This window comes from Sphingomonas sp. PP-CE-1G-424, assembly GCF_004341085.1.
In the GTDB taxonomy this organism is placed as follows: domain Bacteria; phylum Pseudomonadota; class Alphaproteobacteria; order Sphingomonadales; family Sphingomonadaceae; genus Sphingomonas.
The window spans coordinates 1-56,280 of record NZ_SLXW01000013.1; the positions used below are offsets into that span (position 1 = coordinate 1).

At 63.1% G+C, this 56,280-nt stretch carries 56 protein-coding genes, 1 pseudogene and 1 riboswitch (1 of these 58 only partly in view); of the genes and pseudogenes, 31 read left to right on the forward strand and 26 right to left on the reverse strand.

Going from position 1 to position 56,280, the window contains the following annotated elements:
* The first annotated feature begins 250 nt into the window (after positions 1-250).
* Complete coding sequence (locus tag C8J43_RS20430; protein ID WP_037535053.1) at positions 251-835, forward strand: recombinase family protein; 585 nt, start codon at positions 251-253, stop codon at positions 833-835.
* Between the two features lie 4 nt (positions 836-839).
* Positions 840-3,818 (forward strand): annotated as a pseudogene (locus tag C8J43_RS20435) (Tn3 family transposase).
* A gap of 63 nt (positions 3,819-3,881) precedes the next feature.
* Here C8J43_RS20435 and traA read toward each other — a convergent pair.
* Entirely contained in the window at positions 3,882-6,854 is a 2,973-nt protein-coding gene (traA, locus tag C8J43_RS20440) for a Ti-type conjugative transfer relaxase TraA (RefSeq protein WP_056677703.1), read from the reverse strand.
* A gap of 194 nt (positions 6,855-7,048) precedes the next feature.
* On the opposite strand from traA, the gene C8J43_RS20445 reads away from it, so the two are divergent.
* The 5 genes from C8J43_RS20445 to C8J43_RS20465 are packed head-to-tail and all read left to right on the forward strand — an operon-like array spanning position 7,049 to position 9,781.
* Complete coding sequence (locus C8J43_RS20445; RefSeq protein ID WP_133032460.1) at positions 7,049-7,375, forward strand: YnfA family protein; 327 nt, start codon at positions 7,049-7,051, stop codon at positions 7,373-7,375.
* A 10-nt stretch (positions 7,376-7,385) separates the two neighbouring features.
* Positions 7,386-7,715, forward strand: coding sequence for a conjugal transfer protein TraD (locus C8J43_RS20450; RefSeq protein ID WP_133032461.1), 330 nt, complete (start codon positions 7,386-7,388; stop codon positions 7,713-7,715).
* Between the two features lie 13 nt (positions 7,716-7,728).
* Positions 7,729-7,953 carry a conjugal transfer protein TraD gene (locus C8J43_RS20455; RefSeq protein WP_133032462.1) on the forward strand — a complete coding sequence of 75 codons (225 nt, stop codon included), beginning with the start codon at positions 7,729-7,731 and terminating at the stop codon, positions 7,951-7,953.
* On the forward strand, positions 7,950-8,231 hold the full coding sequence (locus C8J43_RS20460; protein ID WP_133032463.1) for a hypothetical protein: 282 nt from the start codon (positions 7,950-7,952) through the stop codon (positions 8,229-8,231). Before C8J43_RS20455 ends, C8J43_RS20460 begins: the two co-directional genes overlap by 4 nt.
* Positions 8,231-9,781: a type IV secretory system conjugative DNA transfer family protein gene (locus tag C8J43_RS20465; protein WP_207893472.1), complete on the forward strand. Its 1,551-nt coding sequence runs from the start codon at positions 8,231-8,233 to the stop codon at positions 9,779-9,781. Before C8J43_RS20460 ends, C8J43_RS20465 begins: the two co-directional genes overlap by 1 nt.
* Before the next feature lie 579 nt (positions 9,782-10,360).
* On the opposite strand, the gene C8J43_RS20470 is transcribed toward C8J43_RS20465, so the two are convergent.
* Genes C8J43_RS20470 through C8J43_RS20480 form a run of 3 tightly spaced genes read right to left on the reverse strand, consistent with a single transcriptional unit; the run spans position 10,361 to position 12,302 of the window.
* The gene (locus tag C8J43_RS20470; RefSeq protein ID WP_056421025.1) at positions 10,361-11,314 is read right to left on the reverse strand and encodes a replication initiator protein A; all 954 of its coding nucleotides are present in this window, start codon (positions 11,312-11,314) and stop codon (positions 10,361-10,363) included.
* On the reverse strand, positions 11,311-11,649 hold the full coding sequence (locus C8J43_RS20475; RefSeq protein ID WP_056421022.1) for a hypothetical protein: 339 nt from the start codon (positions 11,647-11,649) through the stop codon (positions 11,311-11,313). Before C8J43_RS20475 ends, C8J43_RS20470 begins: the two co-directional genes overlap by 4 nt.
* Entirely contained in the window at positions 11,649-12,302 is a 654-nt protein-coding gene (locus C8J43_RS20480) for a ParA family protein (RefSeq protein ID WP_056421020.1), read from the reverse strand. Before C8J43_RS20480 ends, C8J43_RS20475 begins: the two co-directional genes overlap by 1 nt.
* Positions 12,303-12,745: 443 nt before the next feature.
* Between C8J43_RS20480 and C8J43_RS20485 the strand changes: the two genes are divergently transcribed.
* Complete coding sequence (locus tag C8J43_RS20485; protein WP_056421017.1) at positions 12,746-13,858, forward strand: hypothetical protein; 1,113 nt, start codon at positions 12,746-12,748, stop codon at positions 13,856-13,858.
* Positions 13,859-14,981: 1,123 nt separating this feature from the next.
* Here C8J43_RS20485 and C8J43_RS20495 read toward each other — a convergent pair.
* The 6 genes from C8J43_RS20495 to copC form a co-directional block, all read right to left on the reverse strand.
* Entirely contained in the window at positions 14,982-15,380 is a 399-nt protein-coding gene (locus C8J43_RS20495; RefSeq protein WP_133032464.1) for a hypothetical protein, read from the reverse strand.
* Positions 15,381-15,383: 3 nt separating this feature from the next.
* Positions 15,384-15,989 (reverse strand): recombinase family protein, encoded by a 606-nt coding sequence (locus C8J43_RS20500; RefSeq protein ID WP_056421012.1) that lies wholly within the window; start codon positions 15,987-15,989, stop codon positions 15,384-15,386.
* A gap of 235 nt (positions 15,990-16,224) precedes the next feature.
* Entirely contained in the window at positions 16,225-16,608 is a 384-nt protein-coding gene (locus tag C8J43_RS20505) for a MerR family DNA-binding protein (protein ID WP_055763348.1), read from the reverse strand.
* A complete protein-coding gene (locus C8J43_RS20510) occupies positions 16,605-18,887 on the reverse strand; it encodes a heavy metal translocating P-type ATPase (protein ID WP_200909707.1) in 2,283 nt (760 codons plus the stop codon). The genes C8J43_RS20505 and C8J43_RS20510 overlap by 4 nt, the downstream gene beginning before the upstream one ends.
* Positions 18,888-19,205: 318 nt before the next feature.
* Positions 19,206-20,135 carry a copper homeostasis membrane protein CopD gene (copD, locus tag C8J43_RS20515; protein ID WP_133032465.1) on the reverse strand — a complete coding sequence of 310 codons (930 nt, stop codon included), beginning with the start codon at positions 20,133-20,135 and terminating at the stop codon, positions 19,206-19,208.
* Between the two features lies 1 nt (position 20,136).
* Entirely contained in the window at positions 20,137-20,508 is a 372-nt protein-coding gene (gene copC / locus C8J43_RS20520; protein WP_055763339.1) for a copper homeostasis periplasmic binding protein CopC, read from the reverse strand.
* A gap of 122 nt (positions 20,509-20,630) precedes the next feature.
* On the opposite strand from copC, the gene C8J43_RS20525 reads away from it, so the two are divergent.
* The 13 genes from C8J43_RS20525 (at position 20,631) to arsH (ending at position 30,096) form a co-directional block, all read left to right on the forward strand.
* Positions 20,631-20,903 carry a hypothetical protein gene (locus C8J43_RS20525; RefSeq protein ID WP_055763369.1) on the forward strand — a complete coding sequence of 91 codons (273 nt, stop codon included), beginning with the start codon at positions 20,631-20,633 and terminating at the stop codon, positions 20,901-20,903.
* Positions 20,900-21,340, forward strand: coding sequence for a periplasmic heavy metal sensor (locus C8J43_RS20530; protein ID WP_055763336.1), 441 nt, complete (start codon positions 20,900-20,902; stop codon positions 21,338-21,340). Before C8J43_RS20525 ends, C8J43_RS20530 begins: the two co-directional genes overlap by 4 nt.
* Positions 21,337-21,930: an RNA polymerase sigma factor gene (locus C8J43_RS20535; RefSeq protein WP_055763333.1), complete on the forward strand. Its 594-nt coding sequence runs from the start codon at positions 21,337-21,339 to the stop codon at positions 21,928-21,930. The genes C8J43_RS20530 and C8J43_RS20535 overlap by 4 nt, the downstream gene beginning before the upstream one ends.
* A 43-nt stretch (positions 21,931-21,973) precedes the next feature.
* Positions 21,974-23,911, forward strand: coding sequence for a copper resistance system multicopper oxidase (locus C8J43_RS20540; RefSeq protein ID WP_056405756.1), 1,938 nt, complete (start codon positions 21,974-21,976; stop codon positions 23,909-23,911).
* Complete coding sequence (locus C8J43_RS20545; protein ID WP_055763326.1) at positions 23,908-25,119, forward strand: copper resistance protein B; 1,212 nt, start codon at positions 23,908-23,910, stop codon at positions 25,117-25,119. The genes C8J43_RS20540 and C8J43_RS20545 overlap by 4 nt, the downstream gene beginning before the upstream one ends.
* Positions 25,116-25,862 carry a PepSY domain-containing protein gene (locus C8J43_RS20550; RefSeq protein WP_268795171.1) on the forward strand — a complete coding sequence of 249 codons (747 nt, stop codon included), beginning with the start codon at positions 25,116-25,118 and terminating at the stop codon, positions 25,860-25,862. Before C8J43_RS20545 ends, C8J43_RS20550 begins: the two co-directional genes overlap by 4 nt.
* A gap of 36 nt (positions 25,863-25,898) precedes the next feature.
* On the forward strand, positions 25,899-26,288 hold the full coding sequence (locus tag C8J43_RS20555) for a DUF305 domain-containing protein (RefSeq protein ID WP_235516307.1): 390 nt from the start codon (positions 25,899-25,901) through the stop codon (positions 26,286-26,288).
* 54 nt (positions 26,289-26,342) lie between these two features.
* Complete coding sequence (locus C8J43_RS20560; protein ID WP_055763320.1) at positions 26,343-26,786, forward strand: DUF411 domain-containing protein; 444 nt, start codon at positions 26,343-26,345, stop codon at positions 26,784-26,786.
* 173 nt (positions 26,787-26,959) lie between these two features.
* Complete coding sequence (locus C8J43_RS20565; RefSeq protein ID WP_055763316.1) at positions 26,960-27,292, forward strand: metalloregulator ArsR/SmtB family transcription factor; 333 nt, start codon at positions 26,960-26,962, stop codon at positions 27,290-27,292.
* 11 nt (positions 27,293-27,303) lie between these two features.
* Entirely contained in the window at positions 27,304-27,732 is a 429-nt protein-coding gene (gene arsC, locus C8J43_RS20570) for an arsenate reductase (glutaredoxin) (protein WP_082445493.1), read from the forward strand.
* Entirely contained in the window at positions 27,732-29,018 is a 1,287-nt protein-coding gene (locus tag C8J43_RS20575; RefSeq protein ID WP_055763311.1) for an arsenic transporter, read from the forward strand. The genes arsC and C8J43_RS20575 overlap by 1 nt, the downstream gene beginning before the upstream one ends.
* Positions 29,015-29,338 (forward strand): YnfA family protein, encoded by a 324-nt coding sequence (locus tag C8J43_RS20580; RefSeq protein WP_056421056.1) that lies wholly within the window; start codon positions 29,015-29,017, stop codon positions 29,336-29,338. The genes C8J43_RS20575 and C8J43_RS20580 overlap by 4 nt, the downstream gene beginning before the upstream one ends.
* Positions 29,338-30,096 carry an arsenical resistance protein ArsH gene (arsH, locus tag C8J43_RS20585; RefSeq protein WP_133032466.1) on the forward strand — a complete coding sequence of 253 codons (759 nt, stop codon included), beginning with the start codon at positions 29,338-29,340 and terminating at the stop codon, positions 30,094-30,096. Before C8J43_RS20580 ends, arsH begins: the two co-directional genes overlap by 1 nt.
* Positions 30,097-30,152: 56 nt before the next feature.
* Here arsH and C8J43_RS20590 read toward each other — a convergent pair whose 3' ends face one another.
* Positions 30,153-30,368, reverse strand: coding sequence for a hypothetical protein (locus tag C8J43_RS20590; RefSeq protein WP_055763301.1), 216 nt, complete (start codon positions 30,366-30,368; stop codon positions 30,153-30,155).
* A gap of 179 nt (positions 30,369-30,547) precedes the next feature.
* Here C8J43_RS20590 and C8J43_RS20595 point away from each other — a divergent pair, with 179 nt between their 5' ends.
* Complete coding sequence (locus C8J43_RS20595) at positions 30,548-30,736, forward strand: hypothetical protein (protein ID WP_041394287.1); 189 nt, start codon at positions 30,548-30,550, stop codon at positions 30,734-30,736.
* 244 nt (positions 30,737-30,980) lie between these two features.
* Here C8J43_RS20595 and C8J43_RS20600 read toward each other — a convergent pair whose 3' ends face one another.
* From C8J43_RS20600 to C8J43_RS20615, 4 genes are read right to left on the reverse strand one after another with little or no spacing between them, the layout of a single operon-like run.
* Positions 30,981-31,667 carry a transporter gene (locus C8J43_RS20600; protein WP_133032467.1) on the reverse strand — a complete coding sequence of 229 codons (687 nt, stop codon included), beginning with the start codon at positions 31,665-31,667 and terminating at the stop codon, positions 30,981-30,983.
* A 3-nt stretch (positions 31,668-31,670) separates the two neighbouring features.
* Complete coding sequence (locus tag C8J43_RS20605) at positions 31,671-34,904, reverse strand: CusA/CzcA family heavy metal efflux RND transporter (protein ID WP_056677697.1); 3,234 nt, start codon at positions 34,902-34,904, stop codon at positions 31,671-31,673.
* A 3-nt stretch (positions 34,905-34,907) separates the two neighbouring features.
* Positions 34,908-36,062 (reverse strand): efflux RND transporter periplasmic adaptor subunit, encoded by a 1,155-nt coding sequence (locus tag C8J43_RS20610; RefSeq protein ID WP_243645710.1) that lies wholly within the window; start codon positions 36,060-36,062, stop codon positions 34,908-34,910.
* A gap of 11 nt (positions 36,063-36,073) precedes the next feature.
* Entirely contained in the window at positions 36,074-37,339 is a 1,266-nt protein-coding gene (locus C8J43_RS20615) for a TolC family protein (RefSeq protein WP_133032468.1), read from the reverse strand.
* Between the two features lie 194 nt (positions 37,340-37,533).
* Between C8J43_RS20615 and C8J43_RS22075 the strand changes: the two genes are divergently transcribed.
* Complete coding sequence (locus C8J43_RS22075; protein ID WP_156349056.1) at positions 37,534-37,680, forward strand: hypothetical protein; 147 nt, start codon at positions 37,534-37,536, stop codon at positions 37,678-37,680.
* Positions 37,681-37,759: 79 nt separating this feature from the next.
* Here the strand turns inward: C8J43_RS22075 and C8J43_RS20620 are convergent, their stop codons facing one another.
* The gene (locus C8J43_RS20620) at positions 37,760-38,422 is read right to left on the reverse strand and encodes a cation transporter (RefSeq protein ID WP_055843156.1); all 663 of its coding nucleotides are present in this window, start codon (positions 38,420-38,422) and stop codon (positions 37,760-37,762) included.
* Between the two features lie 69 nt (positions 38,423-38,491).
* Here C8J43_RS20620 and C8J43_RS20625 point away from each other — a divergent pair, with 69 nt between their 5' ends.
* Entirely contained in the window at positions 38,492-38,896 is a 405-nt protein-coding gene (locus C8J43_RS20625; RefSeq protein ID WP_235516308.1) for a helix-turn-helix domain-containing protein, read from the forward strand.
* A 49-nt stretch (positions 38,897-38,945) separates the two neighbouring features.
* Here the strand turns inward: C8J43_RS20625 and C8J43_RS20630 are convergent, their stop codons facing one another.
* Positions 38,946-39,674: a DUF6118 family protein gene (locus C8J43_RS20630; RefSeq protein WP_192143182.1), complete on the reverse strand. Its 729-nt coding sequence runs from the start codon at positions 39,672-39,674 to the stop codon at positions 38,946-38,948.
* Between the two features lie 375 nt (positions 39,675-40,049).
* Here C8J43_RS20630 and C8J43_RS20635 point away from each other — a divergent pair, with 375 nt between their 5' ends.
* The 3 genes from C8J43_RS20635 to C8J43_RS20645 all read left to right on the forward strand — a co-directional run bounded on the left by C8J43_RS20635 (position 40,050) and on the right by C8J43_RS20645 (position 43,281).
* Positions 40,050-41,135: a sulfite oxidase gene (locus C8J43_RS20635; RefSeq protein ID WP_043150693.1), complete on the forward strand. Its 1,086-nt coding sequence runs from the start codon at positions 40,050-40,052 to the stop codon at positions 41,133-41,135.
* Positions 41,105-41,575, forward strand: coding sequence for a DUF202 domain-containing protein (locus C8J43_RS20640; protein ID WP_207893473.1), 471 nt, complete (start codon positions 41,105-41,107; stop codon positions 41,573-41,575). Before C8J43_RS20635 ends, C8J43_RS20640 begins: the two co-directional genes overlap by 31 nt.
* A gap of 241 nt (positions 41,576-41,816) precedes the next feature.
* Positions 41,817-41,893: riboswitch (Fluoride riboswitch) on the forward strand.
* A gap of 23 nt (positions 41,894-41,916) precedes the next feature.
* The gene (locus C8J43_RS20645) at positions 41,917-43,281 is read left to right on the forward strand and encodes a voltage-gated chloride channel family protein (protein ID WP_056421043.1); all 1,365 of its coding nucleotides are present in this window, start codon (positions 41,917-41,919) and stop codon (positions 43,279-43,281) included.
* 9 nt (positions 43,282-43,290) lie between these two features.
* Here C8J43_RS20645 and C8J43_RS20650 read toward each other — a convergent pair whose 3' ends face one another.
* The 6 genes from C8J43_RS20650 to C8J43_RS20675 all read right to left on the reverse strand — a co-directional run bounded on the left by C8J43_RS20650 (position 43,291) and on the right by C8J43_RS20675 (position 49,441).
* Positions 43,291-43,767 (reverse strand): hypothetical protein, encoded by a 477-nt coding sequence (locus C8J43_RS20650; protein WP_056421040.1) that lies wholly within the window; start codon positions 43,765-43,767, stop codon positions 43,291-43,293.
* Between the two features lie 13 nt (positions 43,768-43,780).
* Positions 43,781-45,025 carry a molybdopterin-dependent oxidoreductase gene (locus C8J43_RS20655; protein ID WP_200910428.1) on the reverse strand — a complete coding sequence of 415 codons (1,245 nt, stop codon included), beginning with the start codon at positions 45,023-45,025 and terminating at the stop codon, positions 43,781-43,783.
* A gap of 107 nt (positions 45,026-45,132) precedes the next feature.
* On the reverse strand, positions 45,133-46,284 hold the full coding sequence (locus C8J43_RS20660; RefSeq protein WP_055843147.1) for a TDT family transporter: 1,152 nt from the start codon (positions 46,282-46,284) through the stop codon (positions 45,133-45,135).
* Positions 46,281-47,153 carry a LysR family transcriptional regulator gene (locus tag C8J43_RS20665; protein WP_055843145.1) on the reverse strand — a complete coding sequence of 291 codons (873 nt, stop codon included), beginning with the start codon at positions 47,151-47,153 and terminating at the stop codon, positions 46,281-46,283. The genes C8J43_RS20660 and C8J43_RS20665 overlap by 4 nt, the downstream gene beginning before the upstream one ends.
* An 88-nt stretch (positions 47,154-47,241) precedes the next feature.
* Positions 47,242-48,225: a malate dehydrogenase gene (locus C8J43_RS20670; protein ID WP_056421038.1), complete on the reverse strand. Its 984-nt coding sequence runs from the start codon at positions 48,223-48,225 to the stop codon at positions 47,242-47,244.
* A gap of 46 nt (positions 48,226-48,271) precedes the next feature.
* Entirely contained in the window at positions 48,272-49,441 is a 1,170-nt protein-coding gene (locus tag C8J43_RS20675) for a hypothetical protein (RefSeq protein ID WP_056421035.1), read from the reverse strand.
* A gap of 244 nt (positions 49,442-49,685) precedes the next feature.
* Here C8J43_RS20675 and C8J43_RS20680 point away from each other — a divergent pair, with 244 nt between their 5' ends.
* The 4 genes from C8J43_RS20680 to C8J43_RS20695 all read left to right on the forward strand — a co-directional run bounded on the left by C8J43_RS20680 (position 49,686) and on the right by C8J43_RS20695 (position 52,505).
* Entirely contained in the window at positions 49,686-50,165 is a 480-nt protein-coding gene (locus C8J43_RS20680; RefSeq protein WP_043150680.1) for a hypothetical protein, read from the forward strand.
* 35 nt (positions 50,166-50,200) lie between these two features.
* Positions 50,201-50,569 carry a DUF305 domain-containing protein gene (locus tag C8J43_RS20685; RefSeq protein WP_132898311.1) on the forward strand — a complete coding sequence of 123 codons (369 nt, stop codon included), beginning with the start codon at positions 50,201-50,203 and terminating at the stop codon, positions 50,567-50,569.
* Entirely contained in the window at positions 50,566-51,984 is a 1,419-nt protein-coding gene (locus C8J43_RS20690; RefSeq protein WP_133032469.1) for a YncE family protein, read from the forward strand. The genes C8J43_RS20685 and C8J43_RS20690 overlap by 4 nt, the downstream gene beginning before the upstream one ends.
* A gap of 299 nt (positions 51,985-52,283) precedes the next feature.
* The gene (locus C8J43_RS20695; RefSeq protein WP_056019259.1) at positions 52,284-52,505 is read left to right on the forward strand and encodes a hypothetical protein; all 222 of its coding nucleotides are present in this window, start codon (positions 52,284-52,286) and stop codon (positions 52,503-52,505) included.
* 28 nt (positions 52,506-52,533) lie between these two features.
* Here C8J43_RS20695 and C8J43_RS20700 read toward each other — a convergent pair whose 3' ends face one another.
* The 3 genes in view from C8J43_RS20700 to C8J43_RS20710 are tightly spaced (at most 25 nt apart) and all read right to left on the reverse strand, a layout consistent with a single transcriptional unit that may run on beyond the window.
* Complete coding sequence (locus C8J43_RS20700; protein WP_082445489.1) at positions 52,534-54,312, reverse strand: chloride channel protein; 1,779 nt, start codon at positions 54,310-54,312, stop codon at positions 52,534-52,536.
* Between the two features lies 1 nt (position 54,313).
* Entirely contained in the window at positions 54,314-54,595 is a 282-nt protein-coding gene (locus C8J43_RS20705; protein ID WP_132833781.1) for a hypothetical protein, read from the reverse strand.
* Positions 54,596-54,620: 25 nt separating this feature from the next.
* A protein-coding gene (locus C8J43_RS20710; protein WP_056019265.1) for an SLC13 family permease crosses the window boundary here: on the reverse strand, positions 54,621-56,280 show its 3' portion. The gene runs 116 nt beyond the window's last position; the window shows 1,660 of its 1,776 coding nt (coding positions 117-1,776); its start codon lies off the right edge, out of view; the stop codon is at positions 54,621-54,623.

Below are 56,280 nucleotides of genomic sequence, written 5' to 3' on the forward strand. Positions count from 1 at the left end.
CCCATAATCCCACTGAACGAATGACTACTACCGGGACTCCGAATTACTAACCCGAGCGTCCGGGTGTGGGCGTGAACGGCCCTGCCGTTTTTAAGCGCCGACTAGCCCCGCCAGTGTCGGAAAACACATGATAGCCGACACCCCTGACCTGGGCCTTCGCCGAACCACACGCGCCTCGGCCCATAACGATCGACAAACCCTGTCGCTTTGATAAAGTGTGCGACAACATGCTTTTGATGGTTTGTCGTACATGCTCGTCGGATATATGCGGGTATCGTCGGCTGACGATCGCCAAACGGTCGATCTCCAGCGGGACGCGCTAGTCGCAGCCGGCGTCGATCATCGGAATCTCCATACCGACAAGGCATCCGGCGCGCGCGACGATCGACCGGGCCTGAAAGCCTGCCTCGACTATCTGAACGCGGGCGACACGCTGATCGTGTGGAAGCTCGACCGGCTCGGGCGCTCGCTGCCGCACCTGCTGACGATCGTCACCGACCTGAAGGCGCGCGGCATCGCGTTCCGGTCGCTGACCGAGCAGATGGATACGACCACGCCGCACGGCGAGTTGCTGTTCTCGCTGTTCGGCGCATTGGCGCAATATGAGCGTGCGCTGACTCGCGAACGGGTGATGGCGGGACTGGCCGCTGCCAAACGCCGGGGACGCCAGGGCGGTCGCCCGCCGATGATCGACGCCGAAACGCTCGAGCGGATCACCGCCGCGCTGGATGGTGGGGCGAGCAAGGCGTCCGTCTGCCGGACCTTCAAGGTGCCGCGCTCGACCCTGCTCGGAACGCTGTCGCGGATCGGCTGGACCGCACCGGCCAAAGTCTGATTCGATGCCGCGTCGCGCCGTCCAGTCGGATGAGCAACGCGCGGCGTTGCTTGCGCTTCCCGACGACGAAACCCTGCTCGTCCAGCACTGGACATTGAGCCAGGACGATCTGGCTGTCATCGTGCGCCGGAGACGGCCGCATAACCGGCTCGGTTTCGCGATCTAGCTTTGCGCGCTGCGCTATCCCGGCCGCCTGCTTCGCCCCGGGGAACTGATTCCCGATACCCCGCTCGCATTCGTTGCCGAGCAATTGCAGGTCGAACCCGATGTGCTGGCCGACTACGCGACGCGCGGCCCGACCCGGTACGAACAGCTCGATGCGCTGCGCGACGCGTTCGGTTTCACGCCGCTCAGTCGGCCGCTGCGAACAACATTGCAGGAATGGCTCCTGCCGATCGCGCTAACGACCACCAGCGGGCCCCGGCTCGCGCGGGTGCTGCTGGATGAGTGCCGGCGACGGCGCATCATTGTGCCGGGCATCAGTTCCGTCGAGCGGATGGTCGCCCAGGCGTTGCTCGATGCCGAACGCCATGTTGCCGAGCATCTCACCCGAGGACTGGACGCCGGGCAACGCCAACTGCTCGACGCCCTTCTTTTGCCTCATGCCGGCACGAACCAGAGCGATCTGGCCTGGGTGCGGCAACCACCCGGCAAGCCGGGCCGCAAGACGTTTGCCGCCATCATCGAGCGATTGACACTGCTTCGAGCGATCGGGATCGATCCCGATATCGCCGCAGGCGTACATCCCGAACGCCTGCGACGCCTGTGCCAGGAGGGTGCGCGGCTGACCGCGCAGCACGTTCGGACGCTGCAAGCGACACGGCGTCGCGCCACATTGGTGGCGACCATACTTGAAACCATAGTGACGCTCACCGACGATGCGGTGCTGATGTTCGATCGCCTGCTGGGCCAGATGTTCCGGCGCGAGCAGAACAGCGCGGACACGGCGCTCAAGCGTGACCGACGTACCATCAACGGCAAAATCCGGTTGCTCGCCCGGCTCGGCGATGCCCTGCTTGCCGCCAGGGTGTCGGGTGGCGACATCGCCGCTGCGGTCGAAGCAACGATCGGATGGGACGATCTCGGCCGCGAGGTCGATGAAGCCCGCAAGCTGATCCGTCCCGATGCCGTCGATCCCGTCACGATCGCCGCCACCAATTACCCCGTCCTCAGACAGGTCGGTCCCTCGTTCGTCGCCTCGTTCACATTCGGGGCGGTGCCAGCCTGCCATGCGCTCGCGCGAGCGGTCGCGATCATGCGCGACCTTCATCTCGGCCGCCTACGAAAGATACCGACCGACGCGCCGGTCGGCTTCATCCGGCAGGCTTGGCGTCGGGGGATCGGCTCCGACATTCCGGATCGCAGGATCTATGAACTGTGCGTGCTGGTCGAGCTTCGCGACCGGCTTCGCGCTGGCGACATGTGGGTCGAGGGAAGCCGGCGATATCGTGCCGTCGAGCAGCAACTCATTTCCGGACGCGTATTCGCCACCATGCGCGCGGCTGGCCCATTGCCAATCCCGGCACCGGATACGGCCGGTGTCTGGCTGGCCGAACGACGCACCCGCCTTGCCCGTCGATTGGCCGAGGTCGAGCGAAAGGCGGAAACGGACGCGCTGGAAGACGTGCAACTCAGTCTCGGGAGGCTGCGGATTTCGCCGTTGAAGGCGGTCACGCCCGAGGAAGCCGATACCGCGCTTGCGCCACTCTATGCCCATCTACCCACGATCCGCATCACCGACCTCCTTGCCGAAGTCGATCGATGGACTGGGTTCAGCCAGTGCTTCACGCATCTGCAAAATGGGCTTGTCGCCGATGAACCACGCGCGATCCTGACAGCGGTACTCGCCGATGCCACCAACCTGGGCCACACGCGCATGGCGGAAGCCTGCAATTTTGTGACCCAGCGCCAGCTCGGCTGGCTCGCCTCATGGCATCTGCGCGAGGAGACCTACGGCCGCGCTCTCGCCCGGCTGGTCGATGCCCAGCACACCGCACCGCTCGCCGCCCTGTTCGGGTCCGGCACCTCATCCAGCTCGGACGGTCAGAACTTCCCGCTCGACCGACGCGCCCAGGCAACCGGCGCGGTCAATCCGCACAAGGGGACGGAGCCGGCCATCTCCTTCTACAGTCATATCTCGGATCGCTACGCGCCGTTCCATTCCACCGTTATCTCGGCTTCCGCGAGCGAGGCGGCGCAAGTGCTCGACGGGCTGCTCCACCACGGCGCCGATCTGCACATCGAAGAGCATCACGTCGATGGCGGGGGCGTCTCCGACCATGTGTTCGCGCTATGCCATCTGCTCGGATTCCGGTTCGCGCCGCGCATCCCAAACATCGCCGCACGCCGCTTGCACTTGTTCGACGGCATCGAACCCGGCCCCGATATCGCGCCGCTGGTTGCGGGCAGGATAGACGAAGGTCTGATCGCCGCGCACTGGGACGACGTGTTGCGATTGGGAACCTCGATCCGCACCGGCGTCGTCAGCGCATCGATCATGCTCGAACGGCTCGGCGCCTACCCGCGCGCCAACGGCTTGGCACTGGCATTGCGCGAGATCGGTCGCGTCGAACGCACGCTGTTCACGCTCGACTGGATCGAACAGCCCGAACAGCGTCGCCGCGCCACCCGCGAACTCAATAAGGGAGAAGCAGAAAATGCACTGAAACGCGCCATTTTCTTCCACCGCATCGGCCGTATCCGCGATCACGCGCTGCAAGCCCAGAGCCATCGTGCGAGCGCGCTTAATCTCGTCGCCGGTGCCATAGTCCTGTGGAACACGACCTACTTGCAAGCCGCCCGGATGCATCTCGCCAACCTTGGCCGACCGGTCCCGCCGGACTTGCTCCAACACCTATCGCCGCTCGGCTGGCAGCACATCAACCTCACCGGGGATTACCTCTGGACCGATCCCGATGCGCCGTCCACCGCGCTCAGGCCGCTCCGCCTCATGCGCGCCGTCGAAGGTCTGGCAAAACCTTAGCGTATATCTGGGTCCGTTCTATGTACCGACCCCAAACCGGATCGTACCCGAAAGCACGAACCGTCACCGGCTCATCCCCCGATCCCGGTCGCGCCCACGATCGAGCGACGACGACAGCGCATCGCCGATCGACCGCTCGCTTTCCTGCTTCAGCGCCAGGTCGGGTGCATGGCGACGCAGTGCGGATTCGAGCTGCGGGTCACGGTGCAGCCCGCCCGCCGCCTTCTCCATCCGCTCGCGCAACCGCTCGGCACCGGCACTGTCGCCGGCCCGCTCCATGCCTGCCCGCGCCTGCTGCATTTTCTGCCAGCCTTCCACGAACCGCTCGGCACGCGCGTCCGGGTCTAGCCGCACACGCTTCTCGTCGGCCATCGCGCGTGCCGCGCCAACTGTATTGCCGCCCGACACCTGCTCGATAAGCTTCGGATCACGCGCAAGCGCCGATGCAAGGTCGCGCGCGGCATGGGGACGGGTCGCGTCCAGCCTCTCGCCAGCCTTCTGCAAAGCGCTCTCCTGATGCGGCAGCACGGGCAGACCCTTGTTGCGCATCCGGCCGATATCGCCCGCGGCACGTGCATAGCGTTCGATCGCCTTGGCCTGAGAGACGTCCAAGGTGGTGTTAATCGGACCCCCCTGGCTGCGATCACGGGCGGTGTTAATCGGACCCCCCTGCCCGTGATCGCGGGCAGTGTTAATCGCCCCCTCTTTCGCGACAGCCGGCTTTGGCCGGAAACCGGCAAACATGCCCTTGGCCTTGTCGCGCACCTTCTCGACCATCTGGCGTGCGAGTTCCGGGAACCGGATCTCGCGCCGATCGGCGAACGCCCGCGCCTGATCCTGCTCGGGCTTAGCGTAATCGCCCGCCATGTCCTTGCCGCGTTCGCGCGACAGAGCGCGAACAAGCTGGCGCTGGTCGGTGAAGTCGTCGCGGCCATAGTGAAGCTGCACGTCGTCGCGGTGCCGCGACATGCCGACATAGGCGCTGTGGCGGTCCATGCCCGGAGTGGCGAGGACATGGGCGCGATCGACCGTCACGCCTTGGGATTTGTGGAACGTCGCCGCATAGCCGTGATCGACATGGGCATAATCCTTGGTGTCGAACGCGACCCCGCGCCCGTCATCGAGGCGCACCGCCATGCCCTCGGGCGATACCCGCTCGATCGTCGCCAGCGTGCCGTTCTTGACCCCCATGCCGCGCTCGTTGCGAAGGAACATGATGCGGTCGCCGGTCGCGAACTGCCGCTCGCCGCGCTCGGCCTTCACCGTCACGTCATCGCCAAGGTCGCCGCTCGCGCGCAACCGGTCGCGCGCCTCGCCATTGAGGCTCTGCACCTCGGCGTTGGTGTGGGTGAGGATGATGCGGCTCTTGCCCGGCTCGGTCTGGCGCGCGCGATCCCAACCATCGACCAGCGCGCCCCGCGCCGCCTCGCGCGTGTCGGCCGCGTGGACCGTGCCCTTGCCGTCATAGGCGTGGATCGCCTCGCCGGTGCGCCCGGTCGCCAGCGCACGTGTGGCGTCGCGCTGCCAGTCCTCGCGCTGCCGGCGTATCTCGGTGATCTCGGCCGCGCCGTGCCGCTCGGTGACGCTGCGGAACGCCGCGCCCGCCTCGATCGCCTGCAACTGCTCAGGATCGCCGACCATCACGACCTTGGCCCCAGCATCGCGTGCCTGGGACAGCACCCGCTCCATCTGGCGCGAGCCGATCATGCCAGCCTCGTCCACTACCAGCACGTCCTTGGGGCCTAGCTGCTCGCGGCCCTGCCCCCATGCGTGTTCCAGGCTAGCGATGGTGCGGGACTGGATGCCCGATCCGCCCTCAAGGTTCTCGGCCGCAATGCCCGACAACGCCGCGCCGCGAACCGTGTAACCCTGCCCCTCCCATGCCTCGCGCGCCACGCCAAGCATCGCCGACTTGCCGCTGCCGGCATAGCCGACGACGGACGCCAGCCCCGCGTCGCCGGTCACATGATCGAAGGCGTCGCGCTGCTCGCCCGACAGGACAAGGCCACGCCCCTCGGCCGCGCCGATCGCGACGTCACGATGCCGATCGGCGACGCCATGCTCGCCCCGGCCCGCCAGATCGTCGCCGGCACGCTCAAGCCGGTTCTCCACCGCAATCATGTCGCGCGACGTGAACCGCTCCTGGTCGCGTCCATCCTTCCCCAATGCGACCAGCTCAGGGCTGGCGCGCACCGCCCCCATCACCTGGTCGAACTGCTCCTTGCCGTCGCTGTGCCGGAACGCGAACGTCGCAAGGTCACGGACGGTGAACGTGGCCTGCTGCCGCGTGAGGGCGTCCAGCGCGACATTGGGATCGGCGATGATCTTCTCGCCGTTCTCACGAGCGATGCGCGTGTGATCCTCGATCCGCTCCGCCTCAAGCCCCTGCTCCGGACGACGCGATGCGGCCGGGCCGATCTTGTGCTGCGGCTCCAGCCCGATCCCCTGCGCCTCGTAACTGCGGTGGTCGATGCGACCCTCAATCCCCAGCTCGGCCATGCGCTCGTTAACGTGAGCGCTCCACGCCTCGCGCCAGTCCTTCAAAAGCTCGGTCGAGTTCCAGTCGCGGTTCTTCTTCCCGAACCCCTCCAGCCCCACGTCGCGCATCGCAAGCATGACATGCGCGTGCGGCTTGGGCGTGCCGTCCTTCGCCTTGTCCCAATGCACGTTCAGATCAGCGACCATCCCGCGATCGACAAACTGCTTCTTCACGAAATCGCGTGCGAGCTGGACGCCCTGCTTCTCGTTCATCTCACGCGGAATCGAGAACTCCACCTCACGGGCAAGCTGCGCGTCCTTGCGCTTCTCGCCTGCCTCAACCTCGTTCCACAGCGTCGTGCGATCGTTTAAACGCTCTGGTGCGCCCTCCGGCAACATCACCTCGGAGTGAATCACGCCCGCCTTGTTGCTGAAGTCGTGATCGCGGTTCAACCGATCGTCGTGCAGCTCAGATGCGGAACGATAGGCGGCGCTCGCGACGGCGCTCGATCCGTTTGCGCGGCTCACAACTTTGGCGGAGAAATGATAGATCGCCATGACGCTCCGCACACTGCCCTACTTAGCGCACGTCGGCAACGACGTATAAGCGCGCACTCCCGATCTGCTGCGCATCTCCTGATTGACTTGGTGCCTGTGTTTGCCCTTTCCTGCTTTACCCTCATGCCGGGTGCGTTAAAGTGGTGGCATCAAGATGCGGAAGTGAGGCGATGCCGACATTAGGTTCACTGACGATGACCAGTGCGATCTACCTCGCTGCGGCACTTGCTGAAATCGCCGGCTGCTTTGCTTTCTGGGCATGGATGAAGCTTGGGCGATCGGCGTGGTGGATTGCGCCGGGGACGGTCTCGCTGGCGCTATTCGCCTTCTTGTTGACCCGCGTCGATTCTGATGCGGCCGGGCGGGCGTATGCTGCCTATGGCGGCGTCTATATCCTCTCGTCTTTGTTGTGGCTGTGGCTGGTTGAGCATCGTGCGCCCGATCGGTGGGATATGATCGGTGCAACCATGTGCATCGTTGGGGCGGGTGTAATCCTGCTCGCGCCGCGATCCGCTTTGTGAGGAAAAAGGTATGAGGAAGGTTCGCGATTACGATGCTGAGCTAAAGGCGCTGAACGACAAGGCCCGCTCGCTCAAGGCGAAGCGGGTTGAACAGCTAGGCCAGCTCGTCGCTGCCACTGGTGCCGATGCGCTTGATGCGGAAACCCTAGCCGGCGTGCTGCTCGATGCGATCGGATCAAAGGACGCCAGCGCGAAGGAGGCATGGCGCGCAAAGGGCGCGGCCTTCTTTCAACGGCGCGGGCGCAAAGGTGGCGGCGCTGCTGCGATCGACGGATCGGGCGCTGCGACTGAATCGGGCGGCGACGCTGCGGGCGGAAGCGGCGGAACGGCGAACGGATAGCAGGGGCTGGGTCGTGCAACGTCGCGAACGAACACGCCACCTGATTGAGCTAGGCGGCCTCGTCCAAAAAGCGGGCCTGGTCGAGCTGACCGACGACGATCGTGCCACCCTTTACGGCGCGCTGCTCGATCTTGCCGGGCGTGGTCGTCACGACGATTCTGGCGACATACTGGCGCTATGGAAAAGACGCGGAAAACGCGCGTTCGACGCAGAGGCGGAAGGGAGCGAGGCGCAATGAGCGATTTCGATATCGAGACGATCCGCTGCCAGGTCCGCGCGATGGATTTCGTGCGCGGCACGCCAACGGAAATCGCGATGTGGCACGAAGACATGGCGGACTCGCGCGCCAACCTGGTCATCGAGGACATGATCCCGACGCCTAACGACGATGCGTTTTTCACAATGATGCTGGATGAGGGTGTACCCCCTCCCCTCGTCTCGCAAATCCTGCTTCGGCTGCTCGATCATCCCGACGCCGATCGGTCTCTGCCGATCACGCCGATGGCGGCGCACTGATGCCCAGGCGACGGATCAGCCCGCTTCTCGCCGTCTTCGTCGCCTTTGTGGTGCTGATGGCGAGCAATGCCTGGCTCAAGAGCATCTTCGGTTATGGCGAGATAGCGACCGACATTCCGTTCCTGCTGGCCGGCGCGATCCTGTTCCTGGCGTGGCGCTTCAACCGGCGTGCCGCCAACCAGCGCAATGATCTGCTCGGCTCCGCCCGTTTTGGCGACCGTGCTGACGTGCGGAAGCTGGAAGCGAACGGGGATCTTCTGATCGGCCGCTCGGCGAGGTCGGGGAAGCTGCTGCACTACGACGGCGCGGCGCATTTGCTGACGATGGCACCCACCCGCTCAGGTAAGGGTGTCGGTACGATTATCCCCAACCTGCTGCTGCTCGATCGCTCGGTGATCTGCATCGACCCCAAGGGCGAGAACGCTCGCGTCACCGCCCGTGCGCGTGCCGCCAAGGGCAAGGTCTGGTGCCTCGATCCGTTCGGCGTGTCGGGTCAGCCCCCTGCCCGCTACAATCCGCTCGACCGGCTCGATCCCGCCAGCCTCGATCTCGCGGAAGATGCCAACACCCTCGCCGACGCGCTGGTGCATGACGCGCCGGGACAATCGGGCGAAGCGCACTGGAACGAGGAAGCCAAGGCGCTGATCGCCGGGCTGATTCTGCACACCGTCGTCCACGAACCCGCCGATCGCCGCGTGCTGGCAACGATACGCGACAAGCTGACGCTCGCCCCTGCTGGCTTCGCCGCGTTGCTGGCCGATATGCAGGACAGCGCCGGGGCCGGTGGCCTGATAGCGCGCGCGGCCAACCGCCAGCTCGGCAAGTCCGATCGCGAAGCCGCTGGCGTGCTATCCTCGGCGCAGCGCCACACCCACTTTCTTGACAGCCCGCGCATTGTCGCCAGCACCGCCGCGTCCGATTTCACCTTCGCGGGATTGAAGGACACAACCGCCACCGTGTTCCTGTGCCTGCCGCCTGATCGGCTCGATACCTATGCCCGATGGCTGCGGCTGCTGGTGAGCCAGGCCGTCACCGACATGGCGCGCTCCACCGCCCGCCCTGCCCGGCCCGTGCTGTTCCTGCTCGATGAGTTCGCCGCGCTCGGCCGCCTTGAACCGGTCGAGCGCGCGATGGGGCTGATGGCGGGCTACGGCCTTCAGCTCTGGCCGATCCTTCAGGACATGCATCAGCTCAAAGCCACCTATGGCGAACGCGCCGGCACGTTCATGTCCAACGCCGGCGTGATCCAGACGTTCGGGGTCAACGATCATGCGACCGCCGACATGCTCTCGCGCACGATCGGCGACACGACGATCGAATACGATACCGTCAGCACGTCACGCGGTACGGGCTGGGGCGAAAATCGCGCCGGGCCTTCGGAGAGCGTCAGCGGGCACGTTTCGGCCCGCCGGCTCGCCACGCCAGACGAAATCATGCGGATGCGGCCCGATCAACTCCTGCTGCTGCGCCAGGGTGAACACCCGCTCGCGGTCGAGAAAATCCGTTATTACGATCAACGCGAGTTCGTCGGCCTGTTTGATCCGGCCTGATTCAAGCCCGGTGGGGCCAATCGCGGCGCTCAACGCCCCGAACAGCCTGAAAGCCTGCTCCCTGCGCTCACAACGCCTCTAAGCGACTATAGCGAGCGGTTCCATCGCCACTTGCCTCACTTCTTTCTCGCCTAGCTAGCGGCGCTTGCGCCGCTTCTGTGACGCCGAAGGCGGCACGAAAGGAAAGAGCATCGGCCGTTAGGCCGATTCCATAAGCCGTCCTTTGGTTCGTCGAACGGTGCAGTGACATTAAGTGATTCTGTTAAATAGGAATCTTAAAAAGGTTAAGGGTCAAAAAGACCCTAGTTTCTGCCCTGTTTTCAGTACCTTACCGATATAGGCGGTGGGTGAAACCCCGTGATTCGGTGTGTGAAACCCCGATAGTGCGGTGGGTGATCCCCCGACGAAAAGGTGTGTGAAACCCCGACTCTGGCATGGCTTGAACGGCTCTTCCGTGCCAGTTATCCACAGCGCGAACGCTGCATGACGCTGGCCGGAGCTTGCCCGACTCTGCCCGGCAAACCAGCAGGTGTGTGAAACCCCGATAGTTGTGGGCTTTGGTGGGTGAAACCCCGATAGTTAGCGACGGCCGGCCAGCCGGTCCATTCGGGCGTCCACCTCTTCCGTACGCCGACGATCGGCGTCAAGGCGGGCTCGCCGCTCCTCCTCCACGCGCATCTTCTCGGCCAGTGCTAATGCTTCGGCCTCACCGCGGAGCCTGAACAGCACAGCCGGGCTTTTGTCGGTCGTTTCAGCTGCGTCCATCGTATAATCAGGCAGCTGGTCAGCCTCGATCACGCGCCGAAGCATCCGATTGAACTCTTTGGGCTGGGCATCACTGCCTGTCTTGTCGCGAAGCACCTCGACCCGGCACAACCACCCCCCGCGCTGCGTGCCTGCATGTTTGCGCGCGATGCGATACAGCGCCCGCTCTAAACCTCCGGACAGGAGGAAATAGTCAGGGTGCATGGTGAGCAACGACTTCTCGTTGACGATCCCCTCATAAACCCAATCCGAAAGGGTCAGCGTCATGCCCCGTGGCTGCTCGGTCTCGGCGTCGGTGTCGAAGGTCCAGCTATCGAGCCAGTTGAAGCCGGCCTTCTGCCGGCGCTTGGTCGCGCGGATTGAGGTGGTGATGGAGGTCGTCTGGAGCCTAAGCAGCGCCGCCTGCAACTCTTGATAATCCCTGCCGCCAGTGCCGCGTTTGATAGCTCGCAACAGGTCATAAGGCGTCGTGGTCAGCGTGCGCGGCAAGTCGTTCAAGCCCTGCTGCTTCATGCGATTAAGGGTAGATGCCGCCCATATCAGAATGTCGGCATCCCAAATCGTCGCCATTCCGTAGTCGGGGATCGCCTGCACGCGCACCCACGCCTCGCCATCGGGGCTGCGATACTCGATGGGCTTGAGGCGCTTGCGCTTCTGCAACGAGAAAAACGGACGCTCCATAACTTCCCGCTGGTCCTTGAGCGGGAGGTCCCCAAGCGCCGGGATGAACAGGTCGAACTCGGGATTGGGATCACGCCGCTTGCTCACGGGGCGAACCTAGTGTGGCCCCGCTTGACCAAATACTGGCGGAGCAAGCGCTCGGTGATGACGGTGAGGGGTTCCCCGCCCTCCTCCACGCTGAGCTGGCGAAGCGCGCGGTGCATGTCCTCGGGAATGTGGATCAGCACCGGCTTCTTGCCCGGGTGGCTGCTGCGCCGTTCCGGCGCTGGCGATGCTGGCGTGTCGGCCGAACGCCGCGATCGGCGTGGCGCTGCCGCCCGCTGCGGCTCGGGTGCTGACTGAGGAGCGAGAGCGGGATTCGGCGCTAGTTCCTCGACCTCCTCATCGAAGATGCCGGCAAGCGCGGAAGGCTTCTTCGCCATTATGCCGCCTCGCTTACTGGCTTAGTCGTAAAGCCGCTTAGTCGCTTAGCTTCGTCATAGGCTGCGCGCAGTTCTGCCGCCGCCTTGCTGTCCGGTTCCGTTTCCGCTGCGGTACGTCCAAGCGGCGTCGCCTTGTAGAAGTCCTTGCGGAAGTGAAGGCGGCTGTCGAACATCGTCACGCCCTTGGCCGCGAACCCGGCATGGGCCTCCTGCCCCTCCCCGCCCTGGTGCGGAACCTGGGTCAGAATGACGGCGAAGGGAGTGCCGGCCTGCTGCACTTGCTTGACGGTCTGCAACACCGAATGAACGTCCAGCCCGCGCGGCGCGACGGGGATGATGACGAAATCTGCCTGCTCGGCCGCAAGCATCGCAATATCTTTGGAGTTCGCCGGCGTGTCGATGATGATAAGGTCGATCTTGCCGCTACCGCGTCCGCGCGAGACGTGAAGCGGCAGGCCGGCGACGCTGCTGTCCTTCACCGTCACGTCGTCGTCGTCGCGACGCTCCGACCAGTAGAGCGCTGATCCCTGACGATCGTCGGCATCCAAGATCACGACTGACGCGCCTTCGCGCGCGGCTTCGACGGCAAACCCTGTAGAAAGGGTGGTCTTGGATTGACCGCCTTTTTGCGCGATCACGGCCCATACTTTCATCGCTGCTACCCCTACTAATCGGCTGAGCTACTTATGCCGCTTAACCGCTTAGTCGTAAATAGCATTAATCGCTTAGCCTAACCTCACTAACTTGGCCCCTCGATCGGTCATAGCGGGGCGTCTGAAGTTCCAGCATGCATATGATATTGACCCTACATCCCCAAGGTACGCGCTTAGGTTTGAACATCTGCGTTGGCGGCTTTTGGCTGGCATAGCACCGCCGGTATCACGCACGACACTCTCTCCTCGCGAGGCGCTTGAAACAGCGTACACACTTCATCGCGTGACGTACCGCGCGACCGATCGGCGATGAGATTTCCTTGATATGGTCTGGTGTTCTTGAACACCTTGAAACCCTTGTTTTCCTTAATTTCCTTGATGACCTTGATGGGTGCGTTTTGACATGCTAAGGCCGCATTATGTTAGACTCGGGAACTGTAGCTATGGACGACAGTGAGGCCGAAAAGCGGGTTCGTGGAAAGGGGCGGGGAAGCAACTTTTTCGCGCTCGGGCATGAGGTTAAGGATCAGCTCTGGTCGATGCCGACGACCAATCGGCTTAATCTGGTGATCGCTTATCTTGTTCTCTTGGCCGGCACGGGTAGCGATCATCGCCTCACTAAATGGTCAGCTAAGGCGTGTGAGGAATATACGGGGCTGGGGAAGCCGCGGGCCAAGCACGCTATAGGCGAGCTCGTGGCCTCGGGTCTCGTCAAGCGCACTGACGCTTCCTCACGAATGATGCCGCAATACGAACTGCCGCCACTGGCAATTGACGCAGAGCCAGTCTTTCTACCGGTTGCTCTAGTTACAGGCTTATCGGGCGAAGCCTCCATGCTCCGACGCGTTCGCGAGACTGGCGACGCAATGGCACTTAGGATGCTGATCGATCTTTACGGGCTGATCTCTCTCGATGCTACTCACGGCATACCGCTCGAACACCTCCGAGGCGGCCTTAGTCAAAACGATGAGCCTAACGCGCGGAAGCTGGCTGACGTTGGCGCGCATGGCGTATGGGGTATTACGCGGGGCAGCTATCGCGGTGGAGGTGGAGAGTGGGCGTCTTTCCACCGCGCGAAGGCCAAGGACAGTTCCGTTGCCTGGAAGCCGTTCTGGGAAAGGCTCGATCTGCTTAAGCAAATCGGAGCAGTCTGGTATGAGCCCTGGCTATTTGACAGCGCCGCGACCGATGCCGAACCTATCATTCCGCTCGATCCGTCCGGTTATTACCCGGTTGCGGAACCAGACGACGAAGCCCGGCTAACACGATCGGCGCTGGATGCGGCGCGAACGCTAGTTGGTGAGGAACGCGAGTATCTGTTTGAGCGTGCCGACTTCTACGTTCCCCTGACGTTGCATCGGCAAACGCCAGCTTATCGAGAGGTTGCTCGACTGCGGGTTGAAGCGGACACACCTGGTCGTCGGCTGTCGTGGAAGAGGCGGCGCATCATCATCGAACAATATCAGCAAGCATTCGACCAGCTCCGTCACGATGCTCTAGAGGGGCGGTTTGATCGGCCAATGCGACTCGGTTCTACGCTGGAACCTGCACTGTGATCCAGGTAGCGGTCGATGCTGCCGGCTTCGCTGGCGCGTGCGGCGGGATTGCCGCGATCATCGGCGCGACTGCTACGCTCGTTTGGGCATGCCGGCGTGATCCCAAGAGCGGCGAGCGAACCATTGCGCGTTTGCCGCCACCTGCTGAGTAGATCCGTGCCAGGGCAAATTACGCGGTCTCAAGAGAGGTAGGTTGAGGACCCACATTAACGCAAGCGCGATGAAATCGCTTAATCGCTTAATCGCTTAATCGCTTAGCACTAATGATATTACTGAATCAAAGTGGTTTCTGCTTTCGTTTCGCTCCCGGCTGACTCATAGAATGGTATGCCAATCGCGCGCGAACATCGCTGGCTATATCCGATCGATTGGCGCGAGTTGTCCGCCCTTATTCGCTTCGGTCGCGCCAAGGGTCGCTGCGAGCATTGTCAGCGTCCGCACGGTTGCGACGTGCTACATCTCGGCAACGGCGTGTGGTGGGACGAAGATGCGCGCCGTTGGCGGGATGGGCAGGGCAGGAGAGTTCGCCGCCTAGCCAGTCCTGCGGACCTTGCCTTAGTGCAACCGGGGTTCGTCGGCATCGCTCCGCCTAGCGCACTACATGTTACGCGCGTAATCCTCGCCAGCGCGCATCTGAACCATGATCCTGGCGACAACAGGCCGCACAATCTCGCCGCGCTTTGTCAGCGGTGCCACATGCGTCATGATGCGAGCGAACATCGCCGACGCCGCTGGCTCAATGCCTTTCGCCTGCGTGCGATCGGTGACCTATTCGCCTGATCAAGATTTCGCCCGCGGGGCTCGATTTCAAGATAGGTGGGCAAAACAGACAACGCGACGGTATGATCAGGGACTTCGCTCTCACTAAGGCTTCCGCAACCTGTCCACGTCATGGTCTGCTTAGAAGCCCACATCCGGCATTCTCCCGATGCCAGGTTGAATATCGCGAGAAGGTCCACTAGTTAGATCGTATAAAGCGAATTGAAATTAGCGATTTGAGAGGTGGGAAGCGCCGCCCCACACACCAGACTCTTTGGGGTAAGGTAGAGGCTTCGGCCGAGAGATCACGGTTGGCAACGTGCTCAAATCGCTTTGGGGAGGGCTCACGCTCTCCCCTTTTTCGTTATAACGCCACCACACGACCCGCCTTCACGCGACTGGTGAACTGATACGCCTTTAAGCCATAAGCGCTCTTTACCTGATAGGTGCCGCCGGGTGACAAGCTGAAGCCGATCGCAACCATCGCAAAAGAGCCGACTGCTGTTTGCAGCGCGTCCAGCAAGTAAAAAGCGTGCGGGTGCTTGGGGTCTTGGCCGATGAACGCTGGATTGGCGATTAGACCAGGAAGGGCGGCCATTATGTCCGCGTACTCCAATGGATGATCGATCGCGATATGAGCATGCGCTGCTTTGCTCACCGTGACCGAGCCGGGCACGAGGTTAGTTCCCAGCCGGGCGTTGATGCGTCCGACAGGCAGCGGCCCAAGCGTTAAACCAGGGTAGTGGGGTGGAGCTGCGGCCATGCCTTAGCTTGCCTGCATGCTCAGCAAAACTGCGTCGGCCGTTTCCTGACGCGCTCTATAATCGCGTAACACGCGCTGCACTGTCGAGCGCGATACGCGGAACAGGCTCGCGAGCTGGGCGGGGGAGCCCTGGCCGGATTCCACCTTGGCGATGATCTCAGCGCGCTGCGGCCCTGTTAGGCTTGGCCGGCGTCCAAGGCGCCGCCCGGCGCTGCGCGCGTGCGCCAGCCCGTTCATGGTCCGCTCGCGGATCATGGCGCGCTCGAACTCGGCGAACGCGCCAAGCATCTGCGTCATCAGCCGGCCGGGTGCGGTGGTGGTGTCAATCGCCTCGGTCAGCGACCGGAAACCCGCACCGGCTGCGGTGATCGCTTCCAGCGTGAACAAAAGGTCGCGGAGGGATCGGGACAGCCGGTCGAGTTTCCACACCACCAGTACGTCGCCGGCCTCCAACGCACCGATCGCGCGCGCCAGCTCGCGGCGGTCGGCCTGCCCACCCGATGCCTCCTCGCTATAGATCGCATCGCACCCAGCATCGCGGAGCGCGCGAAGCTGCGGGTCTATGTCCTGGGAGTCACCTCGGGACACGCGGGCATAGCCGATTTCCATGCATTTATTCTGGCACGGGGTTGTGACACCTGCAAACCCTTGAAAACGCTAGGGCAGGGTGGCGGTGTCAAAACCGTTCGGTTTTGACACAAAGCTTCCTCGAAAACGATGGTCTTTTGGGAACGATAGATCTTTCCCAAAAGCCGTTTTCACACGAGAAGGGAGAACACTAGAACCGCTTGCGAACGCCCACAGGCGGTAGAGCGCGGCACGCTAAGCGCCGCGCTCGATCGGATTATTCAGCGAGGCTTTCGATAATTGGGCACTCCGGGCGATCATCGCCGTGACAGCGCTCAACCAAGTCGATCAGCGCCAATTGCATAGCTTTCAACGCGCGCGCCTTGCGGCCCAGCTCGGCAGCGCGCGCTTTCGCCAGCGCCTTAACTTCGGCGCTCGACCGATCCCGATCCGACCACAAGCCGAGTAGCGTGCGGATCTCCTCGATTGGAAACCCAAGGTCTCGCGCGTTGGCGATGAACCGCAGCCGATGAATGTCCACTTCCGAATAATCCCGGTAGCTCCCGCGCCGGAGCGGTGCGGGCACAAGGTCGATCTTCTCGTAGTGGCGGATCATGCGTTGCGAGACGCCGCTGGCCTCCGACGCCGCCCCGATGTTCATAGTTTCACCGTGTTCAGACGCAGCGCGTTGAGCACGACGGTGAAGGAAGAGAGGGCCATCGCAGCGCCAGCCAGCATTGGTGACAGAAGGATGCCGGCAACGGGGTAGAGCACGCCGGCCGCGACGGGCACGCCGACCCCGTTGAACAGGAATGAGAAGAACAGGTTCTGCCGAATGTTCCGCATCGTCGCACGGGCGAGCTTGCGCGCGCGCACGATCGCCGAAAGATCGCCGCGTGTGAGCGTCATGCCCGCGCTTTCTATCGCTACGTCGGTTCCCGTCCCCATCGCGAGCCCAACGTCGGCAGCGGCCAGCGCCGGGGCGTCGTTGATACCGTCGCCGGCCATTGCAACCTTGGCACCATCAGCTTTCAATTCGCCGATGATCCGCGCCTTATCTTCCGGTCGCAGATCGGCGCGTACATCGTCCAGGCCGCCCACGGCGCGCGCAACCGCATCGGCCGTCCCGCGATTGTCGCCCGTCAGCATGATAACGCGCAGACCTTCCTTGCGAAGAGCCGCGATGGCGTCGCGCGCCGAAGGGCGCACCGGGTCAGCAACCGCGAGCAAGCCCGCGAGTGCGCCGTCGATCGCGATCAGGATGACGCCGGCTCCCTCGCTCCGATGGCGATCGGCCGAAGCGTCGAGTGACTGGGGATCGGCACCGACCCGGCTCATTTGTGCGGCATTGCCGATCACCACCGATCGGCCGCCAACCGTGGCACTGACACCCATGCCGGTCTGCGAAGCGAAGTCTGCGACCGTGGCGAGTTGCAATCCGCGTTCCTTGGCGGCGACGACGATCGCGTGGGCTAGCGGGTGTTCGGACTGTCCTTCGACAGCCGCAGCGAGCGCGAGCATGTCGTTCTCTCCAACGGTGCCGGTTGCCTCGATCGCGACCAGCGACGGCTTGCCTTCCGTTAGCGTGCCCGTCTTGTCGATGACCAGCGTATCGACCTTATCGAGTGCCTGTAGGCTTTCGGCATTCTTGACGAGCACGCCGGCCTGCGCGCCGCGGCCGGTGCCAACCATAATCGACATAGGGGTCGCGAGCCCGAGCGCGCACGGGCAGGCGATCACCAGCACGGCGATCGCATTAAGAAGGGCGTGACCCATGCGTGGCTCGGGACCGACCAGCGACCACACCACGAAGGTCGCGACCGAGATCAGCACGACCAAAGGTACGAACCAGCCCGATACCCGGTCGGCGACCGCCTGGATCGGGGCACGGCTGCGCTGCGCTTCCGCGACCATGCGGACGATGCGCGCCAGCATCGTGTCCGAACCGACCGCGCCGGCTTCCATAACGAGGCTGCCCGTGCCGTTCACCGTCCCCCCCGTGACTGCGGCATCGACTTCCTTGAGGACGGGGGCCGGCTCGCCGGTGAGCATGGATTCATCGACCGAGGAGCGACCCTCGACCACCACGCCATCGACCGGGATCGCATCGCCGGGGCGGACCCGCAACCGATCTCCGGTTGCCACGTCGGCAAGGCTGACTTCTTCCTCTGACCCGTCAGACCGCAACCGTCGCGCTGTCTTGGGAGCGAGGTCCATGAGGGCGCGTATCGCGCGGCCAGTCGCCGCTCTGGCGCGCAATTCGAGAACCTGTCCGAGCAACACCAGTGTCACGACGACGCCGGCAGCTTCGTAATAGACTGGGACCATGCCCCCGTGCATCCGGAACGTCGCAGGGAAGATGCTGGGCGCGAGTGTTGCGACCAGGCTGTAGAGGAATGCCGCACCGACGCCGATCGCGATCAGCGTGAACATATTCAGATGGCGGGTGCGAAGCGACATCCACCCCCGCTCGAAAAACGGCCATCCCGCCCACAGCACAATTGGCGCAGTGAGTGCGAGTTGGACCCAAGGCGAAGCGGTAGGGCTAACAACATGGAGCCCAAACATCTCGGCGAACATCGAAACAATGAGCAGCGGAACGGTGAGCGCTCCTGCTACCCACAAACGCCGGGTGAAATCGACTAGTTCTGGATTGGGACCGTCATCGAGCGACGGCTCTTCCGGTTCGAGGGCCATGCCGCAAATGGGGCACGTTCCCGGCCCTTCCCGACGAATCTCAGGGTGCATGGGGCACGTCCACATCGCTCCCGGGGTTGCCACCGGCTCGGGCTTTGGCTTGGCCCCAAGGTAGGCATCAGGGTCAGCGACGAACTTGGTTCGACACCCTGCACTACAGAAATGATACTCGTGCCCGGCATGCTCGGCATGGTGCGCTGTTTTTGCCAGATCAACGGTCATGCCGCATACCGGGTCGGTCACTGTGGCAGAAGGTTCTCCGCCCGCTTTCCCTGAGCAGCATCCTTCCTTGGCAGCTTGTGGAACAGCCGGAGATTTGGAGGACGAGCAGCAGGACGCGCCCGCCTCGCGCTCGATCGCAGCAGCTTTATCAGCTTGCTTGTTCGAGCACCCGCAGCCCCCGGCCAAATGGGCGTGGAAATCAGGGTCGTTCATAGAAAAACTCCTTCAACCCGAGAGCATGTAGGGTCTGACACCGTGTCAGGGTCAAGCCCCCCTTCCAACGACTCACGGCACCTAATTAAATTACGTCGCAAAGCTCGATTGCCCTCAAACCAATAGCTACATGGCCGACGCAGGGGGTTCGAGCGTGCCGAGCCAACCTACCAGCACGAGGATCGCGACCACGCACGAAGCCTCGACTGCAAGACTTGTTCGCAAGGTTCGCAGCGCGCCTTTATAATCGCCTGCTGACACCGATCGTTCGAATGCCGGTGTAAAGCGGAAGCGGTTAAGCGAAGCGAGTCCGAGCATCCCACCCAACAGCACAAGCTTGGCGATCAAGAGCCTGCCGTAGACCGTCGTGCCGAGGGTCGGGAGATTGCCAAGGCCAACCAACAGCCAAGCGTTGATGAGGCCGGTGATGACGATCGTACCGACGACAATCGTGCCGGTCAGACCGAACCCGTGCAGCGCTCGATAGGTCAGTGCGAGGTGGGCGGCATCGGTGCGCCGCGCTGGTCGTGTCACCAGCAGCCCAAGCCCGAGCAGCGCTCCCACCCACGCACCAGCGCTCAGGAGATGGAGGATATCGGCCGCCAGATGCACCCACCCGGTCGCGCCTTCGTCCATCGCCCCGTGCCCCGTCCAGGCGAGCGTTGCGAGAGCGACGCCGGAAAAGATGGCGACCAAGCCAAGCGGCATCGTGTGCCGCGCCGCTATTAGGGCAGCGATAGACGCCACCAAGAGCGCGATCATGCGTACTTTCCATGCCGTGCCCGTTGCGGAGTCAGAGAGCAGCATTCCGACTGCTTCCCGATCGATCGGCCACGGAGGTGCACCTGCCATCGCGGCTGCGAGCAGCGCGACCGCTATGCCGGAGAATAGCAGGGCGAGAAGCCCGGTCCCGAACAGCCAAGGGCGGAAGGCAAGCGCGTTGCCGCGCTCACCGACCTTCAACCCGTAGAGGCCGAATGCCGAGAGGCCGAACAGCCCGCTCAGCGTCACGTAAAGCGCGAAGCGAACCGCGATCAGCGGCCAGTCGGCTTCCACCTTACTTCACCGTGAAGGCGTAGTTTCCGGTGATGCGGTGTGTGTCGGTCGAGACCACATGCCAGGCAAGCTTATAGCTACCCGCGCCGAGCGGCGACTTGGGCGTGACGACGAGGGTGCGACCGTCCGAGCCGACAGTTGCGGTCCCGACGACTTTCATTGGTGCGTGCGTCATGCCGCCATGCCCGGTCATCATCAGATCCGCACCGGAAAACTTGGGCATCAGCTTCTCGCTGAAGCGCAGTGTGACATTGGCGGGCTTCGCGACCATCGCATTCGGTGCCGGGGATGCGGATACGAGTTTGGGATGGGCCTGGGCGGCTCCGGCAAGGCCGAGAAGGACGACAGCGGTAGGAAGGAAGACGCGACGCATGGGAATACTCCGATCAGGTTCGTGCCTGTTCTACGCGGCCCGGCCGCTCGCCCCTCATGACGGAAGTCGAGGGGTGATGGGCATCGCTGCGTAACAAGTGGTAGAGGCGCGGAGTGGACAGCATGGACGATCTAGACAGAACATTGGCGAGGCTCGCGGGCGCACCCGTGCCGGCATCGCTGGACGGGATCGAAGCGCAGGTGTTCGCACGCATCGGTGCGCAGCCCGTCGCACGGTTGACCGGATTGGGCGTCGGGGGCGTGATGGTCGCAGCGCTCGCGATCGGCATGGTTGGCGCGGAACTTCCGGCGACCGCCAGCCCTGCGGTGTCGCTTTCGCCGCTCGGGGGCGCATCACCACTGGCGCCATCGGTCTTGCTGATTGGTGAGCCATGACATCGACCAAGCGGCTTATCGTCTGCGTTGTACTGGCCTTCCTCGCGGCTATCGCAGGCGTATTTCTTGCGCGCGTGTTGCTGCCCCAGCCTAAGCAACCGGGCACCGCCTTGCACGAGGTCCTGCACCATAAGCTGGCGCTTGATGGCAATCAGCAGGCCCGGCTGAAAAGCCTAGAGGACCGGTTCGCGGTGCAACGCCACGCGCTGGAATTGGAAATGCGCGCGGACAATGCACGGCTAGCCGAGGCCATTGAGACCGAGCATGGCAACGGCCCCAAGGTGACCGCCGCGGTCGATCAGAGTCATGCGGCGATGGGCGAGTTACAGAAGGCAACGTTGGCGCATATCTTCGCCATGCGGCAGCTTTTGCGCCCGGATCAGACCCCCCAATTCGATGCTGCGGTGGTGAAGGCGCTCACCGACGACCAAGGGTGAGCCTCGATTGGACCACCCTGTCCGACGGCGAACTGGCGACGCTCAGCATCGCTGGCCGACAAGCGGCATTCTCCGAAATCATGCGTCGCTATCGTCAGCCTATATTCCGGCTCGCGCGCGCCTTTGTCGGCGAGGCCGACGAAGCGCTCGATTTGGTTCAAGAGACGTTTGTCGCGGCGCATCAGGCGATGCCGCGCTACGATACACAGCGGGCGATGAAAGCATGGCTTTCTACGATCGCCGTCAACAAATGCCGGGATTGGGCAAGGAAGCGCGCGGTCCGTCGGTTTTTCTCCTTTGCCGCACCGCTCGACGAACAGGCCGAGACGATCGCGGACGATCAGGTAGCAATCGATGACGCAGCAGCCGATCGGCAGGAACTTGCCAAAGTGACGCGCGCCATCGCGACCTTGCCGATGAATCTCAAAGAACCGTTGGTGCTCCGCACGATCGAGGGTTTGAGCCAGGCGGAAACGGCCGATGTATTGGGGATCAGCCAGAAGGCGGTCGAAACCAGGCTATATCGGGCTCGCGCGCGCCTCGCCGAAAATTTGAAAGAGAACCAAGGGGTAGGCGCACGGGACGCGTAAGAGGTGAGACGGGCCGGCAGCGGCTCAATCCCAAGGAGCTACCATGTCGCGCGTTCTAGACCGCCGCCAATTGCTGCGCGGTGCCACTCTTGCAGGAGGCGGTGTTGCGCTGTCGGCATATATGCCGGCATGGGCGCAGCCTGTTTCCGCTGGTATTGTGAAGCCGCTGCCTACTGTATCGGGTGATGAAATCCGGCTCCGGGTCGCGCACCAGATGATGATGATCGACGGACGGCAGAGCCACGCCATCGGCATTAACGGCACTGTGCCCGCACCGCTGATCCGGCTGCGGGAAGGTCAGACCGTGCGGCTGCATGTCGAGAACGGTCTTGATGAGCAGACCTCGTTGCACTGGCACGGCCTGATCGTGCCGTTCCAGATGGACGGCGTGCCGGGCGTTGCCTTCCCCGGCATCGATAAGCGCACGACCTTCACCTACGAGTTCCCGATCGTGCAGGCCGGCACCTATTGGTATCACAGCCATTCCGGGTTGCAGGAGCAGATGGGGCTCTACGGCCCCATCGTGATCGACCCCAAGGGCGTTGACCCGATCCAGTCGGATCGCGAGCACGTTATCGTGCTGTCCGACCACAGCCAGCTCCACCCGCATCGCATCTTCATGAAGCTCAAGAAGCAGTCGGGCTATTTCAACCGGCAGCAGCAGACGCTCGCCGGCCTGCTCAAGGGCGAGGACCAGCCGCTCAAGGATCGCCTCGATTGGGGCAAGATGCGGATGGACCCGACCGACGTCGCCGACGTGACGGGTTCAAACTACACCTATCTCGTCAACGGGCATGGGCCGCAGGACAATTGGACGGGGCTGTTCAGGCCGGGCGAGCGGGTGCGGCTGCGTGTCATCAATGCGTCCGCGATGACGACCTTCAACGTCCGGATTCCGGGGTTGAAGCTGAGCGTTGTCCAGGCGGACGGCCTCAACGTCCGTCCCGTTGAGGTCGACGAGTTCCAGATCGGCGTGGCCGAGACCTACGACGTGATCGTCACTCCATCGGACGAGCGCGCCTACACGCTGGTCGGTGAGAGCGTGGACAGGTCCGGCATGGCGCGCGCAACGCTAAGCCCCCGCGAAGGCATGGCCGCTGAAGTCCCTCCACTTCGCAAGCGCCCTGTCGCCACCATGAAGGACATGGGGATGGACATGAACATGGATATGTCGGGCGGCGGTTCGATGCAGGGCATGGACCATAGTGGCATGCCTGGAATGGATCACGGATCAATGGCCACGGCTGAAAAGCCCGCCGCTGCGATGGACCACGCGCAGATGGACCACGGTGCTGCCGGTGCCGGCGCGGGCGGAATGGCCGGGATGGATCACGGCGCGATGCAGTCGGGTGCTACGATGCCAGGCATGGCAGGTGCGCCCGACGCCGCAGGTGGTATGGCAATGGGCGGCATGGCGGGCATGGACATGAACATGCGCGACTTTTCGAAAGCGCCGGGCGTGAAGAAGGGGCCGGGTGTCCAGACCATCTCGCCGATGCCGATGGATCGTACCGGCGACCCCGGTCAGGGTCTGGAGAATGTCGGGCATCGTGTGCTGAATTACCGCGATCTGGTCGCGGTCGATCGCAATCCCGATCTGCGCGCGCCGTCGCGCGAGGTGCAGATCCACCTTACCGGCAACATGGAACGCTACATGTGGGCGCTCGACGGTGAAAAGCTGTCCGAGGTGAAGGCACCGATCCCATTTCTTGCTGGCGAGCGCGTCCGCGTCACGCTGGTCAACGACACGATGATGGGCCACCCGATCCACTTGCACGGCCACTTCTTCGAATTGGTGACGGGGCACGGCGCGTACAGCCCGAGAAAGCATACCGTCATGGTCCAACCGGGGGGCAAGGTCAGTTGGGACGTGACCGCCAACGAGGGCGATTGGGCATTCCACTGCCACATGCTCTACCACATGCACGCGGGCATGATGCAGGTCGTCCAGGTCCGTTCGGCGAAGGGAGAGGCGGCATGAAGGCGCTGCTTCTCGCCGGGATCGGCGCGCTGGTCGCCACGGCACCTGCCACGGCGCAGACGATGGACCATTCAATGATGCCGGGCATGAGCATGCCGGGCATGAAAATGCCGGCGAAAAAACCGACCGCTAGATCGAGACCGGCCACAAAGCGGGCCCCTGCCAAGAAGGCAGCGACTAGGAAGGTCCCGGCAAAGCGTCCCTCCAAGCCTGCAGCCGATCCACATGCCGAACACACGATGCCCGGCATGGACATGAGCGGTGCGAACGCGGCCGATCCGCACGCCGGCCACGACATGTCCCAAATGTCAGGCATGAACCCTGCTCCGGCTACCGCAACAGGCGAGCACACCGGCCATGATATGTCGGCGATGCCCGGCATGGATATGGCACCCGGCCAGCCAACGCAGCATGACATGTCTTCAATGCCGGGAATGGCGACCGTGCCTGTCGGTACAGACCTGAAGCCGGGCAATGCGCCCGCGCCTGCACCATCTCCGGTGCTGGCAGCGTCTCGCTATTACGGCGAGGCAGCCATGAGCGATGCCAACCGCGACCTGCGCCGCGAGCATGGCGGAATGACCTACTACCAAGTGCTCTTCAACCTTGCCGAGTATCAGGCGCGCAAAGGCGGGGACGGCTATCGATGGGATGGCGAGGCTTGGATCGGGGGAGACATCAACCGTCTCACCCTGAAGAGCGAAGGCGAGGGCACATTTGGCAAACCGCTCGAAGCGGCCGAGGTGCAGGCGCTCTACAGCCGTGCGCTCGATCCCTATTGGAACCTTCAGGCGGGCGTCCGCTACGACTTCAAGCCGAACCCTTCTCGCACCTACGCGACGGTCGGGATCGAGGGGCTTGCGCCCTATTGGTTCGACGTCGAGGGGGCACTGTTCCTTTCTGACAAGGGCGACGTGCTTGGCCGAGCCGAGGCATGGTACGACGAGCGAGTGACACAATTCTTCGTCCTTCAGCCTCGCGTGGAAGCCAACTTTGCAGCCCAAGACGTGCGCCAGGACGGCATCGGATCGGGGCTTACGGACCTCGAACTCGGGCTCAGGCTGCGCTACGAAAAGTCGCGTGAGTTTGCGCCCTACATCGGCGTGTCGTGGGAAAGGCAATTCGGCGACACGGCACGCTTCACGAGAGCACGCGGTGATGACACGGGCGGCTTCAGCTTCGTTGCCGGCGTGAGGACCTGGTTCTGAGGAGCGGCAGGCTCCGCCTTCATGTCGGTGCCAGCAAGCTTCATCGCTGGCTGGCACTGATTATCGGGGTGCAGCTACTGCTCTGGTTCTCCAGCGGCTTGTTGATGAGCATCCTGCCGATCGAGCGGGTACGAGGAGAACACCTCGTTGCACGCGAGAACACGGCGACGATCGATCCGGCTCAGGAGTTTGCTTCCCCGGCATCGGTGTTGGGCGCTGCCCCCGGCCCGGTGCGCGAACTGCGCTACACGACCTTGTTCGGACAACCCGTCGCCGAGTTGACGATGGCTAACGGCACGGTCCGGATGCACGACGCCCGGACCGGTTTGCCGATGCAGCGTATCGATGCGCCCTTTGCGCTACGAGTTGCACGCGCGGCATATCGCGGCCCCGGTGTCCCTGTTGCGTCCGTCATGTTTGCTCGAACAGCGAGCACGGAGTTTCGTGGCAAACTGCCGGTCTGGCGTGTGGAGTTCGAGGACGCCGAGACGACGCGCGTGTTCGTGTCACCGGAGAACGGTAGGATTGTCGGTGTCCGAACGGGTACGTGGCGGCTCTATGATTTTTTCTGGGGCCTCCACATCATGGACTGGAAAAACCATGAGAACTTCAACACCCCTTGGATGATGGCATTTGCAGCTGGGGGGCTAGCCCTTGCGGTGGCAGGCGTGGTGCTGCTCTACATGCGCTGGCCGCGCCGCAGGCAAAGAAAAGTCCAAGGGGTGCACGACGTTGCCGCGTAACTCTCTCTAGGTGGGGGATACCTCGGGAGAACGACTATGAAGACCATTACCACGATCGGCATGTTAGCCGCAGCGCTCGCCGCCAGTCCGCTTGCCGCACAGAGCAGCATGGCGGGCATGGATCATAGCCAGATGCAGGGAATGGATCATTCCAAGATGATGAATGATCCGGGCAATCCTTACGCCGCATCCGAGATGGACATGCATCAGAAGATGATGGCCGCGAAGCAGGGAGACGCATCGGAGATGTGGACCCGCAAGATGATCGAACATCATCGTGGAGCCGTTACCATGTCGCGCGTGGCGCTTCGGGACGCGAAGGATGCCGACACGAAGCGGATGGCGCAGATGACCATTACGAAGCAGGAAAAGGACATCGCCGAGCTTCAGGGCTGGCTCAAGTCGCATGGCAAGCGCGCCCAATAAGGCCGCTGGCAGGAACCCCGCCCCCGGGCGGGGCTTCACCAAAGGAGTTTAGCAATGAAGTTTACGATCCGGAGTGCGATCGTCGCCGCAGCGATGATGACCCCGGCTGTGGCCTTAGCGGCGAACAGCATTGCCATGCACCGCGATCCAGGGTGCGGCTGTTGCGAGCAGTGGGCCAAGCAGGTCCGTCAGCAGTTCGGGCGCAACGTGCAGATCATCGATGACGCTCACCGCGATGTGCTTCAGCGCAAGATGGGTGTCCCCGCCGACCTCAGTTCATGTCACACCGCGGTAGTCGACGGTATGGCATTTGAGGGCCATGTACCGATTGCCGACATGAAACGGGTGCTTGCCCAGCATCCCAAAGGCGTAAACGGGCTTGCCGTGCCGGGTATGCCGGTGGGATCACCTGGCATGGAAATGCCGGGCATGAACGCACAGCCCTATGAGGTGATCGCGTTCGGACCAACCGGACGCAAGGTGTTCGCCCGCCATTAAAAGAGGGAGGCGCGGACGCCTCCCTCCCATTTACTTTTCATGCCCGACATGTCGTGGCCGGCATGGTCTTTACGCCTGCCGCTTTCATGTCGGTGCAGGGCGTTGTCGGAATCGATAGTGGTTTGAAGATCGTGAGAGCTTTCATAACTTAACATATCCGCTATGCCGGATGCATGGATAACGATTCGGCTATCATTGCGCTTGGTGCGCTCGCGCAAGGCACACGCCTCGACGTGTTTCGCCTGCTGGTTCGCCACGAACCGGACGGCATGGCGGCGGGTGAAATTGCCCGTCAGCTCGACGTGCCGCAGAACACCATGTCCGCGCACCTCGGCATTCTCGCGCGCGCCGGCATCGTGCGCTCGGAACGGCATAGCCGGTCGATTATTTACCGTGCCGATCTAGACGGGCTGCGCGCGCTAACGCTGTTCCTCGTCAAGGATTGCTGTGCCGGCTCGCCTGAACTGTGTGCGCCGCTCCTGGCCGAACTCACCCCCTGCTGCTGAAAGGACGCCCCGTGGCCGTCGATATCGTGATCTATCACAACCCCGAGTGCGGCACGTCGCGCAACACGCTGGCGATGATCCGCAATGCTGGCATCGAGCCGCACGTCATCGAATATCTGAAAACCCCACCCTCGCGCGTGTTGCTGGTCGAGCTGATCGACCGCGCCGGGATCACGCCCCGCGATCTGCTACGCGAGAAGGGGACGCCCTATGCGGAGCTGGGCCTTGGTGACGATGCGCTGTCAGACGACACGCTGGTGGACGCGATGATGGCGCATCCGGTCCTCATTAACCGGCCGCTGGTCGTCTCGCCGCTCGGCGTGAAGCTGTGCCGACCGTCCGAAGCGGTCCTCGATCTGCTGCCTGATGCCCAACAGGGCGCGTTTGCCAAGGAAGACGGCGAACAGGTTGTGGATGCTTCGGGCCAGCGCATCGCCTGATGCTGCTCGCGTTCGCTATCTTCGTCGTCACGATCGCGCTCGTCATCTGGCAGCCCAAGGGCCTGGGCATCGGCTGGAGCGCGCTAGGCGGCGCGGCCGTCGCGCTACTCGTCGGGGTCGTTTCGCTCTCTGACGTGCCGGTGGTGTGGGGCATCGTCTGGAACGCGACCGCGACGTTCGTCGCGATCATCATCGTCAGCCTGTTGCTCGATGAAGCCGGGTTCTTCGAATGGGCGGCGCTCCACGTTGCGCGCTGGGGCGGGGGGCATGGTCGTCGGCTGTTCGTGCTGATCGTCCTGCTCGGGGCGGCGGTGTCGGCGCTGTTCGCCAATGACGGCGCCGCGCTGATCCTGACGCCGATCGTCATCGCGATGCTGAGGGCCCTGGGATACAAGGACAAGGCGACGCTGGCGTTCGTCATGGCGGCGGGGTTCATTGCCGATACCGCAAGCCTGCCGCTGATCGTCTCCAACCTCGTCAACATCGTGTCGGCCGACTTCTTCCGGATCGGCTTTGCCGATTATGCCTCGGTGATGGTGCCGGTCGATCTGGCGTCGATCGCCGCGACGCTGGTCGTGCTGCTGCTGTTCTTCCGGCGCGACATACCCGCCAGCTACGATGTGGCGCAGCTCCGCGCGCCCGCTGATGCGATCCGTGACCATGCCACATTCAAGGCGGGCTGGGTCGTCCTCGCCCTGCTGCTCGCCGGCTTCTTCTTGCTCGAACCTATCGGCGTGCCGGTCAGCGCCGTCGCTGCTGCCGGTGCCGTGCTCTTGCTGGTCATCGCCGCGCGCGGCCATGTCATCCAGACGCGCAAGGTGCTGGCCGGCGCGCCGTGGCAGGTCGTGATCTTCTCGCTCGGCATGTACCTGGTCGTCTATGGCCTGCGGAATGCCGGACTGACCGACCATCTTGCCGGCCTGCTCGATCGCACCGCGCAAGGCGGCGTTTGGGGTGCGGCGTTCGGCACCGGGATCATTGCCGCGCTGCTGTCGTCGGTGATGAACAACATGCCGACCGTTCTGGTGGGTGCGCTGTCGATCGACGCGACGCACGCCACGGGCGCGATCAAGGAAGCCATGATTTACGCCAACGTGATCGGGTGCGACCTTGGCCCGAAAATCACACCGATTGGCTCGCTCGCGACGCTGCTCTGGCTGCACGTCCTCGGGCAAAAGGGCATTCGGATCGGCTGGGGCTATTACTTCAAGGTCGGCGCGACGCTAACGATTCCGGTGCTGCTGGTAACGCTCGCGGCACTCGCGATCAGGATCAGCATGGGATGACGGCACTCGTATATCTGGCCGCGTCGCTCGCGGAAATCGCAGGCTGCTTTGCCTTTTGGGCATGGTTGCGGCTGGGCAAATCGCCCCTGTGGCTGGCTCCGGGCGTGGTATCGCTTGTGCTGTTCGCCTGGCTGCTGACACGCGTGGACAACGATGCAGCAGGGCGGGCCTATGCAGCCTATGGCGGCGTCTACATCTGTGCATCGCTGATCTGGCTGTGGGCTGTCGAAGGGGTGAGGCCCGACCGCTGGGACGCTGGTGGAGCGACACTCTGCCTGATCGGCACCTGTATCATTCTGCTTGGCCCAAGGACCGCCTGATGCCGCTTCGCGCCCTCTCTGACCCCGATCATCTACCCGCCCTTGATCGGCGCTATGCGCTCGATCGTCCTGCCCTTGGGCTGGGCGCTGGTGATCCACCTCCGCGCATACTGTTGCTCTACGGCTCTTTGCGGGAGCGGTCCTTTTCGCGGTTGTGCGTTGAGGAAGCCGCTCGCCTGCTGCAATTCTTCGGCTGCGAAACGCGAATCTTCGATCCTTCGACGTTGCCGCTGCCCGATCAGGTGACGGGGGACGATCACCTGGCCGTCCACGAGCTACGCGAACTGTCGATGTGGTCGGAGGGGCATGTGTGGTGCAGCCCCGAGCGCCACGGCCAGATCACCGGCATCATGAAGCTGCAAGTCGATCACCTGCCGCTGTCGATGGGTGGGATGCGCCCGACGCAGGGCCGCACGCTTGCCGTCATGCAGGTGTCGGCCGGATCGCAGTCGTTCAACAGCGTGAACACCCTGCGCGTCCTCGGCCGTTGGATGCGAATGGTGACGATCCCAAACCAATCGAGCGTCGCGAAGGCGTTTGCGGAGTTCGACGAAAGCGACCGAATGAAGCCTTCGGCCTACTATGATCGGATCGTGGATGTGATGGAGGAGCTGGTGCGCTTCACGGTCCTTCTACGCCCGCACACCACGCAGCTTGTTGATCGCTATTCCGAGCGAAAGGAGGCAGATGTGCCGATCGATAGCGCCACGGACCTTTCGAGCATCGCAACCTCGCCAATGTACCGGAAAGGCGAGTAAAGTTCTCTTAGTGTGGCGAACCGCTCCTCCGACATTGTGCATCACTGAGTGTGCTTCTAGATGCATCCAATGAAACGCCGGGCTCGCCCATTCTCCAAGATATTGCGTTCCATGGCGTTTTTCGTCCTGGCAGTGATGTTGCTGGTCCGGCTTGGCCCGCTCTGCGAGACGATGGCGATGGCCGCGCCTCCGGCTGCGTCCGCGATGATGGACTGCGCCAGCAAATCAGCAGGCGCTCCCATCAAAAAGGCACCTGCGTCGGCCTGCGCCATACCGTGCGTTGCGGTTGCCGGCGAAACCGTCGAGCATATCGGGCTGGTTCCGTCCTCCCATCTATCGCCTTGGCCAGCTCCACAGACGGGCCTTTTGGGCATGGCATACGCTCCGGCCACGCCCCCTCCGCAAACCGTGTGACGTCGAACACCATCACACGTAAATTTCGGAGAATATCATGACCAAGTTCAAGCTCATCAGCGCTGCCTTCGCCCTCACCCTGTCGACTGGCGCATTCGCCGCTGTCGCCAATTGCTGCGCCGACATGGCGTGCTGCAAGGACGGTGCGGACTGCTGCAAGGATGGCGCAAAAGCCAAGGCCGCGGACTGCTGCGATCATGCCAAGGGCGGCATGAAGCACGGCTAAAAGCTGGATAGGGGCGGGCAGCCGCCCCTATTTTCCTAGTCTACATCTACCCGCCGCGGCACGCCGTCGCGCCATGGTCGCTGTGACGAGTGGAGAGTTACCCGTAGGGTTGAGGCTCTTCCCCGAACCGCATCCATCGTTCGGCCCATCTCGCGTGCGATTACCGCCAGAGTCTGCCTGGCCTCGATACGCCGACGAAGCTCGACGTCATCATCATCGGTCCAAGACGTTCCACGTCGAGCGGTCAGCCCAAAAACTCCTCGATCAGGAGCAATCCCAAAAAGCCGATGAAAAACATGGCGCTGATAAGCGGGGTATCGGGCTTCTCGTGCGCCTCCACCAATAGCTCTTCCGTCACAAGGTAGAGCAGCGCCATCAAACCGAAACTGAGAAACCCGGCGATGACGACGGGCGGAAACGTCGCAACGGGAGTCGCTATCGCCGCACCGATCGGCAGCAACAACGCGATCCCCATCGTAATCGCGATGATCCGCGCCTTGGACTTGATCGTCTCGCCCAGCTCGGTCGTCACGGTCAGTCCGAGAAACAGCACCTCCAACGTCAACGCGATCGTCAGCAACATGCCAGCCTTCCCGCCAGCGACGAACGCCAACCCGAGAACAAGCCCGTCGATCAGGATGTCGACCGCGACCGCACCGAGCATGGCGATCGGTCCACTGGCGCGACCCTCAAGGGCTTTGAGCGACAGCATCACGAGAATGCCAAGCGCGCCGCCTGTGAATGTCGCGATCGGTGAACCTTCGTGCATCACCTGGGGCAGGATCTCGGCTGCCGCTGCGGCGAACACGACGCCTGCCGCCAAGTGCTGCATGGCGCTTACGAAGGCATCACTTGGCCGTCTCGATACCGCGAATAGCGAGCCGATCAGTACGGCGACGACGGGAATGAGCGTGAAGGCAACGGCCTGCATAGCTTAAGCCCTCACGCTGTCATGACTCAAAGGCGGCAGTTCGATGTGTCCCCCTGATGGGGCTGGCAGCTCGCGCCGTCCGAAACGAGCGTAGAGCGTCGGCAGCACGAACAAGGTGAGCAAGGTTGCGGATATCAGGCCACCAATGACGACGGTCGCCAGCGGCTTTTGCACCTCGGCTCCAGCACCATGACCAAGTGCCATCGGCACGAAGCCAAGCGACGCAACGAGCGCCGTCATCGCAACTGGCCGGAGCCGCGCCAGAGCGCCTTGATGCGCCGCTACCGCACGACCCATGCCTTGCCGCATCAGATCATGGATGGACGACACCATGACCAGCCCGTTGAGAACCGCGACACCTGATAGCGCGATGAAGCCGACTGCCGCTGAAATGGAGAACGGCATGCCTCTTAGCACCAGCGCAAGGATGCCTCCGACCAGCGCCAGCGGAACGCCGGTAAACACGATCAACGCATCCCTGACGGAGCCAAGCGCGCCGTAGAGCAGGAACATGATGACCACGAAGCAGATCGGCACCACAACGCTAAGCCTATCGCGGGCAGATGCCAGGTTCTCGAACTGACCGCCCCATTCGAGATACGTGCCAGGCGGCAATTTCACCTGAGCGTCGATGGCTGACCGGGCATCAGCCACGACACCGGCCACGTCTCGATCGCGCACGTTGGCCTGCACCACGACACGCCGCTTGCCGTTCTCGCGGCTGATCTGGTTGGGACCATCGACCACGGCGATATCCGCCACTGTCGATAGCGGTACGAAGCCGCCACTGCCGGTCGGCACCGGCACCTGAGCAACCGCCGTCAGATCGGATCGTGAGCTTTCGGCCATCCGGATCACGACGGGGAAGCGACGATCGCCTTCAAAGATCACGCCAGCCTGTCGGCCGCCAATGGCTGCGGCAACCGTGTCCTGCACGTCACCCGCCGTCACCCCGACGCGGGACATGGCAGTGCGGTTCGGCCGGATATCGAGCATCGGCAAGCCTTCGGTTTGTTCAACCCGCACGTCTGCTGCACCCCGCGTCTTTCGAAGGATGCCGGCTATCCGATCTGCGGTCGCGTTCATCTCGCCAAAGTCGTCGCCAAAGACCTTGATCGCGATGTCGCCGCGCACGCCTGCAATCAGCTCGTTGAACCGCATCTGGATCGGCTGAGTGATCTCATAGGCGTTGCCGGGCAGAGTGGAGAGCCGCTTTTCCAGCCGCTCGACCAGCTCTTCCTTGGACAGGCCGGGGTCGGGCCACTCCTTCTTCGGCTTCAGGATGACGAAGGTGTCGGTCGCGTTAGGCGGCATCGGGTCCGATGCGATTTCGGACGTGCCGGTGCGCGAGAAGGCGAAGCGGACCTCAGGGGCCTTGGCGAGTGCCTTTTCCACCTGGAATTGCATCGCCTGGCTCTGATCGACCGATGTGCCCGGGATGCGGACCGCCTGCACGAGGATGTTGCCCTCATCGAGCTGCGGCAAGAACTCCTGCCCCAATGTCGTAAAAGCGGCCCCGGCGAGTGCCAGCGCACCGATCGCGACGCCGATGGTGAGGGTGGGTCGGCGCATTGCCGCATCAAGTCCCGGCTCATAACGTTTCCGGAGGAAGGTGACGACGCGGCTTTCCTTCTCCTCGACCCGCTTGCTGAGACAGATCGCAATCGCTGCCGGTATGAAGGTCAGCGATAGGATGAAGGCGAACACCAGAGCGATGATGACCGTGAGCGCCATCGGCTCGAACATCTTGCCTTCGACACCCGTGAAGGTGAGCAACGGCGCATAGACAAGGATGATGATAGCCTGCCCGTACACCGATGGCCGGATCATCTCGCGCGCCGACGCCGCGACAATCCCGAGACGTTGCTCGATGGTCAGCACGTCATCACGACCATGCTGCGCCTCGCCCAAACGCCGTAATGCGTTCTCCACAATAATGACCGCGCCATCTACGATCAGACCAAAGTCGAGCGCACCAAGGCTCATCAGATTTGCGGAAACGCCCGCCTCCAACATGCCGATGCTGGTCAGCAGCATCGTGATCGGAATGACGCAGGCCGCGATCAGCGCCGCGCGGAAATTGCCAAGCAGCGCAAACAGAACGACGATTACCAGCACCGCACCTTCGGCGAGGTTGCGGGCAACCGTCGAAATTGTGGAGTTCACCAGCTCGGTCCGGTTCATGACCGGCTTCACGACAACATCGACCGGCAAAGAGCGGCCGATCTGCGTCAGCCGTTCGGCAACGCCGGTCGATACCGTGCGGCTATTCTCCCCGATCCGCATAACCGCGGTGCCGACGACAACTTCATGGCCGTTTTCTGACGCCGATCCCATGCGTAGCGCCTGCCCGGTGCGAACGGTCGCGATCTGGTTAAGCAGGATCGGAACGCTCTCGCGGGTGGCAACGACGGTACGTGCCAGCTCGTCGGCGTTGCGAACACGCCCATCCGATCGAACCGCCAGCCCTTCTCCGTTGCGGTTGACCACGCCAGCGCCCGCGCTGGTATTGCTGCGCTGAAGGGCGGTGGTGAGATCCTGAAGCGTTAGCCGCATTGCCGCCATGCGCTGTATGTCCGGAATAACGAGATATTCCTTGGTGTAGCCACCAAGGGAGTCGACGCCAGCAAGCCCGGCCGTGCTTTTGAGCTGCGGCGTGACGATCCAATCCTGTACGGTGCGCAGATAGGTCGCCTTGTCGGCGTCGCTGACAAGGTGATCCCCCTCGGGGGTGATATAGCTGGCATCGCGCTGCAAGCCGGGTTCGCCGTTGCGGTGGTGAACTTGGTCCAGCTCGCGATATTCGACCGTCCACATGAAGATATCGCCGAGGCCCGTAGCGATCGGCCCCATCTCGGGGTTCACACCTTCGGGAAGGTCTTCCTCAGCGGTTCGCAGACGTTCCGCGACCTGCGCTCGCGCAAAGTAGATATCGGTCTTTTCACCGAAAACCGCTGTGATCTGGGCAAAGCCATTGCGACTTAGCGAGCGGGTATATTCAAGGCCAGGAATGCCCGCGAGCGCGGTTTCGACCGTGAACGCAACCTGCTTCTCGATCTGATCGGGGGAGAGGGCAGGAGCAACGACATTGATCTGCACCTGGTTATTGGTGATGTCGGGTACGGCGTCGATCGGAAGCTGACGCAGCGCGCCAATCCCGAGCAATGCAGCCGCGATGGTGAGAAGCAGGACGAGCCAGCGCTTCTCGACGGAGAGGGTGACGATGCGACCGATCATGGCTCAGTCCTCATCCCCGCCTGCACCCTTGCCGAGTTCGGCCTTGAGCGTGAAGCTGTTGGTGGAAGCGATGCGCTCCGAGCCGGTAAGGCCTGCCGTTACGGTGACTTGCCCGCCGTTGGTGCGACCAAGCGTCACGGGAATTGCCCGGAATCCTGTCGCAGTGCGGACGAACACGAACGACTTGTCCTCGATCATCTGCACTGCGGCCGATGGCACGGCGACGGTGCGGTCCCCGGTCGCAGGAACGAGGATCGATACGTTGACCGTTTCGCCGACGCGCCATGTGCTGCCGGCGTTGTCGAGGGTAGCGATCACCGGCACCAATCGGGTCGTCTCGTCCAGAATGGGGGATACGAACGTGACGCGCCCCTCCTGACGCCGCCCCGGTGCCGTCACTTCGACACGCACGCCGGGTTTCACCCGACCGGCATCGGTGGGGACGAGTGAGGTGGTTACAGTGACCTTCGACAGGTTGGCGACGCGGAACAGCTCTGCATCGGCCGCGACCGCCTGCCCGAGTGTAGCGGATCTCGCGATGACCTGGCCGGCGATCGGCGAGCGAACCGCGATGCGGTTGAGCGCGCCGCCTCCGCTGCCCGTCGCTGACAATTGCTGCTGCGCGAGGCGAAGGGCAATGCTGGCCTCCGTCGCTGCCGTCCGCGCTGCGACCAGATCCTGCTCTGGCGAAACACGTTCAGCGAACAGGCGCTGTTCGCGGCGAAGGTTTGATTGGGCGAGTGCGGAACGCGCGCGCGCGGCTTCTACCTCCGCTTTCAGTGATGCCGCTTCCCGGCTTTCGATGATAGCCAGCGGGTCTCCCCGGCTGACTGACTGCCCGAGATTGCTGGTGAGGGAAACGAGCCGACCGCCTACGGAGGTGGACACAACCTGCACACCCTGAGGATCGCCCTCGATCGTTGCCGATAGCTCGATCGCTCCGGCCACGCCGCCTACTGTAGGACGCGTAACCTCTATCCCGGCATCCGCAATCTGCTGCGCGGACAGGGTGACGATATCCTTTGGACCCTCCTTGGCTTCGCTGGCCTCGGCACCTTCGGTCTTCTCGGCTCCGGCTTTCTCACCGGCCTCGCCGTTGCCACCCCCGCCGCATCCGGCAAGGAGGACAGCCAGGGTCACAGGCGCGAGCGCCCGCATGATGGTCTTCGTCATTGATTGGTTTCCTCGGTCGAGGGCGCTGCGGCAACGAGCCGTTCGAGGCGTGCCTTGGCGTCGTGATAGGTGGCGAGCGCATCGATCGCGGCGGTTCGTGTTTCGGACAGGGTACGTTCGGCATCGAGCAAATCGAGCTGACCGAACTTGCCCTCCCGGTAGCCGATCCGGGCGATCCGAGCGGCTTCGCTTGCCGACGCCAATGCCGGCCCGCTGGCGTTGCGAGCGGTCGTCGCGGCATTCGCGACGTTCGCCTGTGCGCTTGCGATATCCTGCGCGGTATCCAGCTCGGCCGCGCGACGTAGCGCCTGCGCCTGATCAGTCTGCGCCCGCGCCTGCGCCACTGCCGCCTTGCCGTTGTTGAACAGTGGGAACGGGATCGACAGCCCGAACACCGCTGCCACGTCGTTCGTAGCCTCAAGCCGTCGTGCGCTGGCGCTGAGTGTCACGTCGGGAATGCGCTGCGACCTAGCAAGCCGCACCTGTGCCTCTGCCGTTGTCACGTCCGCGCGTGTCGCCGCCAATGCCAGCGTCCCGGCGGTCTCGATCGGCCGCGCTGGACCAAAGCCCTCGACACGGCCGAACCACACCAAGTCCAACGGTCCCGTGAGGGGTTGGCCGATCCGTCGGGCAAGATTGCTTCGGGCGACCTCGGCAAGCCGCTCTGCGCGCTCCACAGCCGTCTCCACGTTGATCCGCAATACATCGGCGCGCTGCTGTTCGAGCGGTGATGCTCGCCCCGCTTGAACGCGGACGCCGGCTGCGCGCGATGCTTCGCGGGCGATACCGGCCTGCTCGCGCGCGGTCACCAGTCGGCGTTCCGCTGCGGTCGCCTCGATGTAGAGCTGCGTGATGGCAAGCCGTAGATCAGCCTCGGCCAACGCCGTGCCTATCCTCGCTCGATTACCAATCGCATCTGCGACAGCGATCCGTGCCGATCGTTTGCCACCCAACTCGATCGGTAGTGCCAGACCTGCCGTTGTCTCGGCGCTTCGAAGACCGCGATATTGGCCGCTGCCGGCAATGTTCTCGGTCTCGGCGACGATCGACGGGTTCGGGCGGTAGCCGGCAACCGTGCGGCCTGCTTGTGCTGCCCGGACGCCAGCCGTGGCAGCCTCAAGGCTGGGGGCGCTGGCTCCGGCAAGCGAAAGCGCCTGCTCAAGGGTGAGCGGGGGACTGGTCGATGTTGGATCGGCTGACTGCGCCTGTGCGATCGACGCGCACGACGCCACGGCCAATAAGGCCGCAATAAAACGGTGCATGGGTAACGGACTCCTGACGAACCTTGGGCATCCGCACGGGCTTTCCCGGCGGAATTAGGCGTTGGTCAGGCTTGGGGAGGACGTAGGGCTGGGTCCGACGCTACCGGGGCCTTGGGCGCATTGCGCCACATCGATGCAGTCATACGAACGCTGCTGGCTGGTCCGGTTGAATCGGACGCGATCGGCACGCCGACATGATGGCCGTGGCAACCACCATGATGGTGAGGATAAGCCTTGTCGGCGTCTGCCGGCACTTGGTCGGCATCGCCGTCGCAATGATCGAGGGAGCTGACCGCTGTGGTATCAACGCACGTCACGCCTTCGGTCGCATGCGCGACTGATCCAAGCCCGAGCATAAGCACGAGCATGAAACTGAGGAACAGGGCGGAGAGGCGGTGCATCGGCCCGCGCCTTAGCAGCTTACCGACTGCCATGTAACGACTGCTGGTAAGTAGCGGGGGCGGGTGAGGGCTCGCTACGCATTTCGGCGCGTGCCTGCCGCATGATCTGAACACCGCCCGATATTCCCAACACAGCCATCAAGGTGGCGACGGCGAGATCAGGCCACGCGCTGTTGAGGCCGAACACTCCGCCTGCGGCCAGTACGACGGCGATGTTGCCAATCGCGTCGTTACGCGAGCAAATCCACACTGACCGCATGTTCGCATCACCGCTTCGAAAGCGGTACAGCATGACCGCGACTACAAGGTTCGCGATCAACGCGGCGATGCCGACCACGCCCATAATTTCGGCATGGGGCGTTGCTTCGTGGAGCGCCCCCCATCCCGCCGCGAACAAGACATAGACGCCTAGCAAAGCAAGCGTCGCCCCCTTCAACATCGCAGCGCGTGCGCGCCAGGCTATCGCCATTCCGGCAACGCCAAGGCTGATTGCGTAGTTCGCAGTATCCCCAAAAAAGTCGAGCGCGTCGGCTTGCAGCGCCTTCGATCCACCCGTGATGCCGGCAACGATCTCGATAACGAACATGCCGCCATTGATGGCGAGCGCAATCCATAGCGCGCGCCGCCACTTAGGGTCGTTGAGAGTGTCCGCCTTGTCGGACGCGCAGCTTGTGCAGGCCATATTCGCCACCTCGATAGAATCGATCTGACAGCCTATATGCACCCTCTAGTCGCTAGAGGGTCAAGCGCTGTGTCTGAGAAACTGACGATCGGAAAACTGGCTGGTGCGACCGGCACGAAAGTCGAGACGATCCGCTACTATGAGCAGATTGGCTTGCTGCCGGCTCCTGAGCGATCGGCGGGGAACTATCGGACCTATGAGGGCGCGCATCTACGCCGCCTGTCCTTCATCCGTCGCGCGCGTGATCTTGGCTTTTCAATCGATCAGGTGCGCGAGCTTATGGGGCTTGCCGATCGGCGCGATCAGTCCTGCATCGCCGTCGATGTCGTTGCCAACCAACACCGCGACGCGATTAGACGCAAAATTGCAGACCTCACCGCGCTTGCTGGTGAACTCGACGCGCTAATAGATTCCTGTAGCCGCAACACCGTCGCCGACTGCCGGATCATCGAAGCACTTGCCCCTTCCGCATAGCGCATCGCTGCTGTCCGGTGGAATGATCGGCTTGCACCGCTTGGGCACTTCAATCCGTGGAGCTGACGATCGCACTTCTTGCCGCCACGTCATCCCGACTGATCTCGATGGTACAGCGCACCGTCTTCTTAGTCCTCACAGCTATCTTGTAGCAGGCTTGCACAGCCTTGCGATTTGCGGTGATGATCCGATCGGCTGCCGCGATGTTGGCGAAAGCATCCGGCCCAGCAGCTCGCATGAGGCGCTGCCCGGCTTCCCATTTCGGTAGGTCAAGCGTGCGCGCTGCCATCCACTCGGGCACCTGCCACTTCCCCGGGAGCTCGCGCGCGATGATCCCCGGCACGATCGTCCATAGCAGCGCCCCGCCCAGGCACGCTCCCGCACCGACCTGCCACAAGGTACGGCGCTGCTCGTCCGCACGGCGGGCAGAACCGCCGATACCGTGCAAAGCGGTCGTCGCCTTGTCCATCTTCTCACCGGCGGTCGCGATCATGCGCCGATCCTCGTCGCGGGCATGGCCGCCAGCCGCGACGATCCGGTCGGCGACATAGCGCGGCGCGACATTGTCCTCGGCCGTTTTCGCCAGCACGCCGACATTTTGCATGGTCGCGTTGAGCGCCTTCGCCATTTTCCCCAGCGTCTCGCTGTAATCGGGTATCTCCGGCACCTCGGCGCGCTCCGCGGACAGCCGCTCGACGGCGCGGCGCAACAGCGCAAGCTCACCGCGGACACCTTCAAACGCCTCCGCTGCGGCGTCCGGTTCGTGATCGTCACTCATGCACTTCTTCCCCTTTACTGCATGAAACCACAAACCGGGGTCGGTACATAGAATGGACCCAGATATACGCTAAGCGCCGACAGGTCTGCTTGGGTGTCCGAAAACACCCGTTTGTCGCGCATCTGCGATGGCGACAGGGTTTTCCGTCATCCCTAGTACCTAGCGACGACTTTTGGGACAAAGCCGTCGTAGCAAGTCCAGCCACATCGCGACGATCTACGGGAAAGGCTGTCTGGCGCTCGGCGCCTTCGCGCGACGGCATAGTGATCGCTCCACCGCCGTCTAGAAAGGGATAAGCTATCGAAAGAGTCTGGGTGACATCGCCTAGCAAAACGATCGATTTCGCTATTGATTTCATCATGGTAGGCCGCTTGCATGACCGCATCCGATCGCGCCGAACAGAATCTGATCCTCCGCTGTCCGGAGCCGCTCAATGCGGAAACGCCTCCGGATAAACTGATCACGTCCTTCCTGACGCCGCAGGCGAATTTCTACATCCGCAGTCACGGACCTACGCCGGAGCTGGCCGACGATCATCGTATAGCGCTGGACGGCTTGGTCGACCGCCCGCGCTCCTACACGGTCGCCGAACTTCAAACGGCATTTGCGACCCGGACAGTGACCGCGACCATGCAGTGCGCCGGCAATCGTCGGGCACATCTTCAAGACGTGGAAAAGACTTCGGGCGATCCCTGGGACGTGGGCGCGATCGGCAATGCGGCTTGGACCGGCGTCGCACTGTGCGACGTACTCGCCGCGGCCGGCATCCAAGATGGCGCGTCGTTCGTCGGCACTACGGGGGCCGACGACGTGGATGTCGATGGTGAGACGGCGCCGTTCGGTGCCTCGATCTCGATCGCCAAGGCGCTAGAGCCGGACGTGCTCATCGCCTGGGGCATGAACGGCGAGGTGCTGGCCCCCGAACATGGCGCACCGCTGCGGCTCGTCGTGCCGGGCTATGCGGGCGTTCGTAGCGCCAAGTGGCTGACGCGCATCGAGGTGCGCGATCGCCCGTCCGATGCGCCGATCCAGGCCAAGGACTACAAGCTCTTTCCGGCGTCGGTAGCGAAGGAGGACGCGGATTGGGACCGGGGCCTGACGATCGAGGAGATGCCGCTCAACGCTGCGATCTGCGCCCCCGTGGACGGCGCGCATATCGGCGCCGGCGCATGCGAAATCGCGGGCTATGCGGTCGCCTTCGGCCGAGCGGTCTCGCGCGTCGAGGTCTCCGTCAATGACGGCACCGACTGGCTGCAGGCGGAACTGACCAGCCAACCGGATTCACCCTGGAGCTGGACGCAGTGGCACGTCACGGTCGATCTCTCGCCCGGGCTCCACGTCCTGGTCGTGCGCGCCGTCGACGGTGCCGGGCAGATGCAGCCCGAACGGCCCGAAGCGATCTGGAACTTCGCCGGCTATCTCTCGACGGCTTGGCATCGCATCACCGTCACCGCTGGCTGATGGACGCGCCGCACAACGCCGATCGGGCCCATGCGAAGCTCGCGGAGAGCGCGAGCTCGCTAAAGGACAGCGCAGTCCAGCAGGTGGACAGCGCTGATCGTCGCACGGAGCTTGCTGCAGACCGCACAATCCTCGCCGGCGAACGCACCTATGCCGCCTGGGTGCGTACCGGCCTGGCGGCGCTCGCTTCCGGGATCGGCGCGCGCGCGCTGCTCAAGGACGTCGTGTTCCCGTGGCTGGCGACGGCGACCGGGACGATGCTGATCCTGTTCAGCGCCTTTTGCTTCGTCGCCGCGGTGTGGCGAGAGATGGGTGCCGGCGCCCCGCCGCCACGACCGGACATAAAGCGCCTGCCCGCGGCGTTGCTCGTGGTGATGAACGGGTTTCTCATGCTCGTGTCGCTGGCCGCGCTCGTCGGCATCTGGACGGCACGCTCGTAGCGCAGCGACGCCAACCGCGCTGCGAGCCGATCAGCTCCAGCAGCGCATCGGCGGCTTTCGTGCGGTATAGCTCCTTGCGACGCAGCTCGAGAACGACGCGCGGGCCGAAACCGATTGGTCCCGCATGCAACGTAACCGGAGTCGGTACATATAACGGGCTCAGATAGACGCTAACGACCGGCCGGTCCGAGCATTTGCCCGACCAACATGCCCATTGACGGTTGGGGCAAACGTCTCATAGATCGACTTTGGCAATGGATTTCTGCCGGGCAATTTGGCCGAACCGCTCTGATAAGAGCTGATGATTCCTACTTGGCGCCTTCGGGCAGCAAGGAGGAATTGTGCGCGCTACCTTTCGCAATCTCGTCGGCACGCTGAACGTCGCGGCATTCATGCGCGATCGTCACGACCATGCGATCTCTGTCCTGCGCTGGGCGCTGATCTTGCTGCCCATGGCGGCACTCGTCGGGACGCTATGTGCGGCGTTCCTGTTGAGTCTTGATACCGTTACGCGACTGCGGTTCGCATCGCCCTGGCTGCTCTATCTGCTGCCGGTGGGCGGGTTCGTGGTCGGATTGCTCTACCATCTCACCGGGCGCTCGGTGGAGGGCGGCAACAACCTGATCGTCGAGCAGATCCACGAGCCGGGCGGCGGTGTGCCGCTGCGGATGGCGCCGCTCATCTTCTTCGGCACAGTGGTGACGCATCTTTTCGGTGGCTCGGCCGGACGTGAAGGCACCGCAGTCCAATTAGGCGGAAGCCTTGCCAGCGGTTTCGGCCGCGCGCTCCACCTCGATGCGGGCGGCACGCGCATCCTGTTGATGACGGGGATCGCAGCCGGGTTCGGCGCGGTCTTCGGCACGCCGATCGCAGGCGCGGTCTTCGCGCTCGAAGTGCTGGCGATCGGCCGCGTCGAATACTCCGCGCTAGTGCCTTGCCTCGTTGCAGCGCTAGTCGGCGATTGGACGTGCCTCGCCTGGGGTATCCATCACGGCGTCTACCCGATCGGCGCGTCGATACCGGTCGATGCGCTGCTCGTGACGAAGGCAGGTGTTGCGGGGATCATATTCGGACTGGTCGGTCTGGCCTTCGCCGAAGCCAACCACCTGGTCGGGGGATGGCTCAAGCGGATCGTTCCCTATGGTCCGCTACGTCCAGTGATCGGCGGGGTCTTCGTTATCTCACTCGTCTTCCTGTTCGGCACGCGCGACTATCTGGGCCTGGGTGTCCTGGCAGCGAGGCACGACAGCCTTACCATCGCCAGCTTCTTCGGACCGGACACGCATCCGTGGAGTTGGGCGATCAAGCTCCTGTTTACCGTCGTCACGCTCGGCGCAGGTTTCAAAGGCGGTGAAGTCACGCCGTTGTTCTTCATCGGCGCAGCGCTCGGTAACGCGCTGGCGCCTTTCTTGGGCGTGCCGACGGGCCTGTTCGCCGCGATCGGCTTTGTCGCGGTCTTTGCCGGGGCTGCCAATACCCCGCTCGCCTGCACCTTCATGGGGATTGAACTGTTTGGCGCCGGCTATGCGGTGCCGATCGCCGTCGCCTGTTTCGTGGCCTATCTCTGCTCGGGCCACAACGGCATCTACCTGTCGCAGCGCGTTGCGATACCCAAGGTGCCCGCGAACGGCCTCGCGCCCAATGCAACACTGCGCGAGACACGTACACGCCGCACAGCACTTCGCGCCCAGAACCGCGTGTCGTGAGTTGATGGCTTAGCCTGATCCCCCCGATACGTCGGGCGAAGCCTTCGGATCGGGGTCTTGCGCCTTGCCCTTCGCGGCGCCCGGCTGCTTTGCGCTCATGGCAGTCAGATAAGCGACGATCGCCGGTACGTCGGCCTGGGCCACAGGCGCCTTATAGACCTCGCGCATCTTGGTGACCTCCGCGGTCCACTGATCGGAGGAGAGTGGCGGCTGGTTCAGCGCCATGCTCGCCGAATGACACGAGGTGCAGTTCGCATTGATGACGTCGGCATGCGGGCCGGCGGGATATTGCCCTTCGTCGGTCGGGAGATCGACCGAGGTGGACGCCAGCGAGAAGCCGCGCGCCGAAACGCTTGGCGGCGGTGGTGCGGTCGGGGCGGCAGGCGGCGGGGCGATGCGGCTGTTCGGGGCACCGATCGCAAGAAGCAGAACGACGGTCGCGCCGACGAACCCGAACGACAGCGTGCCGATGGAAGGCGTTTTCATGGGGGAGCGCTCCTCAGCCGACGACGATGTTGGTGGTTTCAATGTTGCCGCGCATGAACCCGCCCGGGTTCCAGATCGGTGTCATCGGCTGCGCAACGCCGGCGGTGTTCCAGCAGCGCGACATCAGCCTGGTCGGGCCCGCATGGCTGAGCGGCACCTGCGCATCCCAGCGGCGGAAACTGTATTTGCCGTGATCGGGGCCGAGCGTTGTCTTGTACCAGCTCTTGCCGTTGTCGGTCGACACGTCGACCTTGGCGACGCCGCAGTCGCCTCCCATCGCAATGCCGCCCAGCGGGATCGACCGGTCGAACGCGATCGCCTGCCCTTCGTCGAGGCTCGTGACCCAACTGCGCGGGATCATCCTGTTGATCGGGACGGCCGGGAAATCCTTCTGGCCAGGCCGCACGTTCGCGCCTGGAGTGTCAGGGATTTTGTAAGCCTTGGCCATCCAGTAACCGTCGTCGGGTGCGGCGAGCACCTCGATGTCGTTCAGCATCTTGACCCAATAGGTCGAATACCAGCCGGGTACGATCAGCCGGACCGGGAAGCCGTTGAGGAGCGGCATCTGCTCGCCGTTCATTCCGAACGCCAGCATCACTTCGCCGTCGCGTGCGTGGTCGATCGACAGCGACTTGGCGAAATCCGGTGCGCCCGCAACCACCGGCTGGTCGAGCGCACCGAACCGTACCGCGACCGCGCCCGGCTTTACGCCGGCGATGTCGAGCACGTCGCGCAGGCGCACGCCTAGCCATTTGGCGTTGCCCATGGCCCCGTGGCGCCACTGCGCGCCCGCGACGGGCGGCTGGAACAGCGCACGCGAATTACCCGAGCATTGGTTGATTGCCGCCAGCTCGACGCGCGGCAGCTTCAGCAGTTGCGCGAGCGAGATCGACAGCGGCCGCGTGACCGCGCCGTGCACCTTGATCCGGAATGCCTCGACATCGATCGCGGTCGGAATGTCGGCCCAGTGCCAGCGGACGAAGAACTGGTCGTTCGGCGTAAAGACGTCGCCATTGAACACGCTCATCGGCGTTTCCAGCAGCGGCGGGTGGATCCGCTGGAGGATCATGCTGCCCTTGCCGGGGAACGCACTGGTCATCGGCCGTTCCGATGGGCCACCCGGCAGATGCAGGTCGACCATGCTCTGCGCCAGCGCGGGTGCGGCGATCAGCGCGCCGCTGCCGATCGCAGCCTCTGCGAGAAAGCGACGGCGGTTCGTCTCCTGCGCCAGTTTCATATCCAGGCTGTCCACCAACATTCTCCCGTTTCTGTCATGATCTGTATGCGCGACCTGTCCGCCGGTCTGCCCGGTACGGGTCGATCGGATGCGCCGGTTCGATCCGGCAGGACGATCAGTTCGGCCCTTTAATTGGCTTGGGCGATGCAGGGCGACACGAACAGGTTTCCGCGCCAGCCGCCTGCGACCGTCTTGGCGCCGACCAGCAGCCACATCGCGGCGAGTGCGATCGTGAGGACGGTGCCGACGATCCCGAAAAAGCCGAGCTGGAGCGTCGTGCTGAGCTTGAAGGTCGCGACCGTGTAGACGCCGAGCGGGAAGGTATAGCCCCACCACCCAAGGTTGAACGGAATGCCCGCGCGCCAGTAGCGGATCGTGATCAGCGTCGCGAGCGCCAGCCACCACAGGCCGAAGCCCCAGAGCAACAGCCCGGCGATCGTGCCGATTCCTTGCGCCACTGCGCCGATCTGGCCGAGGCCGTTGGCGGCGAGGATCGCGGGCGCGTCGCTACCGAGCACCAGCATCCCGAGCGCACCGGTGCCGATCGGACCGAGCGCGAGCCAGCTCGAGGCGGCCATGCTCTCGTGCGGCAGCTTGTGGAGAGCCATCCGCAGGATCAGGATCGCAAGAATGCCGAACGCGACCGGCACCGAATAGGCCCACAGGACATAGGAGGTCGCCAGCACAACGAACTGATGATGGGCGTCCGCCAGATGCGGTGCGAGCAGGCCTCCGCTCGCGCCTGCGACCTCGGCCGCGACCACTGGCAGGAGCCACACCGCGGTCATGCCGTCGAGCGAATGTTCGTGCCGGGTAAACATGAGGTAGGGGATCGCTACACCGCAGGCGAGCGACATCGCGACGTCGATCCACCACAATGTCTCGGCGATCGGGATCACGCCGGCGCCGAACCGCGGCAGGCCGAACGCCAGGAACCCGTTGATGATCGTCGCGAGGCCCATCGGGATCGTACCGATGAACATCGATACGGTGTTGTGCCCGAAGATCCGCCGCGCCTCGTGCCCGAACATGGTCCAGCGCGCGGTGTAGAGCCCGGCGAACAGCGTGAAGAGCGCGATGTTGAAATACCACAGTGCCTCGCCGACCGGGTGCAGCGATGCGCCGACCCCCGGAACCTGCGGCAAGGCCAGCGCGAGGATGCCGGTGCCCATCGTCGCGGCGAACCAGTTGGGGGTGAACTGCCGGATCATCTCGCGTGGAGAGTCGAGCCGGCTGAGCGGCTTCAGGCCATCGAGAACGGGTTTCAAATCGGCGGTCACTTGCCAGTCTCCTTGATGAGATCGGTCAGCGCATCGGCCGCCCGGGTACGATAGCGCTCTTTGTGCCTCAGCGCGTAGAACGGACGCCGCGGCAGACCGAGCGGCAGATCGTGCAACGTTCCGGCCGCGATTGCAGGTGCGACGACATGCTGCGACAGGACCGCGACGCCTGCGCCAGCCTCGACCGCGCTGCGGACCGCCTCGTTCGACGGCAGGGTCAGCGCGGTGGTGAGGTCCGACGGATCGACGCCGCGCTGGCGCAACACCTCCTCGAACGACGAGCGCGTGCCCGATCCCTGCTCGCGGATAATCCAGCGCGCGGCGCGGATCCAGTCCTCGTCGATCGTGTCGGCAGCGCGGTTGCTAACCAGCACCATGCGGTCGTTCGCGACCGTCCAATGCGCGAGCGCGGGCTCGTCGATCACACCTTCGACGAAGCCGAGCTCGACTGCGCCGTCGAGCACGCGCGCCGCGGCCCCTTCCGTGTTGTCGATCGCCAGTTCGATCGTGATCGCGGGGTAGCGCGCATGGAACGCCGCTAGCTGGCGGGGCAGCCAATAGCCCGCGATCGTCTGGCTTGCGACCAGCCGCAGTGTGCCGCGCTCCAGCCCGGCATATTCGGCCAGTGCAAGTTCCGCGCTCGCCGCACGGCCAAGGACGGCGCGCGCGTCGATCAGAAACATGCGGCCCGCTTCGGACAGTTCGATCCCGCGGCCGACCCGGTGGAACAGCGGCACGCCGTGCCGAGCTTCTAGCGCGGCGATGGCAGCGCTTGCGGCCGACTGCGTCACATTGAGCGCTTCGGCAGCGCGCGTCATGTGCTCGCGCTCTGCGACACCGACGAAAATCCTGAGTTGTTCGAGGGTCATGCCCGATCTCCTTGCCCCAATGATAGGGAAAGGAGATCAATCGAACCAACCAAAGATTACGGTCATTCCAATCAGATATACCGATTGGTCATTTCAGAATGTCGATAACCGCCTCACGTTCATCGACCAGTTCGGCAATCGTGCGATCGAGCATCGATCGCTGGAACGGATCGAAGGTAAGGCCTTCGATAAGCGCATACCCACCGCTCATGCAGTGCACCGGCACGCCGCACACCAGTCCTTGCGGGATACCGTAGGAGCCATCTGACACCACGCCCATCGACACCCAATTATCGCCTGCGCCGTGCACCCAGTCGCGCAGATGGTCGATCGCTGCATTTGCGGCCGACGCGGCCGAGGACGCACCCCGTGCTTCGATGATCGCGGTTCCGCGCTGCGCAACGGTGGGGATCAACGTTTCGCGGTACCAAGGCTCGTCTCCGATACGGTCGGCAAGCTTTTGGCCATCGAGTTCGGCATTCCCCCAGTCGGCAAACATCGTTGGCGAATGGTTTCCCCAGACGACGAGCTTCGTAATCGCATCGACACCGACACCCGCCTTGGCCGCAAGCTGTCCTTGCGCGCGGTTGTGATCGAGGCGGATCATCGACGTGATGTTTTCGGCAGGAAAACCCGGTGCGCTTTGCGCAAGGATCCAGGCATTTGTGTTGGCGGGATTGCCGACGACCAGGATCTTGGCGTCGCGTTTGGCCACTGCGTCCAGCGCTGCGCCCTGCGTCTTGAAGATCGCTGCGTTGGCAGCGAGCAAATCACGGCGCTCCATGCCCTTCGAGCGGGGACGAGACCCGACCAGCATGGCCGCATCGATGTCCTTGAAAGCCACCATCGGATCATCAGTAATGATCACATCTGCCAGCAGCGGGAACGCGCAATCCTCCAGTTCCATGACCACGCCGCGTACTGCGTCCATCGCCTGCGGCACGTCGAGCAGTTGAAGGATAACGGGCTGGTCCGGTCCGAACACGTCACCCTGCGCGACCCGGAAGAGCAGCGAATAGCAAATTTGTCCTGCGGCACCGCTGATCGCGATCCTGACGGGGGGCTTGGTCATTTTGGAAAGGGCTTTCGTTGGAAGATTACAGACGGTGTAAGACCGATCAACGCGCCGCCAGGGCAAGCGCCGCATCGCGCCCGGATGGCACCAGATTGGCGAGACCTTTTCCTGATCGCACGGCACCAGGAACGTAGATCAGGCTTTGCGCATCCGTACTGATCGGGATCGTCGACGCGGTGGTGTACGTCAGCGTGTCGATCCCAGCGACCTTGTTGGTTCCGGCCAGGCTGGCATAGATCCTCGTACCATCGCCCGACGGCCAAACCGCACTCGGAGCCGCTTGTAGCGGGACGGTTGCCACAGCCTCCAGGCTGTCAGTTCTATAGACCTTGATTGCAGGTTGATCGCCGCCAACGCTGACATAGGCAAAGGAATCGTCTGCGCGCTGGGCGAAGTTGACCGCGCCCGTTGCTGGACCAGTGTTTATCACTTCGCGTACCGCAAACGGCGGTTTGGCAGCAAAGACCGTGGTCGTGCCGCTCTCGCGGCGTGTTGCCCAGATCTGTTTGCCATCTGGCGAGACCGCGATTGCTCCCGCACCTGCACCGTTGCTGGCAACGTGTCCGACGACGCGCCGATGCTCGACGTCGACAACCAGGATGGACGGCCTTTCAGTAAGCGATACAAAGGCATAGCGTCCGTTTGGCGACAGGATGGTCGCGCCCGCTCCGCCACTTGCTGGTACGCGGGTGATCTCCCGCGCTGTCTTAGGATCCACGACCGCGATGGCATGTTCATCGCCGAGCGAAACCCAGAGTTCGTGCCCATTGGGCGTAAACGCGACGGCGGTAGGCGACGTCTGGAACACGGTCCGGCCTCGTTCCGTGTTCGTGGCCAGATCTACGAGCGTCACACTGTGCTGCGCTAATGCCGATACCGCCAGGGTCCGCCCGTCACGCGTTGCAGCCAGGTGCTGGACTTTGGGGCTGGAAAAGCTGGGCTCAGCTATCGCGCTTTTGGCGAGGTCGATCCGTCCCAGTTCGTTGCCCGCTGCAGGATCGATGACAACGATCTTCGTCGATGTAGGGTCAGACACATAGATCCGGTCATGATGGCTGAGGTCGATATCAGCCTTCGACCACGGTGCCTGAACCGCCTTGATATCGTAGGGAAAGTCGTCCGCCGCAGGTGCAGCCCAATAGGCCTGAGCGATCGCCGGGACTGGCGCTACGGAGGCCAACATCGCGGCAACCAGAACGATCGCAGCTTTCATCGTTTGATCCTTATCACGGACCCGGCGGGTGATCGTGCCGGTCCGATGCCGCTAGATCGACCGATATGTCCCTCGCGTCCAACGCATGGTCGCGATGATTTCAATACGAAAACGCGATTATAGATCGCCGACCGTTCCTGTTAAATGATTGGAATGACCGTGGTTATGCGTTGGACCGACCGCCCCGCCGCAATCATCTATCCTGTCACGCTCGGCATTCATCGAGACGCGCGGAGACTTCCTCATGGCAACACAGCCGATCTACGATCTCGCTACCGAGACACTCGTTGCTCCTAAGCCTGTGCGTCGACATCTCGCAATCGTGCCGGATGCAGGCAATTATGACGAGCTGGAAAGAACGGCTCCAGGCATCGCATCGCGCGGCGTCCATCCTGCCACGTTGGGCTTGCTCGTCGGCGTGTATGCAGCAATGTTGCTGACTTTCTGGACCTTCTTCGCACGTGATGCAGCTACGGCGCTCGTCCTGACGGTCGTGTCGGTCTTCATGATCCTGTATTTCGGTCTGATTGCTGGCGGCATCGTACTCAGCGATACTCCCGCCCCCGGCGAACCCCTCCGTTCGTTCTCGGAGTTCATCAAGGGCCCGGTCGATATCTTGACGGGCACGATCACAGGGCGCGAAGCGGCTATACAGATGCTCTTTCTCCCGGCCTGCATGGCCGTGCTAGCAACGATTATCGGCATCATCGCTCGCGTGTCGTAAACAGGAAAACTAGGGACAGGACGATGAGATCACGCATGACCTTGCTGATGGCGATAGGCTTGTCCGTATCGACCGCTGCTATCGCGCAAACGGACGGCTTCGCGTCCGCGATGGATGCGGCGATGACGCGGATGCACGGCGCGATGATGACTGGCTATTCAAACGATCCCGATCGCGACTTCGCAAGGATGATGATCCCGCATCATCAAGGTGCGATCGACATGGCTGAGATCGAGCTGCGTTACGGCAAGGACGAACGCCTGCGCCGGCTTGCGCAAGGGATCATCGTCGAACAGCGTCAGGAAATCGCGGTGATGCAGGGCATCCTATCCGAAGGCGGCGCGTTGTCACGTCACACCGGACCGACCGCGACTGGTCACCCCCATCACGGAGACCGTCCATGAAGCGTTTCACCCTAACCGCCTGCACCGCCTTGTGCTTTTCAGGCCCTGCGTTTGCCCAGCAAGTGCCCAATGCGACCCCCGACATCCCTGTCAGCGCGCAGGACCGGTTCTACACGTCGGACCAGTTCTCCAACACCGTGTCGGTGATCGACCCATCAACCAACACGCTGCTCGGCGTCATCAAGCTCGGCGACCAGACCCCCGCCAACCTCAGCCCGCTCTACAAGGGGCAGCTGCTTGTCCACGGCATGGGCTTCTCGCCCGATCGTAAGACGCTGGCGGCGATCTCGATCGGTTCGAACTCGGTGACGTTCATCGATACCGCGACCAATGCCGTGAAGCACACGACCTATGTCGGGCGCTCGCCGCATGAGGCGTTTTTCCGCCCCGACGGTCGCGAAGTCTGGGTCGCGGTGCGCGGCGAGGATTATATCCAGGTGCTCGACGGCAAGACCTTCGCGCCGACCACGCGCATCCCCGTTCCTAATGGCCCCGGCATGACGATCTTTTCGCCAAACGGGAAATACGGTTACGTCTGTTCGAGCTTCTCGCCCGAGACAGTTGTGATCGACACCGCCTCGAAGAAGATCGTCGGTCGCGTCAAGCAGGCGAGCCCGTTCTGCCCTGACATCGCCGCGACGCCCGACGGTAAGCAGGTCTGGTTGACGCTCAAGGACGTCGGCAAGGTCATGGTGTTCGACGCCAAGCCACCCTTCGCAGTGCTCAAGACGTTCGATACCGGCGCGATCACCAACCACGTCAATATCGCCCGCAATAAGAATGGCCAGTTCGCCTTTGTGACGGTCGGCACCGAGAATGTCGTGAAGGTGTTCCGCACCACTGACTTCGTGCAGGTGGCGAGCATCCCGGTCGGCGCGCTCCCGCACGGCCTATGGCCGTCGGGCGACGGCACGCGGATGTATGTCGGGCTGGAGAACGCCGATGCGGTCGCGGCGATCGACACAGCAAGCAACACCGTCATCGCGACGATTCCAATCGGTCAGGGGCCGCAAGGCGTGGCATATGTTCCCGGCGCGGTGCCGGTAGGCGATGGCCGTGCAAACCTGGTGCCGCTCGCGCAGGCCGGCATGAAGATCCAGCTGACTCTATCCGGGACTGGGCGCAGCCAGGTCACGCTGTTCGATCAAGGCCAGGTCCAGATTTTGCAGGCGGCGGTTGCGGGCCTCAGCCCAAAGATGCCCTATGTCCTTGGATTATCCTCCCACGCTGACGGCAGCGGCGTGATCCAGCCTCTGGCGAAGTTCATGACCAATCCGGCGGGCGGCGCGATAGTAAACACGCTCGGACCGCTCCGCCAGATCGTCAGCGACGCGAAAGGCGACATGCGCCGTTACCTCGTCATTGCTCCGGGCGACCCGATGATGCCGGGCGCTGTCGTTCAGGTGCAAAAATGAGGATTCCGGTGAAACCTGCGCCCCGCTGTCCGTGTCCGGTATATTCGGCATGACGCTGGGCTAGGTCGACACGACGTCTCGAGAGTGTCGGAAAGCACTTGTTTGTCGCACAATGGTGATTACGACTGGGTTTTCTACATATCGGGCCGCTGAATGCCGACAATGGGAAGGAAAGCGGACTGGCTGCTTTAGAGAGGGCAGGTGCGCTCCACTACCTGGTGCACTTCCATTTCGTCGCAGCAGGATGCCTTTACGCCTAGCTCATTACAGGCCCCGATCCGGCGCCGCATCGGCCTTCCGTGCCTGCCCGCCTGATAGTGCTGGGGGTCGCCGTCGTGATCCACTCGATCATGTCGCAGCTGCTCTACGCCGGGCTGTTCGTCGCCATATCCGTGCCGGTTGAACAGTTTCGCCGCGGTGCGGAGCTGATGTCAGTACATGGCGCCCAACTCGCCGGAATGGGTCTGCGATGCGGCATGTTCTGGGTCAAAATCGAAGCCCGGCTTAAGCGAGACCGGTAGGACGAAGCGTTTGCTGCGTGCCGGCTGGTCAGCTTTCTCCAAACAACTCACGTTGCGCCTTGTCCAATTCCTCTGCGTAGCGGCGTCGCGCATAGCTCTCGGAGAGGATGCCGAGAACTGCCCCGTCGCTTCCAACTACCGCCAGTTCGTCCGCACCTTCGGTATCGAACGTAGTCATGACGCTTCTGATGTCTGAATCCGGCGTAAGGGCGAGACCCGTGTGGATCGCCAGCGACCCGATCGGTGCCTTCTGATCGACCTCTTCGGCAAATGCACTGGCAGTCTGTACGATACCGCCATAATTTTCGTGGTCATCGACTAGTAGGACCCGACTTGTGGAACCAAGCGGAAACGCCCGACGAAACTCGGCGATCGTCGTGTTGCACGGCGTAGCCCTTTCGACACGTCGCATCATCTTGCCCGCTGTAAGCGTTCTGACCCAGCCGACATCGCGGGCGCTTTTGATGGTTTCGCCCCGGAGATGCAGGCGCCACGTAGAAAAGGAATAGCCGAACAGCTCGCGGACGATGGTGGACGAGACCAGCGATGCTGCAATGGCCGCGCCGGCAAGGGAGAAGTCGTGGGTCGCCTCAAGGACTAGCATCGCCATCGTCATCGGCCCGCCAACTACGGCGACCGCTAATGCGGCCATCCCCACCAGGGCCGCATTGTGCGGGTCGATCACAGGCGATCCGACAATCCATTCGAGTGAACCAGCAAACAGGTGACCCAGCAGGCTGCCCAAGAACAAGGATGCGAAGAACAGGCCACCGCGGAAGCCAAAGCCAAGTGAGATGATGGAGGCCGCGCACTTGACGACGAAGATGGCGGCGAGGAAGCGCAGCGATACCTCGGCTTCAAGATTGAGGTGGAGGGCGCCGTGACCAGCAGAGAGAATTTGCGGCGTGAGCATCGCCAGAGGGATGAGCAGAAGACCGCCCAATATCGGCCGGCAAATCGAGGGTATCGGCAGTTTGCGTGTAGCTGCTTCCATCTCCGCAACAGCCCGCATCAGCAGTATACCAGCGCCAGCGGCACAGGCCCCAAGACCGGCGTAGAGAAGGTAGTGGAACGTCTCGATCTGTTCGCCTGCATTAGCCGCAACCAGATACGGTTGAGCACCAAACGCCTGCGCCACAAGGACACTCGCCAGGCACGCCGCAGCGACAGGTGCCAGCGCTGATATCGTATAGGCCCCGATTACGATCTCAAAGGCATAGAAGGCCCCAGCTAATGGAGCCCCGAATGCACCTGCGATGGCGGCGCCCGTTCCGGCGCCGACCAAGATGCGCAGATCGGACCTGCGTAACGCAAACCAGTTGCCGCTGAGCGAGGCGACGAGCCCTCCCAACTGCGCATACGCCGCCTCAAGCCCCACAGACGCACCGAAGCCGTTGGAAAGGATCGTTTGCCCGGAGATAACGAGGCTGTCGGACCATGACATGCGACCACCATGAAGGGCGTTCGCCTCTACAGCGTCGACCATCCGGCGCCGGCGAGCATGAGTAACCCAAGAGAAGAGTGCGAGGACGGCTCCACCAGCCGGCAGGGCAAGTAGAGCAAGGTAAGGGATCGTCGTGGCCGCACTCAGCCTTTCATCCGGCGACAAGGCATAAAGCAGATGCTGCATCGCCTGTGCGAGCGTACCCTGGACGACACTGAGCAATCCGGCTGCACTGCCGATCATGATGGCCAGCACGATGAGTGCAGCTTCGCTGGATCGAAAAGCTTTACGGAGCCACGATGGCGCCACCCGACCAGATCCAGGTGGACTAGCTGCGCTATCGATCAGTGGCGCTGAAGCCATGTCAGTCGGCGTCCTGCATCAAGGTTGCAAACAGGGCTGCGGCGAGAACGGCGCTCGAAAGCCACATCACAATCGACAGCGTCCAAGACGTCGCCAGTCCAGCTGCCGTGATTGTTGCAAGCAGTAGGACGATGAGAACGGGCATGGCTGCCCGCGAGTGGAAAAAACGCATGAAGCCGCCTACGCCTGCTACATCTGCGGTGCCACAACCTTCCGAGCCGCCCGGTACGCTTCCTCGCCACGGACGCCATTCAGTATCTTCGAACGCCTGCGGCTTGGCCATGCTGCCCATCAACAGTACCCGGCGATCAGTGCAGTGGCCAAGTCCACATCACTAGAGGCGTACCAACCAAGACCACCAGAACCGATAGTGGTGCGCCCAGCCGGGCGTAATCGCTGAAGCGGTAGCCCCCAGGACCAAAAACCAAGGTGTTACACTGATGCCCAATCGGCGTCAGGAAATCGCATCCTGCCCCGATAGCGGTCCCGATGAGGAAGGCTTCGGGGCGATATCCGAGGTCATGCGCGAACACCGCCGCGATTGGCGCCATCACCAAGACCGTCGCGGCATTGTTGAGAAACGGCGTCACAGCCATCGCCGCTACGAGGATCAGGGCGACCGCGCCCCATGGCGGCAAGGAGGCCGCCAGATGGGCAAGCGAGGTCGCGAGTACATCCGACGCGCCGGTGGTGCGCAGGGTTTCACTGACCGGAATGAGCGCGCCCAGCATGATGAGAATTGGCCATTCGACGCCATCATAGGCATCTCGCAGCGGTAGCGCTCCGGTCGCCATCATTAGACCGGCAGCGGCGAAGAAGGCGACGGCCACAGGCACATAGCCGGTCGCGGTTACGGTCATCGCCACCGCGAGGATGATAAGTGGTAGGAAGCGACGCTTCGAACTTCCCAGACGCAGGGCACGCTCTGCCAGCGGCAGCGTACCGAGGTCACGCATGCGTTCCGGCAAGAGTGTGAGGGGTCCTTGAAGAACAATGACATCGCCGGCGCGCAAGACGGTCTCGCTGAGCTGCTTGGTCAGCCGTTTGCCGGCGCGCGATACCGCGATGAGATTGACGCCATAGCGTTGCTGAAGCCGCAGTCGTCCAGCGGACTGGCGGACCAACACGGAGCCGGTGGTGATGACCGCCTCAATGACGCCAACCTCATCATCTTCGCTGCCTTCCGGTAGGTCACGATGCTGTCCGGCAAGTGCTAGGTGGTCACCCGCAATGACACGCTCAAGCGTATCCGGGTCACCGCCCAAGATCAGCGTGTCGCCGGCAGCCAGAAGGAACTCGGCCGTAATGCTCGTGCGCACATCGTCACGGACAACATTGGCGATCGTCACCTCATTATCATGACGGTCGATGAAGGACTCAACCGTTTCGCCGACAGCGGGCGATCCGTCTTGGATGGTCGCCTCAGTGACATAGTCCGTGATGTTTAGAGCTTCGCCCATGGTCGGCGCTGCGCGGCGTTCCCTGGGCAGGAGGCGGTAGCCGAAACGCAGGAAAATGAGGCCGACCACAAGCAGGCCCAGCCCCGTTGGCAGATAATCGAACATGCCGAACGGCTCACCGGTCATCTGCTCTCGTACTCTGCTGACAATAATATTCGGCGACGTACCAACGAGGGTCATCAACCCGCCAAGGAGCGAAGCGAACGACATCGGCATCAGGAACACCGAGGGGCTAGTGTCCGATTTCTTCGCCGTCTGCACGGCTGCCGGCATCAGCATAGCCAAGGCACCGACGTTCTTTACGAGCCCGGACGATACCCCGACTGCCGTAGTCAGCACCACGAGTTGCGACCGGACGCGTGTCACGCGCCGCGCCAGTATCCCGAGCGCGCTCTCGATTAGGCCGGAACGCTGCATTGCCGATGAGATCACCAGCGCCGATCCAACGATGATAACGATGTCATCGGAAAAGCCAGTAAATGCCGCTTTGGGCTTCACCAATCCCAGC

Coding starts and splice junctions, on each gene's coding strand:
- C8J43_RS20525 (WP_055763369.1), top strand. CDS start 20,631: ATGGACGATCTAGACAGAACATTGGCGAGGCTCGCGGGCGCACCCGTG.
- C8J43_RS20530 (WP_055763336.1), top strand. CDS start 20,900: ATGACATCGACCAAGCGGCTTATCGTCTGCGTTGTACTGGCCTTCCTC.
- C8J43_RS20495 (WP_133032464.1), bottom strand. CDS start 15,380: ATGGCCGCAGCTCCACCCCACTACCCTGGTTTAACGCTTGGGCCGCTG.
- C8J43_RS20460 (WP_133032463.1), top strand. CDS start 7,950: ATGAGCGATTTCGATATCGAGACGATCCGCTGCCAGGTCCGCGCGATG.
- C8J43_RS20555 (WP_235516307.1), top strand. CDS start 25,899: ATGAAGACCATTACCACGATCGGCATGTTAGCCGCAGCGCTCGCCGCC.
- C8J43_RS20615 (WP_133032468.1), bottom strand. CDS start 37,339: ATGCACCGTTTTATTGCGGCCTTATTGGCCGTGGCGTCGTGCGCGTCG.
- arsH (WP_133032466.1), top strand. CDS start 29,338: ATGCCGCTTCGCGCCCTCTCTGACCCCGATCATCTACCCGCCCTTGAT.
- C8J43_RS20675 (WP_056421035.1), bottom strand. CDS start 49,441: ATGAAAGCTGCGATCGTTCTGGTTGCCGCGATGTTGGCCTCCGTAGCG.
- C8J43_RS20630 (WP_192143182.1), bottom strand. CDS start 39,674: ATGAGTGACGATCACGAACCGGACGCCGCAGCGGAGGCGTTTGAAGGT.
- C8J43_RS20560 (WP_055763320.1), top strand. CDS start 26,343: ATGAAGTTTACGATCCGGAGTGCGATCGTCGCCGCAGCGATGATGACC.
- C8J43_RS20545 (WP_055763326.1), top strand. CDS start 23,908: ATGAAGGCGCTGCTTCTCGCCGGGATCGGCGCGCTGGTCGCCACGGCA.
- C8J43_RS20635 (WP_043150693.1), top strand. CDS start 40,050: ATGACCGCATCCGATCGCGCCGAACAGAATCTGATCCTCCGCTGTCCG.
- C8J43_RS20610 (WP_243645710.1), bottom strand. CDS start 36,062: ATGCGGGCGCTCGCGCCTGTGACCCTGGCTGTCCTCCTTGCCGGATGC.
- C8J43_RS20430 (WP_037535053.1), top strand. CDS start 251: ATGCTCGTCGGATATATGCGGGTATCGTCGGCTGACGATCGCCAAACG.
- C8J43_RS20650 (WP_056421040.1), bottom strand. CDS start 43,767: ATGAAAACGCCTTCCATCGGCACGCTGTCGTTCGGGTTCGTCGGCGCG.
- C8J43_RS20475 (WP_056421022.1), bottom strand. CDS start 11,649: ATGGCGAAGAAGCCTTCCGCGCTTGCCGGCATCTTCGATGAGGAGGTC.
- C8J43_RS20580 (WP_056421056.1), top strand. CDS start 29,015: ATGACGGCACTCGTATATCTGGCCGCGTCGCTCGCGGAAATCGCAGGC.
- C8J43_RS20500 (WP_056421012.1), bottom strand. CDS start 15,989: ATGGAAATCGGCTATGCCCGCGTGTCCCGAGGTGACTCCCAGGACATA.
- C8J43_RS20595 (WP_041394287.1), top strand. CDS start 30,548: ATGACCAAGTTCAAGCTCATCAGCGCTGCCTTCGCCCTCACCCTGTCG.
- C8J43_RS22075 (WP_156349056.1), top strand. CDS start 37,534: ATGATGGCCGTGGCAACCACCATGATGGTGAGGATAAGCCTTGTCGGC.
- C8J43_RS20670 (WP_056421038.1), bottom strand. CDS start 48,225: ATGACCAAGCCCCCCGTCAGGATCGCGATCAGCGGTGCCGCAGGACAA.
- C8J43_RS20575 (WP_055763311.1), top strand. CDS start 27,732: ATGCTGCTCGCGTTCGCTATCTTCGTCGTCACGATCGCGCTCGTCATC.
- traA (WP_056677703.1), bottom strand. CDS start 6,854: ATGGCGATCTATCATTTCTCCGCCAAAGTTGTGAGCCGCGCAAACGGA.
- C8J43_RS20665 (WP_055843145.1), bottom strand. CDS start 47,153: ATGACCCTCGAACAACTCAGGATTTTCGTCGGTGTCGCAGAGCGCGAG.
- C8J43_RS20480 (WP_056421020.1), bottom strand. CDS start 12,302: ATGAAAGTATGGGCCGTGATCGCGCAAAAAGGCGGTCAATCCAAGACC.
- C8J43_RS20700 (WP_082445489.1), bottom strand. CDS start 54,312: ATGGCTTCAGCGCCACTGATCGATAGCGCAGCTAGTCCACCTGGATCT.
- C8J43_RS20600 (WP_133032467.1), bottom strand. CDS start 31,667: ATGCAGGCCGTTGCCTTCACGCTCATTCCCGTCGTCGCCGTACTGATC.
- C8J43_RS20445 (WP_133032460.1), top strand. CDS start 7,049: ATGACCAGTGCGATCTACCTCGCTGCGGCACTTGCTGAAATCGCCGGC.
- C8J43_RS20690 (WP_133032469.1), top strand. CDS start 50,566: ATGAAGCGTTTCACCCTAACCGCCTGCACCGCCTTGTGCTTTTCAGGC.
- C8J43_RS20450 (WP_133032461.1), top strand. CDS start 7,386: ATGAGGAAGGTTCGCGATTACGATGCTGAGCTAAAGGCGCTGAACGAC.
- C8J43_RS20685 (WP_132898311.1), top strand. CDS start 50,201: ATGACCTTGCTGATGGCGATAGGCTTGTCCGTATCGACCGCTGCTATC.
- C8J43_RS20590 (WP_055763301.1), bottom strand. CDS start 30,368: ATGGCGCAGGCCGACGCAGGTGCCTTTTTGATGGGAGCGCCTGCTGAT.
- C8J43_RS20505 (WP_055763348.1), bottom strand. CDS start 16,608: ATGAACATCGGGGCGGCGTCGGAGGCCAGCGGCGTCTCGCAACGCATG.
- C8J43_RS20485 (WP_056421017.1), top strand. CDS start 12,746: ATGGACGACAGTGAGGCCGAAAAGCGGGTTCGTGGAAAGGGGCGGGGA.
- C8J43_RS20680 (WP_043150680.1), top strand. CDS start 49,686: ATGGCAACACAGCCGATCTACGATCTCGCTACCGAGACACTCGTTGCT.
- C8J43_RS20605 (WP_056677697.1), bottom strand. CDS start 34,904: ATGATCGGTCGCATCGTCACCCTCTCCGTCGAGAAGCGCTGGCTCGTC.
- copC (WP_055763339.1), bottom strand. CDS start 20,508: ATGCGTCGCGTCTTCCTTCCTACCGCTGTCGTCCTTCTCGGCCTTGCC.
- C8J43_RS20705 (WP_132833781.1), bottom strand. CDS start 54,595: ATGGCCAAGCCGCAGGCGTTCGAAGATACTGAATGGCGTCCGTGGCGA.
- C8J43_RS20655 (WP_200910428.1), bottom strand. CDS start 45,025: ATGTTGGTGGACAGCCTGGATATGAAACTGGCGCAGGAGACGAACCGC.
- C8J43_RS20465 (WP_207893472.1), top strand. CDS start 8,231: ATGCCCAGGCGACGGATCAGCCCGCTTCTCGCCGTCTTCGTCGCCTTT.
- C8J43_RS20540 (WP_056405756.1), top strand. CDS start 21,974: ATGTCGCGCGTTCTAGACCGCCGCCAATTGCTGCGCGGTGCCACTCTT.
- C8J43_RS20620 (WP_055843156.1), bottom strand. CDS start 38,422: ATGGCCTGCACAAGCTGCGCGTCCGACAAGGCGGACACTCTCAACGAC.
- C8J43_RS20565 (WP_055763316.1), top strand. CDS start 26,960: ATGGATAACGATTCGGCTATCATTGCGCTTGGTGCGCTCGCGCAAGGC.